Annotated in this window: 39 protein-coding genes and 1 pseudogene; 15 read left to right on the top strand and 25 right to left on the bottom strand. The window is 43.2% G+C overall.

The genetic code is table 11. The features are described from left to right. Positions 1-394: 394 nt before the first annotated feature. Positions 395-814: a MarR family winged helix-turn-helix transcriptional regulator gene (locus tag C9414_RS19025; RefSeq protein ID WP_048240310.1), complete on the bottom strand. Its 420-nt coding sequence runs from the start codon at positions 812-814 to the stop codon at positions 395-397. Between the two features lie 171 nt (positions 815-985). Here C9414_RS19025 and C9414_RS19020 point away from each other — a divergent pair, with 171 nt between their 5' ends. Continuing rightward, positions 986-2,506 (top strand): MDR family MFS transporter, encoded by a 1,521-nt coding sequence (locus C9414_RS19020; RefSeq protein ID WP_059377354.1) that lies wholly within the window; start codon positions 986-988, stop codon positions 2,504-2,506. 38 nt (positions 2,507-2,544) lie between these two features. Here C9414_RS19020 and C9414_RS19015 read toward each other — a convergent pair whose 3' ends face one another. The 5 genes from C9414_RS19015 to C9414_RS18995 all read right to left on the bottom strand — a co-directional run bounded on the left by C9414_RS19015 (position 2,545) and on the right by C9414_RS18995 (position 7,140). Further along, the gene (locus C9414_RS19015; RefSeq protein WP_107164280.1) at positions 2,545-3,414 is read right to left on the bottom strand and encodes a class II fructose-bisphosphate aldolase; all 870 of its coding nucleotides are present in this window, start codon (positions 3,412-3,414) and stop codon (positions 2,545-2,547) included. Between the two features lie 2 nt (positions 3,415-3,416). Further along, the gene (locus C9414_RS19010) at positions 3,417-3,875 is read right to left on the bottom strand and encodes a PTS sugar transporter subunit IIA (protein WP_107164279.1); all 459 of its coding nucleotides are present in this window, start codon (positions 3,873-3,875) and stop codon (positions 3,417-3,419) included. 15 nt (positions 3,876-3,890) lie between these two features. Further along, a complete protein-coding gene (locus tag C9414_RS19005) occupies positions 3,891-5,306 on the bottom strand; it encodes a PTS fructose transporter subunit IIC (RefSeq protein ID WP_107164278.1) in 1,416 nt (471 codons plus the stop codon). A gap of 12 nt (positions 5,307-5,318) precedes the next feature. Continuing rightward, the gene (pfkB, locus tag C9414_RS19000; RefSeq protein WP_107164277.1) at positions 5,319-6,233 is read right to left on the bottom strand and encodes a 1-phosphofructokinase; all 915 of its coding nucleotides are present in this window, start codon (positions 6,231-6,233) and stop codon (positions 5,319-5,321) included. Positions 6,234-6,363: 130 nt separating this feature from the next. Further along, complete coding sequence (locus tag C9414_RS18995) at positions 6,364-7,140, bottom strand: MurR/RpiR family transcriptional regulator (RefSeq protein WP_024425669.1); 777 nt, start codon at positions 7,138-7,140, stop codon at positions 6,364-6,366. A gap of 159 nt (positions 7,141-7,299) precedes the next feature. Between C9414_RS18995 and C9414_RS18990 the strand changes: the two genes are divergently transcribed. After that, entirely contained in the window at positions 7,300-8,706 is a 1,407-nt protein-coding gene (locus C9414_RS18990; RefSeq protein ID WP_107164276.1) for a phospholipase D-like domain-containing protein, read from the top strand. Between the two features lie 7 nt (positions 8,707-8,713). Here C9414_RS18990 and C9414_RS18985 read toward each other — a convergent pair whose 3' ends face one another. From C9414_RS18985 to C9414_RS18975, 3 genes are read right to left on the bottom strand one after another with little or no spacing between them, the layout of a single operon-like run. Continuing rightward, the gene (locus tag C9414_RS18985; RefSeq protein ID WP_039179091.1) at positions 8,714-9,199 is read right to left on the bottom strand and encodes a DMT family transporter; all 486 of its coding nucleotides are present in this window, start codon (positions 9,197-9,199) and stop codon (positions 8,714-8,716) included. Positions 9,200-9,220: 21 nt separating this feature from the next. Then, the gene (locus C9414_RS18980) at positions 9,221-9,901 is read right to left on the bottom strand and encodes a Crp/Fnr family transcriptional regulator (RefSeq protein ID WP_107164275.1); all 681 of its coding nucleotides are present in this window, start codon (positions 9,899-9,901) and stop codon (positions 9,221-9,223) included. Between the two features lie 13 nt (positions 9,902-9,914). Further along, positions 9,915-10,340: a DMT family transporter gene (locus C9414_RS18975; protein WP_039183136.1), complete on the bottom strand. Its 426-nt coding sequence runs from the start codon at positions 10,338-10,340 to the stop codon at positions 9,915-9,917. Between the two features lie 212 nt (positions 10,341-10,552). On the opposite strand from C9414_RS18975, the gene C9414_RS18970 reads away from it, so the two are divergent. Continuing rightward, positions 10,553-11,980: an aldehyde dehydrogenase family protein gene (locus C9414_RS18970; protein WP_107164274.1), complete on the top strand. Its 1,428-nt coding sequence runs from the start codon at positions 10,553-10,555 to the stop codon at positions 11,978-11,980. Positions 11,981-12,042: 62 nt separating this feature from the next. On the opposite strand, the gene C9414_RS18965 is transcribed toward C9414_RS18970, so the two are convergent. Next, positions 12,043-12,441, bottom strand: coding sequence for a YobA family protein (locus tag C9414_RS18965; protein ID WP_258182658.1), 399 nt, complete (start codon positions 12,439-12,441; stop codon positions 12,043-12,045). 264 nt (positions 12,442-12,705) lie between these two features. Between C9414_RS18965 and C9414_RS18960 the strand changes: the two genes are divergently transcribed. Then, complete coding sequence (locus C9414_RS18960; protein ID WP_107164272.1) at positions 12,706-14,526, top strand: assimilatory sulfite reductase (NADPH) flavoprotein subunit; 1,821 nt, start codon at positions 12,706-12,708, stop codon at positions 14,524-14,526. A 33-nt stretch (positions 14,527-14,559) separates the two neighbouring features. Then, positions 14,560-16,278 carry an assimilatory sulfite reductase (NADPH) hemoprotein subunit gene (gene cysI, locus C9414_RS18955; RefSeq protein ID WP_039179105.1) on the top strand — a complete coding sequence of 573 codons (1,719 nt, stop codon included), beginning with the start codon at positions 14,560-14,562 and terminating at the stop codon, positions 16,276-16,278. 28 nt (positions 16,279-16,306) lie between these two features. On the opposite strand, the gene C9414_RS18950 is transcribed toward cysI, so the two are convergent. From C9414_RS18950 to C9414_RS18905, 10 genes are all read right to left on the bottom strand, one after another. Then, positions 16,307-18,241 carry an AMP-binding protein gene (locus C9414_RS18950; RefSeq protein WP_107164271.1) on the bottom strand — a complete coding sequence of 645 codons (1,935 nt, stop codon included), beginning with the start codon at positions 18,239-18,241 and terminating at the stop codon, positions 16,307-16,309. Positions 18,242-18,254: 13 nt separating this feature from the next. After that, entirely contained in the window at positions 18,255-19,778 is a 1,524-nt protein-coding gene (locus C9414_RS18945) for an acyl-CoA carboxylase subunit beta (RefSeq protein ID WP_107164270.1), read from the bottom strand. 18 nt (positions 19,779-19,796) lie between these two features. After that, positions 19,797-20,579 (bottom strand): enoyl-CoA hydratase, encoded by a 783-nt coding sequence (locus tag C9414_RS18940; protein ID WP_107164269.1) that lies wholly within the window; start codon positions 20,577-20,579, stop codon positions 19,797-19,799. Positions 20,580-20,603: 24 nt separating this feature from the next. After that, positions 20,604-21,500 carry a hydroxymethylglutaryl-CoA lyase gene (locus tag C9414_RS18935; RefSeq protein ID WP_058838621.1) on the bottom strand — a complete coding sequence of 299 codons (897 nt, stop codon included), beginning with the start codon at positions 21,498-21,500 and terminating at the stop codon, positions 20,604-20,606. Between the two features lie 11 nt (positions 21,501-21,511). After that, complete coding sequence (locus tag C9414_RS18930) at positions 21,512-21,727, bottom strand: acetyl-CoA carboxylase biotin carboxyl carrier protein subunit (RefSeq protein WP_107164268.1); 216 nt, start codon at positions 21,725-21,727, stop codon at positions 21,512-21,514. Next, positions 21,724-23,073 (bottom strand): acetyl-CoA carboxylase biotin carboxylase subunit, encoded by a 1,350-nt coding sequence (locus tag C9414_RS18925; RefSeq protein WP_107164267.1) that lies wholly within the window; start codon positions 23,071-23,073, stop codon positions 21,724-21,726. Before C9414_RS18925 ends, C9414_RS18930 begins: the two co-directional genes overlap by 4 nt. Positions 23,074-23,081: 8 nt before the next feature. Next, positions 23,082-24,716, bottom strand: coding sequence for an AMP-binding protein (locus C9414_RS18920; RefSeq protein WP_181286170.1), 1,635 nt, complete (start codon positions 24,714-24,716; stop codon positions 23,082-23,084). A 45-nt stretch (positions 24,717-24,761) separates the two neighbouring features. Continuing rightward, positions 24,762-25,904, bottom strand: coding sequence for an acyl-CoA dehydrogenase family protein (locus tag C9414_RS18915; protein ID WP_059377390.1), 1,143 nt, complete (start codon positions 25,902-25,904; stop codon positions 24,762-24,764). A 143-nt stretch (positions 25,905-26,047) separates the two neighbouring features. Continuing rightward, a complete protein-coding gene (locus C9414_RS18910; protein WP_107164265.1) occupies positions 26,048-27,589 on the bottom strand; it encodes a glycoside hydrolase family 10-like protein in 1,542 nt (513 codons plus the stop codon). Between the two features lie 24 nt (positions 27,590-27,613). Continuing rightward, positions 27,614-28,420 (bottom strand): tyrosine-protein phosphatase, encoded by an 807-nt coding sequence (locus tag C9414_RS18905; RefSeq protein WP_249117800.1) that lies wholly within the window; start codon positions 28,418-28,420, stop codon positions 27,614-27,616. A gap of 150 nt (positions 28,421-28,570) precedes the next feature. On the opposite strand from C9414_RS18905, the gene C9414_RS18900 reads away from it, so the two are divergent. Next, positions 28,571-29,335 (top strand): DeoR/GlpR family DNA-binding transcription regulator, encoded by a 765-nt coding sequence (locus C9414_RS18900; protein WP_107164264.1) that lies wholly within the window; start codon positions 28,571-28,573, stop codon positions 29,333-29,335. 16 nt (positions 29,336-29,351) lie between these two features. On the opposite strand, the gene C9414_RS18895 is transcribed toward C9414_RS18900, so the two are convergent. Then, on the bottom strand, positions 29,352-29,930 hold the full coding sequence (locus C9414_RS18895) for a branched-chain amino acid aminotransferase (RefSeq protein ID WP_107164263.1): 579 nt from the start codon (positions 29,928-29,930) through the stop codon (positions 29,352-29,354). Positions 29,931-30,055: 125 nt separating this feature from the next. Between C9414_RS18895 and C9414_RS18890 the strand changes: the two genes are divergently transcribed. The 6 genes from C9414_RS18890 to C9414_RS18865 all read left to right on the top strand — a co-directional run bounded on the left by C9414_RS18890 (position 30,056) and on the right by C9414_RS18865 (position 37,784). Further along, positions 30,056-31,189, top strand: a complete 1,134-nt coding sequence (locus C9414_RS18890) for a CdaR family transcriptional regulator (protein ID WP_107164262.1) — start codon at positions 30,056-30,058, stop codon at positions 31,187-31,189. Positions 31,190-31,267: 78 nt separating this feature from the next. Then, positions 31,268-32,677 carry a glycolate oxidase subunit GlcD gene (gene glcD, locus C9414_RS18885; protein ID WP_107164261.1) on the top strand — a complete coding sequence of 470 codons (1,410 nt, stop codon included), beginning with the start codon at positions 31,268-31,270 and terminating at the stop codon, positions 32,675-32,677. Then, entirely contained in the window at positions 32,674-34,017 is a 1,344-nt protein-coding gene (locus tag C9414_RS18880; RefSeq protein ID WP_107164260.1) for a (Fe-S)-binding protein, read from the top strand. Before glcD ends, C9414_RS18880 begins: the two co-directional genes overlap by 4 nt. A 72-nt stretch (positions 34,018-34,089) precedes the next feature. Then, entirely contained in the window at positions 34,090-35,574 is a 1,485-nt protein-coding gene (locus C9414_RS18875) for a spore germination protein (protein WP_047203398.1), read from the top strand. Between the two features lie 12 nt (positions 35,575-35,586). Continuing rightward, positions 35,587-36,687, top strand: coding sequence for a GerAB/ArcD/ProY family transporter (locus tag C9414_RS18870; protein ID WP_107164259.1), 1,101 nt, complete (start codon positions 35,587-35,589; stop codon positions 36,685-36,687). Then, positions 36,684-37,784 carry a Ger(x)C family spore germination protein gene (locus C9414_RS18865; RefSeq protein WP_107164258.1) on the top strand — a complete coding sequence of 367 codons (1,101 nt, stop codon included), beginning with the start codon at positions 36,684-36,686 and terminating at the stop codon, positions 37,782-37,784. Before C9414_RS18870 ends, C9414_RS18865 begins: the two co-directional genes overlap by 4 nt. A 6-nt stretch (positions 37,785-37,790) precedes the next feature. Here the strand turns inward: C9414_RS18865 and C9414_RS18860 are convergent, their stop codons facing one another. Together C9414_RS18860 and C9414_RS18855 are read right to left on the bottom strand one after the other, a co-directional pair. Further along, the gene (locus C9414_RS18860) at positions 37,791-38,789 is read right to left on the bottom strand and encodes a hypothetical protein (protein WP_258182655.1); all 999 of its coding nucleotides are present in this window, start codon (positions 38,787-38,789) and stop codon (positions 37,791-37,793) included. Between the two features lie 125 nt (positions 38,790-38,914). Next, positions 38,915-39,145 (bottom strand): excisionase family DNA-binding protein, encoded by a 231-nt coding sequence (locus C9414_RS18855; RefSeq protein WP_039179160.1) that lies wholly within the window; start codon positions 39,143-39,145, stop codon positions 38,915-38,917. Positions 39,146-39,469: 324 nt separating this feature from the next. Here C9414_RS18855 and uptA point away from each other — a divergent pair, with 324 nt between their 5' ends. Continuing rightward, positions 39,470-40,072: an undecaprenyl phosphate transporter UptA gene (uptA, locus tag C9414_RS18850; protein WP_039179163.1), complete on the top strand. Its 603-nt coding sequence runs from the start codon at positions 39,470-39,472 to the stop codon at positions 40,070-40,072. A 38-nt stretch (positions 40,073-40,110) separates the two neighbouring features. Here uptA and C9414_RS18845 read toward each other — a convergent pair whose 3' ends face one another. Beyond that, positions 40,111-40,932 (bottom strand): uroporphyrinogen-III synthase, encoded by an 822-nt coding sequence (locus C9414_RS18845; protein ID WP_107164256.1) that lies wholly within the window; start codon positions 40,930-40,932, stop codon positions 40,111-40,113. A 142-nt stretch (positions 40,933-41,074) separates the two neighbouring features. Between C9414_RS18845 and C9414_RS18840 the strand changes: the two genes are divergently transcribed. Continuing rightward, positions 41,075-41,695 carry an acetate uptake transporter gene (locus C9414_RS18840; RefSeq protein WP_047203394.1) on the top strand — a complete coding sequence of 207 codons (621 nt, stop codon included), beginning with the start codon at positions 41,075-41,077 and terminating at the stop codon, positions 41,693-41,695. Positions 41,696-41,733: 38 nt separating this feature from the next. Here C9414_RS18840 and C9414_RS18835 read toward each other — a convergent pair whose 3' ends face one another. Further along, positions 41,734-42,753: an LLM class flavin-dependent oxidoreductase gene (locus tag C9414_RS18835; RefSeq protein ID WP_047203393.1), complete on the bottom strand. Its 1,020-nt coding sequence runs from the start codon at positions 42,751-42,753 to the stop codon at positions 41,734-41,736. Positions 42,754-42,927: 174 nt separating this feature from the next. Here C9414_RS18835 and C9414_RS18830 point away from each other — a divergent pair. After that, positions 42,928-44,810 (top strand): annotated as a pseudogene (locus C9414_RS18830) (hypothetical protein); the annotation flags it as partial.

The following is a 44,810-nucleotide window of genomic DNA, read 5'->3' as shown; positions in this document are numbered from 1 at the left end:
AGTGTTTTGCCCTTGTGTCCATGGCACTGGTTAGTGCTTTTGCATCAAGTATCTTCCCCAGCAGAATTCACTCCTTCCTATTCATTGACAAGGTCAATTTTACCAATACAAAGTTTGTCATTGAATAGGCATTAAGATACAAAAACAATACTGATTATGTAAATGAACATTGTTTCAATTGAAAAGCAAACTATAGAGTGCATTAGCTCCACTTTTGTCAATAACAATTAAATGCAGTTTTAGAACAATTTTTTAAATAGAACATTTTTTGAGCTACTCCATTATAAAAATGTGATAGAGCGCTTTCATGGTAAGGAAGATGTCACTAGTCGAGGCAATCCCTACATGAATTAGGAATGCACTTAGAAAAAGCACACCCGCATCAGTGTACTTTTTACGATTTAGACTTAAGCAATTGAAGTTCTTGCTCCATGATATCTGCTGCTTCAGATATAAATTGAATAATTAAATCTAATTCTTCTGGTTTGTATTCATTTGTGAGTTCCTTCGTTGATGTTGATAAGGATCGAAAGAGTTCTTTCACCTGTGATTTCCCTGCCGTTAATGGAACGATGATAACTCTTCGTTTGTCCTTTGGGTCCTTTTCTCTTTTGGCGTAGCCCGCTTTTTCAAGGCGGTCAATAAGAGCTGTGACTGCACCTGAGCTAAGGCCAGTTTTTTCACTTAATTCTCCTGCTGTGAGGGGGCCGAGTTCGTTTAATAAATCGGCGGATTTGAGATCTGTTGGAAAAAGGCCAAGTGATTGTGCGGCCGCTTGGTGGAATAAAACGGTTCGTGTGGCGAGGCGCCTCATTGTATGGATGATCTGGGTTGCTCTGTCTTCAGCCTCGTTCTTTATTGACAACTTGTTCTCCTCCCTTTAAAATCAATTTATCTTGATCATCAAGATAAATGTTCTCTTACTTTAATATTTAAGTTGATCATAGCAAAAATAATGAGAGAACGTAAGCAGGAGGTAAATGAAATGAATCATGTGGATAAAGGCAAGGCATCCACTCGCTTTGTTGTCATCGGTTTGCTGTTAGGTATTTTTATGGCAGCGATGGACAATACCATTGTTGCAACAGCGATGGGAAGCATCGTAGCAGATTTGGGCAGTTTTGATAAATTTGCTTGGGTGACGGCTTCTTATATGGTGGCAGTAATGGCGGGAATGCCGATTTACGGAAAGCTTTCTGATATGTATGGTCGAAAGCGTTTTTTTCTGTTTGGACTTATTTTCTTTTTAATTGGATCAGCACTGTGCGGTATCGCACAAACGATGGATCAGCTCATTATTTACCGAGCCATTCAAGGGCTTGGAGGCGGTGCCCTTCTTCCAATCGCATTTACAATTATCTTTGACATCTTCCCGCCTGAAAAGCGCGGAAAAATGTCTGGTATGTTTGGAGCTGTCTTTGGTTTATCAAGTGTACTCGGACCGCTCTTAGGTGCTATTATTACGGATTCGATCGGCTGGCATTGGGTTTTCTATATTAATGTGCCGATTGGTATTGTCAGTGTCTTCTTGATCGCCAGATATTATCAGGAATCGCTTGAACATCGTAAGCAGAAAATCGACTGGTCAGGTGCTATTACACTTGTCGTTGCGGTTGTCAGCTTAATGTTCGCGCTTGAGCTTGGCGGTAAATCTTATGCTTGGGATTCGGTGCAAATCCTCACACTTTTTGCTGTGTTTCTTGTGTTCGGTACGATCTTCTTTATTGTTGAGCGTAAAGCTGAGGAACCGATTATCTCATTTTGGATGTTTAAAAATCGATTATTTGCGACATCTCAAATTTTGGCGTTTTTATATGGTGGGACATTCATTATTCTTGCTGTCTTTATTCCTATTTTCGTGCAGGCGGTGTACGGTGAATCTGCAACAAGTGCAGGGTTTATTTTAACACCGATGATGATTGGATCAGTCATTGGCAGTATGATTGGCGGAACGATGCAGACGAAAGTGCCTTTCAGACGTCTTATGACCATCTCTGTCATTTCATTTTTCGCTGGGATGCTGCTGCTTGCCAATATGTCACCAGATACAGCAAGACTGTGGCTCACACTCTTTATGATGATATCAGGCTTTGGGGTCGGGTTCAGCTTCTCCCTTCTGCCGTCAGCTTCAATGAATGATCTTGAGCCGCGCTATCGAGGCAGTGCAAACTCGACCAATTCATTTATGAGATCACTTGGGATGACGCTCGGTGTCACGATTTTCGGGACGATTCAAACCAATGTTCTGACAAATCGTTTAGCTGATGCCTTTAGCGGAATGAAAGGAGCCCCTTCTCAAATAGGCGATCCACAGGCTATTTTCCAAGAAGGTGCCCGCTCACAAATTCCGACTGATATTTTAAATAAAGTCATCGATGCAATGTCACAAAGTATTACGTATGTATTTTTGCTTGCTTTATTCCCGATTGCACTTGCGGCGATTACAGTCATATTTATGGGAAATGCACGAGTACGTACATCAAATGAAATGAAAGAAAACGAATAATGTGAAAAAGCAGAGCAATTGCAGCTCTGCTTTTTTTCTTATTGATATAGCGGATGGGCTTTGCCCTCACTGCCAACGATTCGTATTTTCGATTGGACCATGTCTTTTGCTGCTTGTTTTGCTTTTTGTAAATACATACGCGGATCTAAGCTTTCAGGTTCATTTGAGAAATGATCACGTATGGCCTCGGAGTATGCATTTTTCAATTCAGTTGAGACATTCACCTTTGCCATACCAAGTGCAACGCATCGCTTCACATCCTCATCCGGTACAGCAGAACCACCGTGGAGAACAAGTGGTACATCGACCAGGTCCGCAATTTGTTCAATGCGGGCAAAGTCAATATCCGGCACCCCTTTATAAATACCATGGGCAGTACCAATCGCAGGCGCTAAAGTGGGCACCCCAGTTTCTTCTACAAATTGACGGCATTCTGATGGAATGGCTTTTTCAGCATCCTTTTCATCAACGACGATATCATCTTCGACACCGCCTACCTTGCCTAATTCTGCTTCAACGTTCACCCCTACTTTTAATGCGAGGTCCACAACTTCTTTTGTGCGGCGAACATTTTCTTCATATGAGTGCATAGATGCATCGATCATAACGGATGTATATCCGGCCCTGATACAGGTGAGAATCACATCAAAGTCTGTGCAGTGATCGAGGTGAAGACCAATTGGGATTTGATATTGATCAGCCGCCGCCTTCACTGTATCTGCAATCGCTTTTGCTCCAAGAGATTGAACCGTTCCAACCGTTGTTTGCAATATCACAGGTGACTTTAATTCTGCAGCAGTTTCGAGCACCCAATAGATACTGTCAAAGGAGTGCACATTGAATGCCACAATTCCGTATTTTTCTTTTTTCGCAGCCTCAAGCATTGGTGTTGTTGAAAGTAAAGGCATGATCAAACATCCTCTCTAGTTAAAATATCCGTTTTTAATACAGCAAGCATGTCTTTATTTGTTCTTGTTTCCAGCAGTTTTTGACGTTTCGTTTCATCCATTAAGCCTCGTGAAAGGGCAGAAAGAGCCTTTAAATGAGTCGTACCTGCTTCACTTTTAGGAATCAATAAGGATAAGAAGAAAAAGCAAGGCTTCCCATCAAAAGCGTCCCATTCAATGCCTGTTTCCGTGCGGACGATCACAAGTGCTGGTTTCGTGATGGCTTCTGTTTGTGTATGCGGAATGGCAAATCCATCTTGAAAACCGGTTGTACTCAGAGCTTCTCTTTCCGCTAAGCCTTTTTTGACTTCCTCTGGTGAGGTGCAAATACCTGCTTTGTAGGCAATGTCAGCAATGGCTGCGAACACGCCAGCCTGTGAAGAAGCTGTTTCGTGAAGATTCATATAGATATGTTCCATTATTTCTCTTCCTCCCTCTTAAACTGCGGGTTTGTCTATTTTTTTACGGTAAAGTCCGTATAGAATCGCACCTACAATTGATCCGATTAGTATGGAAAGCACCCATTGGAAAGCACCTGTGACAACTGGAAGAACAAGAAATCCACCGTGCGGAGCTGGAACCTGTACGCCAAACAAATATGTCAATATAGCAGAGATGGCCGAGCCAAACATGATAATTGGCAGGACAACGACTGGGTTTTTTGCTGCAAATGGGATGGCTCCTTCTGTAATATGTGTAGCTCCTAGAATATAGTTGATGGCCCCTGCATTTCGTTCTTGTGGCGTGAAATGTTTTCGGAAAATGGTTGTAGCAATCGCAATGATAAGTGGTGGTGTGATACATGCTGCTGACACACCTGCCATGAAGTAAAGGTTACCTTGTGCAAGTAATGCCGTTCCTGTGACATAGGCTGCTTTGTTAAATGGACCGCCCATATCAAATCCACACATCGCTCCAACAATTAAACCTAAGAGCAGCGGATTCGTGGATTGAACTGCTGAAAGAAAATCCATTAATGAATTATTTAAGCCTGTGATTGGAACTAATAGAGGTGTCATCACAGCCCCAATTAAGAAAATACCGATGACAGGATAGATGAAGATCGATTTTAATCCATCAAGTGATGCTGGTAATTTTTGAAGCAAGAATTGAAGCAATAAAATGATATATCCTGCTGCAAAACCTGCGATAATACCGCCTAAGAAGCCAGCACCTCCATCATTTGCAAGGAGCCCTCCTATAAAACCGACGACCATCCCTGGACGTCTTGCAATTGAATCAGCGATAAATGCTGCTAAAATTGGTACCATTAAGCTAAAGCCAAGTCCGCCAATGCTTTTCAAATAGGCAGCAAACGGATGATACGTTTCGTGCTGAGGATCAGCAGAGTAGATTCCGAATAGGAAGGAAATAGCTATTAAGACCCCGCCTCCAACGACAAATGGCAGCATGTGTGATACACCGTTCATTAAGTGCTTATAAATGGTGTGTATCCATTTATTTGCCGATTTTTGTTGAGAGGATGAAGGAGCAGATGGTTTCTCTGTTCCAGAAGCTCTTCCTTTCACTTGATGAACGGGAGCATCTCCATTGATAATGCTCTGAATCAGTTCAGTCGGCGTGCGAATGCCTTTGGCTACAGGCACTTCAATCAGTGGTTTGCCGTGAAAACGGTCTGTATGCACATCTTTGTCGGCTGCCACAATGACTCCATCTGCTTCCACAATGTCTTGATCAGTTAAAGCGTTTTCAATTCCTACTTGACCATGCGTTTCGACTTTGATGTCGACCCCTAGTTGCTCAGCAGCGATTTTTAATGCTTCAGCTGCCATAAATGTGTGTGCAATGCCTGTTGGACAGCCGGTTGCAGCGACAATTTTTTTACGGCTCATGTGTATTCCCCCTTATATCTTCTGTATGTGTACTTGCTCAATCAATGAATCAATGTCATGTAAATCACTTAAGCCTTTCGAAAACGCGGTAGAGGCTCCTGTTGCAATGCCGTAGCGTAAGCATTCTTCAGATGAATGTCCTTCAAGCTGTTTACTAAGAAAGGCTGCAAGCATCGCATCTCCTGAACAAGCTGTGTTTACTACAATGCCTGTCGGTGCGTTTCCTTTTAAGACGGCGCCTTTCGTAATGAACAAAGCCCCTTCTCCCCCGCGGGAAATAAGCACTTGCTCTGCACCCATCTCAATAAGCTTTTCTCCTGATTGAATGAGTTCTTTTTCTGACAGAGGATGTGTTTTGCCGAAAAAAGCAGCAATTTCTTCTTCATTCGGTTTTAATAAATACGGCTTGTATTGGAGCGTCTCAAGAACCGCTGCAGAGCTTGTGTCTAAAATGAACTTGACGTTCTGTTGATGGCAAATAGCTGCTACTTCTGAAAAAATGCTGGCAGGAACGCCCTTTGGAAGACTGCCTGACATGATGAGGATGCCCCCCTGCGGGATAGCTGCAATTTTCTCACGAAAGGCGTGAAGCGCTTTTTCTTCAATCGCAGGGCCCTGGTTCACGAGCTTGTATTCTTCTGTCGTATTGATAAAAACATTAATGCGTGTAATTCCTTCTACCGAGATAAAATCGGTCTGAATGGAAAGATCCTTTAAGGATTGTTCAATATAAGTGCCTGAAAACCCAGCAATAAATCCTAATGCAGTGCTGGTGAAGCCATATTTCTTTAGCATAATCGACACGTTCACGCCTTTTCCATTCGGCTGATAATCTTCATCTTCTGTACGGTTGACTGCATTTGCCCGCATTTCTTTTAATGCAATATATAGGTCAATAGCAGGATTTAAGGTGCAGGTATAAATCAATTGGTTTCACCTTCTTTCTTTTCTCTAAAGAAAGTATCTCATACGATTCAGTGAAAATGTTTTCAGAATGTGTAAAGGTTTTCATGAGAAAAAGCCTTCCAGATCAAAGTCTCGAAGGCTTTCTTATTGGTTATTTCATTCGAATCACATAGGCATCGAGTAAAATGCGGGCAATGACATGGAGAGACAGGCGGGATCTGACTTCATAATCTGGGAAGAAAGATTGTTCCCCTTTATATCCGACTAGTGTCATATCTGATATTTTGCTTAATGTAGAATCTATTCTTGTCGTGACCGTAATGGTTGTGACTTGCTTCATGCTGAGGTTTTGACACGCTTCAACGAGCTCAGCTGTTTCGCCATTTAATGAAACAAAGATGGCAAGCTCACTTTTTTCAATGTCTCGCGATTTCAGCCGAATGATATTCGGATCGTCGTGTACTTCACATGTTTTCCCGATGAGCTGTAATTTGATGGTCATCTCTTTGGCGATCATTTCTGAGAAGCCTCTGCCGAAAATATAAATTTTGTCTGCATTATGTATTTTTTGAACGGCATCTTCAATTTGTCCAATACTTTGCAGCTGGATCGTCTTTAAAACCTCTTCTTCATTTTTCCTAATCGCTAGTTTGATGTCTTCATCAATATTCTTGAGCTGGTCGCTTGCATCTGTCATTTTCTTTTCTTGTTTCAATCGATATTTAAAGGATGTATAGCCATTATAACCAATTTTTTTCATCAGTCTGACAATTGTGGCTGTCGATACATTGGCTCTTTCGCTTAGAGTGACAATGGATAAGGTGGAGATATCCTCTAAATGCTGGTGAATATAATTGAGTAAATAACGCTCTGTTTCACTTAACGTTTGATATACATCGCTTGGGATGTTAAATAATGATTCATTCAATTCGATTCCCCCTTATTCATTTCATACTATAATTAAATGCCCAATAAAAACAAGATGATTCTTTTGTCATGTATTTAGGTGAAAGGCGAAAATGAGTGAAATTTTATTTTTGACATAAACTAAGGAAAAGTTGTGTCTATGTGAAAGGAGCTGATCCGTATGCTTCATCTTTTGTTTTATCTGATCCTTCTCTATGTCGTTTATGTCTTTTTGACCGCATTTGTTTTGTTTTATTTACCGATACAAAAAACATGCAAAGAACATTGTATCTATAAAGCCTCTTCGATCTCAGGCGACGATCAGGGCACAAATCAAGTAATGCTTCTTGACGATGGATTTGAGTCTGGTCAGGCCAGAATCCAAATGATTCGTGAGGCAAAGAGGATGATCCGCCTTAGTTATTATTCCATTCAAAAGGGAAAAACAGCCGAATGGGTACTAGGTGCTTTAATTGAAGCCGCTGATCGAGGAGTGAAAGTCCAGCTGCTTTTAGACGGTATTTGCCACAGTTTGCGTGGACCGCTGAAGCATTTACGATATGCCGTGGCAAATCACCCGAACATGGCCATTCGTTTTTATGAGCCTTTTCGGTTATTTAAGCCATGGACGTGGCATAATCGCCTTCATGATAAGCTTCTGCTGGCAGATGGCCGAGTGGCTGTCATGGGCGGAAGAAATATCGGTGATAAATATTTTGCAGATCAGCCGCCGAAAGACTTTGCATTTGACCGCGATGTGCTGCTCTATAACGACAAAAAAGGAAAAGTATTAGATGAAATGGAGCAATATTTTGTTTATTTATGGAATCATGACTTTACGAAAAGAACAAAAGCTGTATTCTCCAAACAAAAAGCAAAAAAAGGCTTAAAACTAAGAAAGAAACTGCTTAGATCCTATCAGGAGGCAGTGCATGCGAAAGAACCTTTTGTGATGTCCTCCTTTCATTGGGCAGCAGATGGCACCTCAGTGAAACAGATTGCATTTTTTACAAATCCTGTGGAGCGTTTCAATAAGCGTCCTCTTGTGCTGAAAAAACTAAACGATCTTGCTCACCGGGCAAAGCGTTCTGTGCTCATACAGACGCCCTATGTCATCCCGACACGCCCCATGAAAGACGGCCTCACTCCATTAGCTAGCGAGATTCAAACAACAGTTGTCACAAATTCTCTGACAGCCACGCCAAATCCTTTAGCTTTTGCAGGCTACTTAAGCACGAAAAAGGAACTGATGAAAACAGGCGTTCATTTGTACGAATATGAAGGTCCGTATTCCATTCATGCGAAATCGATGGTCATTGATGATTATTTAAGTATTATTGGGACATATAATTTAGATGCGAGGTCTAGTTTTTTAAATACAGAGTCGATTTTGGTCATTGATAGTGCACCGTTTGCGCTATCACTTACTCAGGCAATCGAACGTAAAATCGCCTATAGTATTCTCGTCGCGAAGGACAAAGCAGCCTATAAAGCGGACGCCTATGGGCAGAAAAAAAAGCCTTTGATGAAAAGGCTCCTTTTAAATGGTTTATCCGCGATAACCGTTTTATGGCGGCGGTTGATCTAAAGGGCAGCTACTCTTGTGGCAGCCCTTTTTCTTCTGATTGCTCTTCTTCTGCTGGTTCCAATTTGGTCAATTTAAACACCAAGATCCCTGCAACAATCACAATGACACCTAATAGTTTTGCGGGCGAAAATTCCACTTTCTCTAACCCAAGCCAGCCAAGCGAATCGAACAAAAGCGCGCAGCCAAGCTGTGAAATCAGGACAATTGAGATTCCATAAGTCGGACCAAGACGTTTGATTGCTTGAACGAGGCAGATGACCACCCCTACTCCAATGGCTCCGCTAATCCAGTACCACGCTTCCATATGTCTTAATTGAAACATGCCGGTTCCTTCTAGCAAAAGACCCATCAAAAGTGAAGCAATAAAGCCCATACCTAGAACGAGAGTGGTTGTTGACCAAGAGCCTGTCTGCTCATTGACCTTACTGTTAAAAATGGTTTGTAAGCTGACGAGTGCGCCAGCCGCGATGGCTAATCCTATTCCTATGATCATGTCTGAATCCCTTCATTTCTTCTATTCATAAATGTTGTGCTCTGCTATTTCTAAGAGCCCTTTCCGGTCAAGAATCGTAATCTCGCCTCTTTGCCTCTCTATCAGCCCTTTTTCACAGAATTGCTGAATCACCCGGTTAATATGACGATAGCTTGTACCAATTAAGCTCGCCGCATCAGTAAGACGAAGTGCGCTCGCGCTGTTATCACCTGTTAATACAGACAATAAGTAGCTTGCGAGCCTGACCTCTACAGGATATAAAAGGTGGAAGCTCAAATCGTTTGATTTCGTATAAAATTTGTTTGTAATCCCTTTTAATAAAAAGGTTAATATGCGGGGGTCATCCTTTGCATATCGCATGAGCGCTTGATGAGAAATCCTTAGCATATGTACTTCTGTGACAGCCTCCACTGTATTGACCATATCTGTCTGCTGAACGTATTCAATATCTCCAATCGCTTCAAGAGGATGTTTAAAACAAAGAATAAAGGTCTTCCCTTCCTTTGTGGTGGTGAAAATCTTTAATTTACCTTTTACTAACAAGTACAAGTGCTCCCTCTGATCTCCCTTTGAACAAATCAGCTCACCTTGCTCATAGCGCCATAAGCTGACATGTGATATGAGTTTCTGATGAAAGACGTTTTCTAATTGATGTGCTTTTAGATAAGAGGAAAATAGACATTCATCATGAAGCTCTTCCATCTGACGCCCTCCTTTATAGCTTTAAAATGATTACACCCGCGATCATCAATAGAATTCCTGCATAATGCGGCCATTTCATTTTCTTCTTCTGTACACCAAACCATCCTTTTGCATCGATTGCAAAAGTAAATGCCAGCTGTGCAATGAGTAAAGCAGCGATCGTCAGTGTGACACCGATCATTTGAATCGCAGTGACTTCATTAAAAATAATAATGGCTGCAAATGCGCCGCCTACTAAATAAAGCGGCTGCACCTTTCGATATTCTCGAACGTGTCCGTCACGTACGATCAGTAAAATGATAAGTGCGATAACAAAACCGGTCAGCTGCGTGATGGTTGCCGCCTGCCATGTCCCGATATCCTGGCTGATTCTTGCGTTTGCTACGCCTTGCAGTGTAATACAAGCGCCTCCTAATAAAGCGAAAATAACACCTTTCATTCGTTCAAATGCTCCTTCTTTTTTCAGTCTAGTTCCATTAAATGATAGATGCCCTGATATTGAAAAGGACATATGTCCCACTTTGCGTATTATATCAGAAACTTTTTCTTTTACAGTTTCATCGTTTTAGATTTTTCACAGTGGGTACAGTTTTATATCACCTGAAAACAGAATATTGAATGGAATCACATATAAAAAGGAGACATGTCAGAATGAGAAATCAAGAGAAACATTTTATTAACGGAGAATGGATCGCATCAACAGGAAACGAAACGACAGAGGTTATCAATCCTGCTACAGAGGAAGTCATTGGCACCATTAGTTTAGGTACAAAAGAAGATTTAGATAAGGCAGTCAAAGCTGCTCGTGCCGCCTTCCCTTCTTTCTCAAAAACATCTCGAAATGAACGCGTAAAGATGCTGGAAAACATTGTGCGCGGCTACGAAAAACGTAAGGATGAACTGATTGAGGTCATGACACAAGAGCTCGGTGCACCGCTGAAAGTATCAGAAGAGGTTCATTACAAAATGGGACATGAACATTTTTCTAAAGCAGCGGAAGCACTTAAATCTTATACATTTACTGAGGACCGCGGCGGGCATACCATTATAAAAGAAGCGATTGGTGTCAGCGGATTGATTACACCTTGGAATTTCCCAACGAATCAAACATCACTTAAAATCGCAGGTGCCATTGCAGCAGGTTCACCAGTCGTCTTAAAGCCTGCGGAAATTACACCTTTTGCCGCAATGATTCTTGCAGACATCATTAATGAAGCAGGCGTACCAAAAGGAGTCTTCAACCTAGTTAACGGAACTGGTGACGTCATTGGTGACGGCATTAGCTCACACCCTGATATTGACTTTGTTTCATTTACTGGATCAGGTGCTGTCGGCTCTAAAATAATGGAGAACGCTGCAGACAATATTAAGAAAGTGGCTCTTGAGCTCGGCGGGAAATCCCCTCTTATCGTCTTAGATGATGCAGATGTGGATGAGGCAGCCGAAACAGCCGTTCATCATATTGCGATGAATACAGGTCAAGTATGTTCCGCAGCTACACGTGTGCTGATTCCTGAATCAATGAAAGACGCATTTGAAAAAGCGCTGCTGAATGCCCTGCCGAAGTTTACAGTTGGTGATCCGCGAGAAGATCACGCCACTGGCCCGCTTATCTCCAAAAAGCAATGGGATACCGTGCAGTCTTATATTGAAAAAGGAATTGAAGAAGGTGCTAACCTGTTTGCTGGGGGAACTGGGAAGCCGGACGGACTAGACAAAGGGTATTTCGCCAAGCATACTATTTTCACAAATGTGAAAAATGATATGACCATTGCACAAGAGGAAATATTCGGACCCGTCATGAGTGTGATCACATATCAAGACCTTGATCATGCCCTTGAGATTGCCAATGATACAGTGTACGGTCTTGCTGGGTATGTGGTTGGAAAAGATGAAAAAACATTAAAATATGTAGCTGAACATATTCGTGCTGGTCAAATTACCATTAACAATGCCGAAACAGATTACTTTGCCCCGTTTGGCGGCTTTAAGCAATCTGGTATCGGAAGAGAATGGGGCGACTTCGGAATCGAGGAATATTTAGAAGTGAAAGCTGTGATGGGACTTCCAACAGCATAATTTGAGAAAGGAGAAAAACCTTAGGGTTTTTCTCCTTTTTCATGATAGAAAGAACCTGCTCCCTACTTATCCATCATGATGTGATATTTTTTGACCGTTGCTTTAGGAGGAGACGATTCTTGTAACTCATCAAACCAAACCTCAATCGTTTGACCCTGTGACAGCTTTTTAGAATCTACTTTCGTTAAATCCATAACGATGAGATCATTTTTATACTTTTCAATAAGAAGATGAGTTTTCAATGAATCATCGCTTTTTAGAGGCGTTCTATTATTTATAAGAAGTAAATTTGTTTCCCCTTTACTTAGCAGTACGCCTTTTTTTGAAAAAGATGCTGTTGTTTTACTCTTATTGTATGAATCCTTTATATTGACCTTTGGAGAATTGCACGCTGCTAATAAAATGAGAACAATCAAGAAGACAAGCCGAAAACATTTTCTGTTTTTAAATTTTAGCTGCATCAACTTTCATACACCCCTTTTCAATTGCTTACGATCGCTTCTTCATTCAAAACGGCCCCTTTTTTATTAAGGTGCTTTATACAGTTAAGCGATTCACCTTCAAGTTCCTTCTTCACCTTGCAAAGGTATTAGAAATCTTAATCATGACAATCAATATTATATATTTTACTTAATGGCAAACTTTCGGTAAAGTTCAAATTGAACCTATATATATAATTCCTATCGAATTAATCTATGTTTATATTCCTTGTGAGGTGGATATCGTTGCAACTTCATGTATTGAACAGTCCGTTTAGTCAGCAGCAGGCAGAACTGCTTAATCAGCTGCTTCCGACTTTAACAGATCAGCAAAAAATTTGGCTTACCGGTTATTTATCAGCACAGGCAGCTTTAACCGGATTAGAAAATACTGCCCAAACCCCTTCTCCTTCTGCTGCAGCACCAGCGCAGCCTGTCAGCAAAGATGTGACCGTGCTTTATGGCTCGCAAACAGGCAATTCTGAAGGGTTAGCAAAAAAGACAGCGCAGCATCTTGAAGAGAAAGGTTTTCAAGTGACGCTCTCTTCTATGTCAGATTTTAAACCAAATAGTCTGAAAAAAATAAACAATTTACTGATCATTGTCAGCACACATGGTGAGGGAGATCCGCCTGATAATGCCCTTTCTTTCCATGAATATGTTCACGGCAGACGTGCACCAAAGCTTGATCATTTAAGCTTTTCTGTCCTTTCACTTGGTGACAGCTCTTACGAATTCTTCTGTCAAACAGGTAAAGAATTTGATGAGCGTTTAAAAGAGCTTGGCGGAACGCGTCTTTTCGATCGAGTGGACTGTGACCTTGATTATGATGAGCCGTTTTCTGAATGGCTTCAAGGGGTGGCATCTTCACTTAGTGAAGGCGGAGCCGCAGCAACCCAGCAGGAATCAGCAGGAGTAAACACTCAAACCGCTGCATCTGAATACTCAAGAACAAATCCTTTTTATGCTGAAGTGCTTGAAAATATCAACCTAAATGGCCGCGGCTCTAACAAAGAAACCCGTCATTTGGAGCTTTCTCTTGAAGGATCAGGACTTGTTTATGAGCCAGGTGACAGCCTTGGTATTTATCCAACAAATGATCCTGCGCTTGTTGATGAACTGATCACAACATCCGGATGGAATGCAGAGGAAACCGTCACCGTTCATAAAAACGGCGGCACGCTTCCTTTAAAAGAAGCACTCACCTCTCATTTTGAGATTACCGTATTAACAAAACCTCTTCTTCAAAAGATGGCGTCCTTTACAAAAAGCGAAGCCTTGCAGGCCCTTTTAGAAGAAGGAAGCGAAGAAAAATTAAAAGCGTATATAGCAGGAAGAGATTTAGTAGATGCTGCTCGTGATTTCGGTCCTTTTGAAGGAACAGCGGCAGACTTCGCTGCGATTTTAAGAAAAATTCCTGCACGCCTTTATTCCATTGCAAGCAGCCTTAAAGCAAATGAAGAAGAAGTTCATTTGACGATCGGTGCTGTGAGATATGATGCTCACGGAAGAGAACGTCAAGGTGTCTGCTCAATCTTATGTGCGGAGCGCTTAGAGCCAGGTGATAAGCTACCTGTTTATATCCAGCACAATCAAAACTTTAAGCTTCCTGAAAACCATGATGCACCGATCATTATGGTGGGACCAGGCACAGGTATCGCCCCTTTCCGTTCATTTATGCAGGAGCGTGAGGAAGTCGGTGCAGATGGAAAGTCATGGTTGTTCTTCGGTGATCAGCACTTTGTGACGGATTTCTTATATCAAACCGAATGGCAAAAGTGGTTAAAAGATGGTGTGTTAACGAAAATGGATGTGGCTTTTTCAAGAGATTCAGAGGAAAAAGTATATGTCCAGCACCAAATGAAGAAACAAAGTAAAGAATTATTCGAATGGCTGGAGCAAGGTGCCTATGTATATGTCTGTGGAGATGAAAAACATATGGCGCATGATGTTCATGATACCCTTCTATCAATCATCCAAGAAGAAGGTGCGATGAGCAAAGAGAAAGCAGAAAGCTATCTAGCCAACTTGCAGCAGCAAAAACGCTATCAGCGTGACGTATATTGATTGAATGCTTGAGAGAAAGGAGCTTTTACTTACATGGTGAAGACAGCATTAACAGCGCCGGATGGACCTCCGAGCGACGTAGAGGAAATCAAAGAAAAAAGTGATTATTTACGGGGTACATTAAAAGAAGTGATGCTTGATCCGATTTCAGCGGGTATTCCTGATGATGACAACCGCCTGATGAAGCATCATGGCAGTTATTTACAGGATGATCGTGACCTGAGAAATGAACGTCAAAAACAAAAGCTTGAGCCTGCCTATCAATTTATGCTGCGCGTCCGCCTGCCTGGCGGAATTGCTACATCCAAGCAGTGGCTTGTGATGGATGAGCTTGCTCATAAATATGGAAACGGTACGTTAAAGCTGACAACTCGTGAAACCTTTCAGCTTCACGGTATTTTAAAATGGAACATGAAAAAGACCATTCAAGACATCCACTCTACTATGCTTGATACAATCGCTGCTTGCGGTGATGTGAACCGTAATGTCATGTGTACGTCAAATCCCTATCAATCAGAAGTACACCATGACGTATACGAGCTCGCCAAAAAATTAAGTGATGACCTGCTTCCGCAAACAAGAGCATATCATGAAATTTGGCTTGATGAGGAAAAAGTAGCGGCAACGCCTGATACAGAGGTTGAGCCGATGTATGGTCCACTTTATCTGCCAAGAAAATTCAAGATTGGTGTGGCGGTCCCTCCTGCTAACGATATTGATGTCTTTTCGCAGGATTTAGGCTTCATTGCGATTATTGAAAATGATCAATTAGTCGGCTTTAATGTCGCGATTGGCGGCGGAATGGGCATGACGCATGGTGATACAGCGACCTATCCTCAGCTTGCAAAAGTGATTGGCTTTTGTACACCGGAACAAGTTGTAGAGATTGCCAAACAAGTGATCACTATTCAACGTGACTACGGAAACCGTTCGGTGAGAAAAAATGCCCGCTTTAAATATACAGTGGACCGTCTCGGTCTTGAGAATGTAAAAGAAGAGCTTGAACGCCGCCTAGGGTTCACCCTTTTAGACGCAAGAGATTATCACTTTGATCATAACGGTGACCGCTATGGCTGGGTAAAAGGCATCAATGGCAGATGGCATTATACGATGTTTGTAGAAGGCGGCCGCATCACGGATTACGATGACTACCCGCTGATGACAGGCATTCGTGAAATCGCGAAGATTCATACAGGTGACTTCCGCTTAACAGCGAATCAAAATTTAATGATTGGAAATGTCACAACGCATAAAAAGAAACAAATCGAGCAGCTCATTCAGGAGTTCGGTTTATCAGCTGGCCAGCAGCACTCGGCACTCCGCCGCAGTTCAATGGCCTGTGTTTCTCTTCCAACATGTGGTTTAGCGATGGCAGAAGCAGAACGCTACCTCCCGCGCTTGATTGACAAAATTGAAGAGATTGTCGAAAAAAACGGCTTAAGTGATAAAGAAATCACGATTCGTATGACTGGATGTCCAAATGGATGCGCCCGTCATGCACTAGGTGAAATTGGCTTTATCGGGAAATCACCTGGCAAATACAATATGTATCTTGGCGCTGCTTTCGATGGCAGCAGATTAAGTAAACTGTACCGAGAAAATGTTGGAGAAGAAGACATTTTAAACGAGCTTGGCTCTCTTCTCCCCCGCTATGCCAAAGAACGTGAAGAGGATGAACATTTCGGTGATTTTGTGATTCGGGCAGGAATTGTAAAAGCAACAACAGATGGCACGAATTTTCATGTGCAATAAAAAAGACAGGGAACTCTCCTGTCTTTTTTTATATACTTTGTTTCCTTTTCAAGTATTCGCAAATGCTTTTGTACACCTTCGGATTGTCTAAAGAAGATAGATCGGGTGAAGGCAGCTGCTCATACGCGCCTTTTAATAAACGCCGGACGATTTTTCCGTTTCTTGTTTTCGGTAAAGCTGAAATGAGATGAATTTTCTTTGGAGTGAGCGCTTTCCCAGCATATGAACCAACATGAGTTTTAAGCTCTGAAATGAGTGCTGCTTCTTCGAAAGACTGTAAACTGGCTACAACGAAACAAACAAGTGCTTCTCCCTTCACCTCATCCTTGACTCCAATCACAGCAGCCTCATGTACGGCTGGATGCCCGACAAGAATGGATTCAATTTCAGCTGGACCGATGCGTTTTCCGGCTGTATTAATGACATCATCCGATCTGCCCGTGATATGGAATGCGCCATCCTCTGATTGCATCACCCAATCACCGTGTGTCCACACTCCATCAAATCGTTTGAAATATGTGTCTTCATATCGCTCCGGATCTTTCCAAAATCCACATGTCATACCGACCCATGGCTTTTTCACAACAAGCTCCCCTACCTCATTCATCACGCTCTGTCCTGCCTCATTAAACACATCTGCCGCCATTCCTAAGATTGCCGCATTAAAAAGGATCGGTTTGATTGGACGAAGCAGCGTACTTCCTACAATACCGCCAGAAACCTCTGTTCCCCCTGAGTAATTTAAGATCGGAATGTGCTTTTGACCAATTGTGTCAAAAAGCCATTGCCATGGTGCTTCATTCCACGGTTCACCTGTAGAAATGATGGCTTTGACATGCGGTAGCTCAATGTCTGCAAGGTTTTGCTGCATTGCAGATCGAACAAAAGTAGGTGAAAGTCCAAAATGAGTGACTTTTTGCTCGTGGATGAATGACCAAAGGTGCTGTTCATCTGGATAATCGGGAGCGCCGTCATATAAAACAATTGTAGCTCCATTGATCAAACCGCCAAAGACGAGAAATGGCCCCATCATCCATCCCATGTCTGTGAGCCAAAACAAGCGGTCTCCTTTTGCAACATCCATACAAAAACCAGCATCAAAAGCCGATTTTACAGGAAAGCCTGCGTGGGTATGAACAGCCCCTTTTGGTGTACCGGTTGTTCCAGACGTGTATAAGATCATAAGAGGATCTTCATTTGAAAGATAAGTCGTTTCACTCATTGGTTCTTCTTTTAACAAATCGTTTAGCTTGATATCCTCTTTATATCCAGTTGGAGAGAAAGCGTGTACAATGACTGTTTTGACGGTCTTGGTTTTGTCGATCGCTTCTGCCGCACATTCACGCATGTTGATCGTTTTTCCTCGGCGCGTCACGCTTGAGCCTGTGACGACAATGCTTGCCCCCGATGCACGAATACGTACGGCAAGAGGCTCGCTTCCATAGCCAGAAAAAACTGGGCTAAAGATGACACCAATCTTTGCAAAGGCAAGCATGACGGCAGCTGTTTCCGGAAGCATCGGCATATAAATGACCGCCACATCCCCTTTTTGAATTCCCTTCTTCAAAAAACCAGCAGCGAGACGATTGATCTTTTCCTGAAGTTCGAGAAACGTCCATCTACTTTCTTCTCCCGCTTCATTTCTCCAAATCACGGCTGGTTGATGCTGGGTTTCTTCATTCTCTGCCCATTTGTCAACAGCCGTTTCGACCACGTTGAGCCAGCCGCCTTTATACCAATTGGGCCACATGAATGAATCTTGGCCTAATACGGCTTCATACGGCTCCTTCCACACGATACCGACCGCCTTTTCAGCTTCTCTCCAAAACCAATCGGTACGCTCGATACTAGCTTGATAGAACGCATCGTAAGTAGAAAAACCAAGTGAATGCATCCATTTGTAAAGACGTGTTTGTTTGATCATCTGCTCCTCGGGGATCCACGCTGGTTTTAGGTTCATCATGAGGCCGCCCCCTTTAGACCGGATAAACCGGGTGTTTTCGTCTTGTAAATGTCATTTCCTTAGCGGTATAGGCTTGTAATCTATGACAAAGCTCATCTCGCAAATGGTCAAACGGGATGACACCATCAACAATCATTTCAGAGGCAAGCTCATATATATTCATATCTTCCTGGTATTCCTTGCGTTTCTCTTGAATAAATGCGGCTCTCTCGTCGGCAGGCAATTCGGCAATTTTATTCGCATAGACAGCATTTACAGCGGCTTCTGGTCCCATGACAGCAATTTGTGCTGATGGAAGTGCGAGACAGCAGTCCGGTTCAAAGGCTGGTCCTGCCATCGCATATAAACCTGCACCATATGCTTTACGAACAATGACGGATATTTTCGGAACGGTTGCCTCTGACATGGCGGAGATCATTTTCGCCCCATGCCTAATAATGCCTGCTTGTTCCACTTTTGTTCCGATCATAAACCCCGGTATATCCGCAAGAAAAAGGAGTGGAATATGAAAGGCGTCACATAGCTGAATAAACTTGGCGGCTTTGTCGGCCGAGTCATGGAATAATACGCCACCTTTTACCCTCGGCTGGTTGGCAATAAGACCGACAGGCTGACCATTCATACGGCCAAAGCCTGTAATCAGCTCTGCGGCAAATAGCTTTTTGATTTCAAAAAATGATCCTTCATCAATGAGTAAATCAATAAGCTGATACATATCAAAAGGGGTATTCTGCCCTTTAGGGATGAGTTCTTGAATGGTAATCTCTGATGGTTTAGGTGCGATTGCGGCTGCCAGTTTTGGTTTTTCTGTATAATTGGCAGGCATGTAAGTTAAATAGGTGCGAGCGATTTCAATGGCTTCTTCTTCTGTTTTTGCTAAAATATCACCGCATCCAGAAATGCTGCAATGCATTTTCGCCCCGCCCATTTCTTCAAGTGATACTTTCTCTCCAATCACCATTTCAGCCATTCGCGGTGAGCCTAAATACATTGAGGCATTCCCTTCGACCATGACGACGATGTCACAAAAAGCAGGAATGTAAGCACCTCCAGCTGCAGAAGGACCAAATAGTAAACAAATTTGCGGAATACGTCCAGACAGCTTTACCTGGTTATAAAAAATGCGACCTGCACCTCTTCTGCCTGGAAACATGGCGATTTGATCGGTGATTCTAGCACCCGCAGAGTCGACTAAATACAGCATCGGACAGTTGAGTTTTTCGGCTGTTTCTTGGATTCTGATGATTTTTTCTACCGTTTTGACGCCCCATGATCCTGCTTTGACGGTAGAATCATTTGCCATGACGCAAACGGTCTGCCCATTCATCCGCCCCGTCCCTGTGACAACACCATCTGCTGGTAAATTTGCATCTTGACACTCGGCAAACATGGCATCCTCAATGAAAGAATCCTCATCTAATAACAACTGGAGGCGGTCACGGACGAACAATTTTCCTTTTTCTTTGTTTTTTTGATGGTATCGCTCGGCCCCGCCTTTCAGAATCTGCTGTTTTTTCTGTTCATATTCTTCAATCATACCCATTCCCCTTTCTTACTACCTGCCTCTGTATTGAGGCGTGCGTTTTTCTTGGAAGGCTTGAAGACCTTCCGTTCGATCTTCTGTATCAATGAGCCGTAAATAGGCTTCGTATTCCTTCGTTAGACCTGTATGCAAATCGTGATCAAGGCTTGATTGAATCGCTTGTTTCGCTTCTTTTAAGGCAAGCGGACCATTTTTGGTGATTTGTTTTGCAAGAGAGATAGCATCGTTCATAAGGGAATCTGCTACAGAAATATGCTCAATCAGCCCGATTTGAATGGCTTCTTCTGCTTGTAATGATGCGCCTGTGAAAATAAGTTCTTTTGCTTTACCGAGTCCAATGAGGCGCGGAAGCCGCTGCGTCCCTCCTGCTCCCGGTATGATAGCTAGTCCTGTTTCTGGCAGGCCGAGTCTTGCTCCGGCTCGTGCGATGCGGAGATCACAAGCGAGCGCGAGCTCAAGTCCTCCACCAAGTGCGTGTCCGTTCATCACTGCAATGACAGGTACAGGAATGGATTCAATCTCGATAAAGGTTTGCTGAATTGAAAGAACAGCCCCTTTCGCTTCTGCTTCTGTCATCAATCGTCGTTCTTTTAAATCCGCTCCTGCGCAAAAGACTTTTGAACCGGCTCCTGTAATGAGCAGACAGCGGATGCTTTCGTTGTGTTTGATTTCTTGAATGATTTGATTGATCTCCTCCAGCATTGTAGAGGATAGGGAATTCGCTTGTTCTGGCCTGTTTAAGGTCATGATGCCGATCTGTTCATCTTGTATTGAAAAATGGACCAATGATGTCATGTTATTCATCCTTTATGAAGTAGTCTAAGAGTGAAAAGCACGTAAACAGTGACTAGGCAGGGTTCGATCTACTTTTGCTTCAATCCATTCTGCCGCTTGAATTAATGCAGGAAGGTGAATATTTGTTTCAATTCCTAGTTTTTGAAGCATATGCACCACATCTTCTGTCGCCACGTTTCCGCTGGAGCCAGGTGCATAGGGACATCCGCCAAGCCCCCCGCTGGAGGAGTCAAATATCGTGATTCCGGCTTTTAATGCCGTATAAATATTGGCAAGAGCCATCCCCTTCGTATCATGAAAATGAAGAGCGATTTTATCAGCAGGAAAACGTTCAAGTAAAATGTCTAAGCGCCTTTCTACTTGTAGCGGATGGGCTTCACCGATGGTGTCACCGAGCGATATTTCATCAATGCCATAAGAAAGCAAAATATCCGTTAACCGCAGGACTTGATCCATTGGCACTTGTTTTTCATACGGGCAGCCAAACACGGTTGAAATATACGCGCGTGTCCTTTTTCCTGCTGCTTTTAAATCAGCTGTCATTTGTTTGATGACAGGAAGTGTTTCGTGGATGGATTGATTCATATTTTTCTTGTTATGTGTTTCACTCGAAGAGATAAACATAGCGCCTGTGTCAAGATTAGCTTCAAAAAAATGAGCTAAGCCTTTTTCATTGGGAATGAGTGCTGCATAGGTGATGTCGTCTTTTTGATTTAAGGATTGGGTAAGTTCTTTGGCATCTTTTAAGGCTGGAACCCATTTAGGATGAACAAATGATGTGACTTCAATATAAGGGAGCTGGGCTGCTGCGAGCAGATCTATCCACGTTCGCTTCTCGCTTGTGTCCAGCCAGACTGATTCATTTTGCAGTCCGTCCCGCGGGCCGACCTCCCTGATAAGCACACTCTTTGGTAATGCCATCTGGCTCCCTCCTATTCTGTTAGTTCTAAAAGAACCTCTCCTTCATCGACAAATTCTCCCTCTGCCTTATGCACTTTGCTGATGATCCCGGCCTCTTCAGCAACGATCGGAATTTCCATTTTCATTGATTCTAAGATGGCAACCTCCTGTCCTTTTTGCACTTCATCGCCTTGTTTCACAAGAAGCTTCCACAAGTTTCCGGCCATTTGAATCATGACAGTTTTCATGAACGGTTTTCCTCCCTTTTTTTCATGAGAAAATCGGTGGTGATGCTGCCTTGTAAGAAGGCAGAAGATCCGGTCATTTCCCTTAAAAGCGGTAAGTTGGTTTTGATCCCTTCTATTTCATATGCTTGTAATGCCCCTTTTAATCGTTCTATTGCAAGTTTTCGTGTATCACCGTAAACGATCATTTTCGCAATCATTGGATCGTAAAAAGGGGTTATAATGCTTCCCTTTGTCACACTTGACTCATGACGGATATACGGAGCTTCAGGCGTAGAAAGCCGAGATATCATTCCTGGTGAAGGATAAAAGGTGACGGGATCTTCTGCATAAATTCTAACCTCGATGGCATGCCCGATTTGATGAATATCCTCCTGATTAAAGGAAAGCGGCTCACATGATGTGATTTTCAGCTGCTCCTCAACAAGGTCAATGCCTGTAATTTCTTCTGTGACAGGGTGCTCTACTTGTAATCTCGTGTTCATTTCTAGGAAATAAAATTGTTGATGCTGATCTACTAAACATTCAATCGTCCCTGCATTTTCATACCCAATCGCTTTGGCTGCTTTGAGGGCCATCTCCCCCATCTGACGTCTCACCGGTTCATCGAGACAGGCGGCTGGTGCTTCTTCAATGATTTTTTGATGTCTCCGCTGGAGTGAACAGTCGCGCTCAAATAAGTGAACCCCATGGCCGAAGGAATCAAAGAGAACCTGGATTTCAATGTGCCGCGCGTTTTCAATGACCTTTTCCATATACAGCGTCCCATCGTTGAAAAAGCTTTGTGCTCTTTTTTGATTCCCTTCAAAAGCCCTGTACAGCTCATCATCATTTTGCACGAGCTGCATACCAATTCCTCCTCCCCCGCTTGATGCCTTGAGCATGATCGGATAACCGAGTGACTGCGCTTGACTCACTCCTTCTTCTGCATCATGCAGCGGAGCTGAAACGCCTGGTACAATGGGGATACCTGCTTGAGCCATCGTTTTTCTTGCTTCAATTTTATTCCCCATTCGCTGAATGACTTGTGCGGATGGTCCAATAAAGGCAATACCTTCGCTGCGGCAGCGTTCTGCAAAGGCCGCATTTTCTGATAAGAGGCCATATCCTGGGTGGATAGCTTCTGTATTTGTCTGCTTGGCTACCCTAATGATGGCTTCCATGTTTAAATAGCTTTCAGATACTTTCGCGCCTCCAATCGGATAGGCGCTGTCTGCTTCTTGCACATGAAGTGCATGCTGATCTGCTTCTGAATAAACGGCAACGGTGTGGATCCCGAGCCTTTTACATGTTCGAATAATTCGCCTAGCAATTTCGCCTCGATTGGCAATCAGTACTTTTTGAAACATCGCTGCCTTCACTCCTTTATTAGATCAAGCGCCTGTTTTTTCAGACGAAATTTTTGAATCTTCCCTGATGCGGTCATCGGATACTCGTCAGTGATGAAAAAATATTTAGGGATTTTGTAGCGCGCCATTTGCGACTGACAATAGCTGGTGAGTGTCTCAATCGTCACCGCTCTACCTTGCTTAAGCCGAATGAATGCGGCGGCTTCTTCTCCATACGTCTCGTCAGGTATACCAACAACCTGTGCATCAAGAATGTCCGGATGAGTATAAAGAACGTCCTCAATCTCTTTTGGGTATACATTCTCCCCGCCTCTAATGATCATATCTTTCAGCCGTCCTGTGATTTTCACATAGCCGTCCTCATCCATCACTGCTAAATCACCCGTATGAAGCCAGCCGTCCTGATCAATCACTTCATTTGTGGCTTCTTCATTTTTATAGTAGCCTTTCATCACATGATAGCCTCTTGTACACAGCTCGCCTTGTTCTCCTCTTGGTACTTCCTCCGGCGTGCCTGGAACGGTGATTTTCACTTCGATGTGAGGAAGCGCCCGGCCGACCGTTTGAACCCGGCTTTCAAATGAATCATCCGTTCTTGTTTGGGTAATGACAGGAGAGCTTTCAGTCTGTCCGTAGGCAATCGTGAGCTCCTTCAGTCCCATTTGTTCAATGACGGCTTTCATCACATGGGATGGGCAAAGAGATCCTGCCATAATGCCCGTTCGTAATGTGGACAGATCGTATTGGTGAAAATTCGGATGGTCGAGCTCTGCAATGAACATTGTCGGGACGCCGTGAAGTACGGTGCACTTCTCTTTTTCCACGGTTTGAAGGACACGCTCTGGGTGGAAGGATTCAACCGGAATGATCGTTCCTCCTTTTGTGAGACAAGCAAGCACGCCAAGAACGGATCCAAAGCAATGAAAGAAAGGAACGGGGATACACATTCGATCCTTTTGGGTGAGCTTCATACAATCTGCGATTTGGCTGGCATTGCAGACGATGTTTGTATGGCTGAGCATGACTCCTTTTGGATAGCCGGTTGTGCCTGAAGTATATTGCATATTAATGACGTCATCTGGCGCAAGCTCATCAAATCGTTTCTCCCACTCGTGATCCTCAGTTCTTTTAGCAGCAGCTTGAATACTGTTCCAGCTGCGCATGCCTTTTGGCGTGTGCTCGCCAATATAGACGACACTTTTTAAATAAGGAAAAGATGAGGAGGTGATTTCGCCTTGATGAGCCTTTTGAAGCTCTGGTATAAGTTCTTCCAGCATTTTGACATAGGATGTCTCTTTAAAGCCGTCTACGATAAACAGCATGCTGCTATCAGAATGCTTGAGTAAATAGGCGAATTCCTGTGCTTGAAAATTCGTATTTACGGTGACAAGAACGGCTCCAATCGACGCGCAGGCGAATTGCAACATGAGCCACTCAGGTACATTGGGTGCCATGATGGCGAGATGATCCCCTTTTTGAACCCCTAATGCCATAAGACCTTTCCCTGTTTCCTTGACTTCTCGATAAAACGCTTCATATGAATAACGTAATGAACGTTCTGGATACACAATGGCTTCATGTGCTGGATGCTGCTCCCTTTTCTCTTTTAAAAGGGAGCCGATTGTCTGTGGATGAATCGACATGATGGCTTTCCTCCTCCATTGATAGTAAGCGTTTTCATTATCGGGTTACGCTAACAGTTGTCTTGCGATGACTAGACGCTGAATTTCAGAGGTCCCTTCTCCAATTTCCATCAGCTTCGCATCTCTCACTAGCCGTTCTACACCACATTCTTTCATATAGCCTGTTCCTCCGTGAATTTGGACAGCATCAAGACTTGCTTTTGTCGCCATTTCAGAAGCGAAAAGTTTGGCATAAGCAGCTTCTTTTGTAAACGGCTTGCCGTGATCTTTCAGCCAAGCGGCTTTCCAAACCATTTGTCTGGCGAGTTCTATTTGCATCGCCATATCTGCCAGCTTAAACTGAATGGCTTGGAAGGAAGAAAGGGTTTGCCCAAATTGCTTTCTTTCCTTTGCATGCGAGAGCGAAGCATCTAGTGCAGCTTGTGCAATGCCAACTGATAAGGCAGCAATTGAAATGCGTCCCCCGTCTAATGTATATAAAAATTGCTTAAAGCCTTTCGCTGGGTCTCCTAAAATATTCTGGGCTGGTACACGTACACCGTCTAAAATGATTTCTGCTGTATCTGAACCGCGCACGCCCATTTTGTCATATGGATTTGTAATGGACAGCCCTTTTTGCCCTTTCTCTACAATAAAGGCGGAGATGATCGGGCGGCCGTTTTCATCATGATCCGTGACAGCGGTGACGATAATGGTTCTGGCAAAATTGGCGTTTGTGATCCAGCACTTCTCCCCGTTGATGACATATTCTTGTCCGTCTTTGACTGCTTTTGTTTTCGTCCCTTTTGCATCTGATCCTGCGTTTGGTTCTGTTAAACCGAAGGAACCAAGTGCTGTCCCAGAAGCCAGCGGGACAAGGTGGTCCATCTTTTGGTCCTCTGTACCGAAGTAATAAAGCGGGCTTGCGCCTAAAGATACGGCTGCGGCATAGCTAAGACCTGTACTGGCACATTGTTTTCCTATTTCTTCTACAGCGAGTGCATACGATATCGTATCTCCTCCTGAGCCTCCGTATTTCTCTGGAAAGGGGATGCCCATAAAGCCGAGCTCCCCCATTTTTTGAAACGTTTTGGCTGGGAATACGGCCTGTTCATCAATCGTTTGAGCGTGTGGTGCAATTTCTGCTTTGGCAAAATCTTTGACCATCTGGCGGATCATTTGTTGTTCTTTCGTTAATTCAAAATCCATCTTGCTTCCCCCTTTGGCTCTTTTCTATCATATTTATTAATCAAGCAGCGGCTTCATGCCAAGCTTGATTGAATTCAGAAAATTAAAACAAGAATAATAGAAAAAAAGCATGAACGAAGAAAATCCTCATCCATGCTTTTCCGTTATTTTACTATTTTTGCAGAAGGCTTGCTTTCTTGATGAAGACGATTAAGAGCCGTAATCTTGTAAGTATCAATCGTCTTTTGATTGATTGGTAGGTCTTTAATCGTTGTGATGGCGCCTTTTTCTTTTCTAACTGTTTGCAGCAATTCATATGTTCCTTTATTTATCAATCGATAGACTGCATAATAGGATACGGTAGAATGTGGATCATTTTTGATTTGCAAAGCCGCACCATCCGCTGTCTTTTTCACAGATTGAATGATTGGTTTTTTAGGCGCTTTCTGATGAAGCCAAGGCATTTCTGGAATGAGAGCTGGTTTGCGGTATGACTCTTCTATCAATCGATCCTTTACATTCAAAGGGTTGCGATTGAGATCCTTCAAGCTGAAATGCATGCTTCCCTGCACGAGCTGTGACTGCCTGTTCAGCTCAATCTGCCTAAAATATTCTTCCGGGTCAGACCAAGCAGGGTCACTGTTTTGGTTAATTTTATATGCCGCCTGACCAATATACAGGTGAACCGGCTCCCCTTTCACCTCATTTGACCACCATTTCGTCAGCACGTCATAAGCGGCAGCTTGAAAACCGATGCTCCAGTAAATTTGCGGAGTGACATAATCAATATCGTGCTGCTGAATCCACTCTCTTGTATCAGCATACAAATCATCGTAGTTGGTCATTCCAGCAGTGGTGTTTGAACCAGTCGGGTCATCTTTTATGTTGCGCCAAACCCCGAATGGACTAATACCAAATTTCACATACGGCTTTTCTTTCTTAATGGTGTCATTGATTTGTTTCACCAGCTGATTCACATTATCTCTTCGCCAATCTTCTATATGTGTAAAAGCTTTTTTCCCATATGTTTCATACGTTTCTTGATCTGGAAATGGCACACCGGCTATTTTATTTGGGTAAAAATAATCATCCATATGCACTGCATCAATATCGTAGTTTTTCACAACTTCTTCTATGCCGAGGGCAATGAAGTCCTGAGCTTCAGGGATGCCAGGGTTGTAATATAGCTGATTACCGTAGGCAATGGTCCATTCAGGATGTTGTCTTGCAGGGTGATCAGCTGATAAACGGCTGAGATCAGTATGATTCATCGTGATTCGGTAAGGATTAAACCAAGCATGAAATTCAAGGCCGCGTTTATGAGCTTCTTCTATCATAAACTCAAGCGGATCATACCCAGGATCTTTCCCTTGCGTTCCAGTTAAATATTCTGACCACGGCCCGTATGCTGAAGGATAAAAAGCATCTGCTGTTGGTTTAATTTGCATAATGACGGCATTCATATTCATTGCTTTGATCTCGTCTAACAAACGAATGAACTCTTTTTTCTGCTCTGCTACGGGCAGCCCCTTCTTTGAGGGCCAATCTAAGTTATAAACCGATGCAATCCATACCGCGCGCATTTCTCTTGTGCTCTCAAGCTTCCCTTTTGGCACTGGACGAGCTGCTAGACTGCTAGAAGGAATCAATAAGAATACAAACATTAACATCAGTGTTAGAACTGTCATACTGATCTTTTTCAGCATGTTTTGCATCACCTCATATTCAGTTTATTCCGCTTTTTGTGATGGAATGCCAGCAGATGGTGTAAGCAGAATGTTTTTCATTTGATTGAGCTGAGCTTCAGGGACTTTGCAGGCTTCAATTAAATACCTCTCTGCACTCCCGTATGTCTCCAGCATTTCGTGCAGCACATCTTCAAGATAATCTTGCTGCACACCGACAAGCGGCTGAATTTGTTCTTTTGATACCCGGTATAAACTCATCCATTGGACAAATCGTTCCTGCCTTCTGACAAGCATTTGCACGCCTTCATTGGACCGCATGTATTCACTTAAAACGACAGTCAGCGGTACACCTGCTGTTAACTGAATCAGGGCAGATAAAAAACCTGTACGGTCCTTACCGCTCGTGCAGTGAAGCATCAGCGGATAATGGCTTTGATCTGAAAGTAGTGTGAACAGCTGCCGAATCTCTTCTTTACGCTCAGTGAGCATGCTTTGATATAAATCTTTCATAATCGGTGTAAATGAGAGAGACTTCCCTTCTGTTACCAGCATACGAAACATGGTCCATTTACTCGGCATCTTACTGTCAGGCTGCATCGGAATATGGACGATTTTGTCGTGTTCCTTGATCTTTGGTGGATGTGATTTACGTTCTGAGGTTGTACGGAGGTCGCAAACGGTTTGAATTCCGAGTGTTGAGAATATCTCGATGTCTTGTTTCGTCAATCGAGATAAGTCTGCGGATCGATAAATCATTCTCTCTTTGATCACCATCCCCTCTGTTGTTTGAAGTCCCCCTACTTCTCTAAAATTCGCAAGCTTTGAAAATGGGTTGTTTGATTGATTCATAGAAGTGAAAGTCCTTTCCGGTTCGTTCTTTTCTCTATCATACGCTTTTATAGAAAAGGAGAAAAGAGAATCAATTGACCTATTCATCATGTAAGAGAATTTATTGGTATAATGGAAAAAGGACATTCGGATTGATTGGAGATATGAAGCATGATAAAAACAAAACGGATTCAGCAAATCAAAGAGTATGTGTTTGACCGGGAATCTGCCTCACTAGATGAGCTTGTGGCGCATTTTGGTGTCTCAAAAAACACGATACGCCGAGATGTACAGGCATTGGTCGAGTCCGGCGTGCTCAAAAAAGTGTATGGCGGAGTGGCTGTGAACCACTCAACGTTAGTGGTGTATCAGGAGCGAAAGATCCGTCAGCTCAGTAAAAAGCAATTGATCGGTCAGACGGCTGCTGCTTTTGTGGAAAACGGGGATATGATTTTTATTGATTCTGGTACGACAACGCTTGAGATGCTCTCCTATTTGACAGAGAAACAGGTGACCATTGTGACCAATAATGTGGATTTCATTACACAGGCGATGCCTTATGAAAATCTCACCATCTTTTCTACTGGCGGGATGCTTGAAAGAAAAACAAATTCTTTCGTAGGCTATCAAAGTGTAGAGCGCTTAAAAGCTTACAATGTGAATAAAGCCTTTATCGCATCAACTGGTTTATCTATTGATCACGGCGTCACGAATTCGTCCCCGCTTGAAACCGATATTAAAAAGACGCTCGTTCAAAAAAGTGCCAAAACGTTTTTATTAGTGGATGATAGCAAATTCGATCATTACGCCTTGACCACGTTTTGTGATTTGCACGAGATTGATGTCGTCGTGACCAATCAGGAGCCAAATAAAAATTATCTTCAATATGGAAAAGAGCATGATGTGCGGTTTGTCACGCCTTCATCAAATGAATAGATGGGAAAAAAACGGCTCAGGAATTTGAGCCGTTTTTTGATTCATTGATTTCAAGCTGCATGACCATACGGAATAAAAATCGGTACACAGCCGAGATAACGTCAATGAAAGCCATATCTTCGTGGATGTCCTCAAGCTCAAGAAGCTGTAAATTCACATCAAATAAGCCATCTTGTCCATTAAATTGAAGCTGAGCACCATTTAATGGCGATAGCAAGTCCTTTAAAATATTCGTGTCTTTCTTAGGACGTTTGAAACCGAATAACACGGTATACGTTCGAAACACTTCGTCCCATTCAATGGCCAAGCCATCTACTTTCACGACATCAAACCACTTTGATTCGATATAAATAAATTCTTTTTGATGTTTTTTCACATATGTAAGCGGTGTGTTTAGAAATGAGGCGTCTTCTGTTTGAATCATGTCCTCTGATTCCTTGTCCACACGCTCTATATATACATCGCCAAAGCGTGCTTCTTCTTTTATTCTCGCCCCTTCTAAAGGCCAATTGCGGCTCGCCGCTTCATCATATTCGAAGTCTGTCAGCGCTTGTCCTTCTTTCAGTAAATCTTGTAAGCGATTTTGCAGTGACATGGCTATGTCTCCTTTCTTCTCATTCATGTGCGTTTATTATTTTAGCATAACTCAGGAAAAGAAAGATATGTCCTAGCATATGATGGTATGATAGTGTCAAAAGAAACATCTCGGAGGGGTACATTTTGCTCACAATGACACTGGCAGAAAAGATTGTAGACGAAGTGAAAAAGGTGCTGACTGAGGAAATCATCATCGCACAAACGAACGGCACCATCATTGCAGCAACAGATCCAGAGCGCATCGGACAATTTCATGAAGGAGCATATCTGACATCTTTTGAAGGACAGAAACGAATTCTCACAAAGGATGACCAGCACCACATGAAAGGCGTCAAAGCTGGCATCAATCTGCCTATTTATTTTAAGCAGGAGGTCATCGGAGTCATTGGGATGACAGGAGATCCTTTACATGTGTCTCCTTTTGGCGAAATATTAAGAAAAATGACTGAGTTGCTCATTCATGAACATGAATTTTTTCAAGAAACCGAAACGGATGAACGTCAGCTCGAAGCGTTTGTATTCGACTGGCTCCATCTGCCAGAGACAGCGATTGATCTCAATGAAAAAGCAACGCGGCTTCAGCTTGATATCAACAAGGAGCGCACAGTCGTCCTGATCGATTGTCAGGATGAATCGTTTATGAAACAAAATCAATACAAAGAATTAAAGGAAACGCTGAATCTCACTAGTCAGGAGATCATCGTCCGCTGGGGGCATGCACGCTTTTTGCTTATGCTGCAAACAACAGCAGATGATCGTAAAACACTGCAGCAGCGCCTATTTCACATCCATGCCTCCCTTACGGCGCAGAGCACGCCAGGGGTTTTGATTGGGGCGGGAAAACCAGCAGCTGCTCATTTGATGAAGCAATCCTTTCAACAAGCCTTTCGTGCATTAAAAATGGCACATGCTGATACGCCGATTGTATTTGATGAAGATTTAACGCTTGAACTTTTTATGGAGGAAGTGAGTCAGGAAACAAAGGAAGTGTTTCTTGATCGAACGATCGCCCCTCTTCTCCCCTATCCTGAATTAGTGAAAACATTGCGGGTACTCATGACATCAGATTGCTCATTGAAATATACCGCAGAAGCAATGCATGTTCATATCAATACACTACATTACAGGCTAAAACGAATCCAAGATTTAACGACACTTGATCCAAAGCGCATGCAAGATGCAATGCTTTTTTATTTAGCCTTCATGCTTTTAGATCATGATCCAAAAAAACGAAGCGAACAGCCCGATATTTTGTAGAATCGTCCATAGGCATGAGGCGATTCTTTTTTTATACTGAAAGAAACGATACGTCTAATCAGTAGGAGTTGAATGCGTATGTTAAATTCTGAATTTTTAAATCAATTGAAAAAGATTGTTGGTGCGCCTTACGTACAGGACAGTAAAGCCGATCGGCTTGCCTACTCTTATGATGCAACACCAAATTTTCAGCAGATGCCAGATGTCATCGTAAGCCCGCATACGGCTGAGGAAATCCAGCAAATTGTCCGGCTCTGCGCCTCATATCATATACCGATCGTGCCAAGAGGATCAGGAACGAATCTTTGTGCAGGTACATGTCCTACACAAGGCGGACTTGTGCTGCTGTTTACAAGAATGAACCAATTAATAGAAATAGATGAAGAAAACCTGACAGCAACGGTGCAGCCTGGTTTGATCACACAGGAACTCATTCGCAAAGTAGAGGCAAAAGGGCTCTTCTATCCACCTGATCCAAGCTCTATGAAAATCTCTACATTAGGCGGAAATATTAATGAAAATTCAGGTGGTCTCCGGGGCTTAAAATATGGCGTGACAAGAGATTATGTACTTGGACTTGAAGTGGTTCTGCCAAACGGTGACATCATTAAAACAGGCGGCAAACTTGCAAAGGACGTGGCCGGGTATGATATGACCCGTTTGTTCGTAGGTTCAGAAGGAACGCTCGGGATTGTTACTGAAGCCACGCTGAAGCTTTTGCCGCTTCCAGAAACAAAACAAACAATGCTTTGCTTATATGAAAGCCTAGAGGAAGCAGCCGCTTCAGTGTCGGCGATTATTGCAGAGCGTATCATCCCCGCCACATTAGAATTTATGGATCAGCCGACCCTGGAAGTCGTTGAAGACTTTGCAAAAATCGGTCTGCCGACGGACGTTCAAGCTGTGCTGTTAATCGAACAGGACGGCCATCCTGAGGCGGTTTCTCGTGATATGCAGAGCATCGCAAAAGTGTGTAAGCAGCACGGTGCAAAAGAAGTGAATATCGCTCATTCTGAAGAAGAGGCAAATGCCCTTTTAACAGCGAGACGATCCGCTTTATCTGCCCTCGCCCGGTTAAGCCCAACGACCATTTTAGAAGATGCCACAGTCCCTCGGTCTGAAATTGCCAGCATGGTGCGGGCAATCGAAGATATTGCGAAGGAGTACAAAGTGAAAATCTGTACATTCGGTCATGCAGGTGATGGCAATTTACACCCTACTTGTGCAGCAGATGCAAGAAATGAAGAAGAAATGAAACGGGTGGAGGAAGCATTTCAGGCCATTTTTGAAAAAGCCGTCTCACTTGGCGGCACCATTACGGGTGAACATGGTGTGGGTCTTATGAAAGCCCCTTACTTGGAACTAAAGGTCAAAAAAGAAGGCATTGCAGCAATGAAAGCGATCAAACAAGCGCTAGACCCAGAAAATATGATGAACCCTGATAAAGTGTTTGGTAAAGCCGCAAGAAAGCGGGTGGTGGTCTCATGAGTTCCTCTAAACAAACAGAGATTCAGCAATCATTTCAGCAGCAAATGGACGAAAAAGAGCTGCTCAATTGCATGCGCTGCGGCTTCTGCCTTCCATCCTGTCCTACTTATATTGAATCTGGTCAACAAGAAACACACTCTCCCCGCGGCCGAATTGCTTTAATGAAGGCGGTGAGAGACGGCGTCATTGAGCCAGATGAAGATGTCGAGCATTCACTGAATCTTTGTCTTGGCTGCCGTGCATGTGAACCGGTCTGCCCTTCTGGCGTCAAATATGGGCGGTTACTTGAGGATGCAAGAGACATCATTCAGCAGCACAAAAAACAATCCATCCCTGTCAAACTTGTGAGACGTGCAGTATTCAAAGGACTCTTTTCTTCACAAAGCCGAATGCGGCAAGCGGCAGGACTTCTTCGATTTTATCAAACATCTGGTCTGCAAACAGCCGCCCGCAAAACTGGTATGCTGAAGGTGCTTCCACCGCACTTACGGCTGATGGAACAGGCGCTTCCAAAGGTGCCGCGCCAACAGAAAAACCGTTTGACGGAATACAAAGCCGCTGGCCCAGCAAGTAAGCGTGTCGCCTTTTTTACTGGCTGTTTAATGGACACCGTTTTTTCCAGTACAAACGAAGCGACTATTCAGCTTTTGCAGCTGGCAGGCTGTGACGTCATCGTCCCTCCTATTCAGACGTGCTGCGGAGCGCTTCATGGTCATAGCGGAGAAAAAGAGCAAGCGAAACAGCTAGCAAAGCGGAATATTGAAGCATTTGAAAAGATAGATGCAGATGCCATAGTCATGAATGCGGGCGGTTGTGGTGCTTTTTTAAGTGATTACGATCATTTGCTTCACGATGATCCGGACTTTCAAAAACGAAGTGAAGTCTTCTCAAAGAAAATCACCGATATATCAGACATTCTAGTGGAGCTGGAATTTCACCGCCGCATGCCGCTTGCTTTGCCAGAGCAAGCCATCACCTATCAGGATTCCTGTCATTTGCGGAACGGAATGGGTGTACAGCATGCGCCAAGGGTGCTGATGAAGGCCATTCAAGGCGTATCATTTAATGAAATGAAGGATTCGGGCCGGTGCTGCGGCTCAGCTGGCATTTACAACATCTTGCAGCCAAAGATGTCGATGCAAATTTTAGATCATAAAATGACAGAAGCAAGGGAAACAAAGGCTGCTGCCATTGTTACGTCTAATCCAGGCTGTCAGCTGCAAATGGCAGCAGGCATCAAACGCGCGGAGCACTCGCCGACCATGCGTGCTGTCCATCTAGCTGATTTATTATTAGAAGCCGTTCAATATGGAAAAAAAGCGTCCAGCCCATCAAGCTGAACGCTTTTTTTATGCATATCTTTAGACAATTGGTTGGATAATAGAGGAAAATTGCCGAAGGAGCTGGTTCAAATGCTGAAAAAAAACAAACAACAAAAGGACCCAAATTCAGTATTTGAAGCATTGTCACGTTCTGCTGATTTTACAAATGAGCTGTCTCGAAATGGAGATTTTCTGTATAGGATTTCCTTTTTTCGATCTTTAATTAATGGACATCTTCTACATGAACAAATTCTCCCCTCTCTCAAACAAATGCACCTGACACCTACTCTTGAAGAGCTGAAAGAACAAATTCCCATTGAGCAGGCTGTCATCACGAACGATCTTCAAAAAGTGGAAGAAGCCCTTCACCGGGGCAGCATAGCTATTAGACTTGAGACAGACTGGGGCAAAACGCTTCTTTTGCCGATTGAAGAAAAGAAAGGCAGACAAGTAGGTCCGCCCGAGATTGAATTTGGGATTATCAGTGCTCAGGAAGCATTTGTGGAGGTTTTAGATACCAATTTAAATTTGGTCAGGCGGCGGCTGCCGACGCCTAACCTGAAAGTTGAGGAAAAGACGGTTGGTACGCTCTCTCAAACAAAAGTAGCCGTGTTATATATTGAAGAAATCGCTAACCCAGAAAACATTGAAACGGTTCTGCAGCGAATTGAGGACGTTGATTATGATCAGATTTTAGATGCGAATTACCTCGCTCAAATGCTTTATGATGTGTCCAATACGATTTTTCCGTTGTTTTTGAATACAGAAAGACCCGACCGTGTGTCTTCAGGTTTATCAGAAGGGAAAATCGCCATATTAGTGGATGGCTCGCCTCATGTCTTGCTTGCTCCAACTATTTTACTTGAGTATTTTTCCACTATGGAAGACTACAATATGTCATGGATTGCGGCTTCTTGCTTTAGGCTGTTACGCATATTTGCTGTGATATTTTCCATTTTTGCGACACCTTTATATGTCGCCGTTTTAACTTTTCATTATGAGCTGATCCCAAAGGATTTATTAGAAACCATTGTATCCTCGCGCTATCTTGTTCCATTTCCTCCGATCATTGAGGCACTATTTTTAGAGACTTCGATTGAATTACTAAGAGAAGCAGGGTCAAGGCTCCCGGCTAAAGTCGGTCAGACGCTCGGGATTGTTGGAGGGATTGTCATTGGACAGGCGGCTGTGGCAGCAGGCTTAACGAGCAATATTTTACTCATTATTGTTGCCCTGTCTGCTCTCGCCTCATTTGTCACGCCTATTTACAAAATGGGCAGTACCATTCGGCTGCTGAGATTTCCCTTCTTACTCGCAGCACAGGTTTGGGGCGCATTAGGCATTGCTGTGATGGGATCTTTTCTGCTCACCCATCTAATGAAATTAACCTCGATTGGCCGGCCGTATCTAGAGCCTATTTTTCCAATGCGCCTTGCTGATTTAAAGGGCAGTTTGATTCGTCCTCAGCTCCGTTTTTTGAACAAAAGGCCGGAAAATTTACGTCCAAAAAATGAAACCATCCATCGGTCTAAGCCTAAGCAAGGCCGTAAGGGGAAAAATGATTTTTATGAATAAGGAAGTGAAGGCATGAGCTCTTCTTCTGTCAAAGAGAAATTTCAAGTATCCCCTTATTTTGTGTTTTTTCTCATCAATGCCAATCAAGTCGGGGTCAGCATTTTAAACTTTCAAACAAACCTTGTTCGTTCTATCAATAATGATGGATGGATCGCTATTTTGATTTCTGGCATGAGCGTCAATGTGATGATCTTTTTAATGTACTTGATGTTTAAAAAGGCACCTTCGGATGAATTTGGTGATATCACGCAATATGTATTTGGCAAATGGATTGGGCAATTATTCAACATTCTTTATATCTTATATTTTGCTTCTTTGTCGCTGACCGTTCTTATCCATTACATGGATGTGATCCATGTATGGCTGTTTAAAGAAATCCCTGGTCTTTTGTTTGTATCTGTACTGCTGCTGCTTGTGTATTACATTCATACTGGCGGCTTTAGAACCATTGCTGGCTGGGCATTTTTTAGCATTGTACTGACGTATTGGATGACGTTTATTTGTTTTTATGCCATGAAATATAGTCACATTCGTTTCATGTTCCCAATGTTTGAACATACATTTTCGCAAATGCTTGTGGGAGTCAAAGATGCATCCTTATCCATGTTTGGTTTTGGCACCCTGCTTGTCTATTATCCCTTTATTAAACAAGCTCAGACATCTCAAAGATTTGCTCACATGGGGGCATTATTTACGACATGCTTAAACTTGCTCACTTTTCTCGTCTCTATTGCGTATTACTCAAGTGCTCAGCTCAAATTAACAAAATGGCCGACACTAACGTTAACAAGCATTGTGAAGCTTCCGTTTATCCAGCGCTTTGAATTTATTGAAGTGTCTCTTTGGCTGCTTCTGATCATTCCTAATATCACGATTCCATTATGGGCAGCGAGCCGAATGGCAAAAAAAATGCTTCATACGAGCCAGCGCGTCACGTTCATCGGGCTCAGCATCCTCATTCTGATCATGTTTTCGTTTTTTGCCAGTGCAACTTCTTTTGAAACCTTTAATCAATGGGTGGAATTTAGTGGATTCATTCTGATCTATGGATTGATTGTCTGTATGGTCATTGGACTGATGCTGAAAAAAAAGAGGGGGAAAAAACGAGCATGAAACGTTATATACTTACGGGCCTCATGTTGTGTAGTCTTTTGTTAACCAGCTGTGCAGAGCCCCGCCTTTTAGATGAATTAAATATCTCCCAGGCGGCGGGATTTGATTTAATAGAAGACGGAGAAATGAAAGGCTTCTTTGTCTTCCCTGTCTTTAAAAGTCAAGAACAAGGAAGTTATCAAATATTAAGTGCAAGGTCAAACACCATTAGCAATATTCAATTTCTTGTATCAGAAAAATCGCCTTTTCCAGTCGTCATGGGCCAGGTACTCGTTATTTTAGTCAGTGAAAAGTTAGCAAAAGAAGTAGGCATGATTGATTTAATGAATTACATTTACCGTGATCCTATTATTGGTTCACGCCAAGTGTTTGCGATTGTAGGCGGAGAAGTGGAAGATTTATTATACACAAAAATGAATCAAACGAACTTAAATATAGGTGTATATCTCTCTGATCTGCTCGCCCAAAATATGCGAAATGGCAATGAACCTGTCACCAATCAGCATATTTTTATGAATCAGATGCTGGCAAAAGGGGTCGATGCATACCTCCCTTACATCAAGAAAACAAACAGTGGCATCAAGATCACAGGAGTCGCTCTGTTTGATCATGAAAAAATGGTCAGTCATATACCTGGAAAAGACACGTTCACATTTAAAGCGATGATTGAAAATCATAAAAATGGCATCTATGAGTTTCAATTGGCAGATCAAGCAAAGACCCATGTCGTCATTGAAAATATCAAATCTCATGTGTCTTACCGAATCAAACCAACGAAAAACCTAACAAAGAAGCCTCATATCATGATTGATATCAAGTTGAAAGGCGAATTAAAAGAATTCATGAAGTCCAAAAAAATTGATAAACCTTCTATATTGGACCATGTTGAAAAAGAAGTAGAAAAACGTGTCGCTCAGCAAGGACAAGACCTTGTTCAATCCTTTAAAAAGCAAAACATAGATCCTCTTGGGCTGGGCCTTAGGTATAGATCAAAAGACAAAGCAGTGACACCAGAAAAATGGAAGAACATTTATCCTGATGCAGATGTACAAGTTAAATGCCACATGAAAATTGTTCAAACGGGAGTCAGCCAATAAAAAGGCTTATTCAAATATGTCTTGTTTGTTCTCCAAGATTTTGGACACTTTCATTTTCACTCGTGGAACATGATCTTTTTGATAATATTCATTTAAAATCTTTTCTACTTCATTTTTATCAGTTTTAAGGATTTTAGGTGAATATTGTTCCACTAGAGCCGGTCTATTCCCTTTTGCACAGTTTGCCATTGTATCTAGTGCAATTAAGCTGAAAGGTCTTCCTTTGTTTAGCCAAGATTTCATTCTCTCCCAGGTTGGGTAGCTGACGGCTGCCAGACTTCCCCACTGATCGTGAAAATGGGTGCAATTTGACTCCATCCAATCCAATATTTTATTAGAACGGAAACGGTGCAGGCAAATAAAAGCCTCTAACGGCAATTCTTTTTCACTGACAGATTTCAATTTATCTAGAGTACGTTGTAATCCCTCATCTACTGGCAAACTGCTGGCGGCTGCCCACGAAAGCGGATAAAGAAATTCTTCATCAGCTTGATCCAAAAGTTCCCTCACCCACCCAGCAGCAGAGGTACCTAACACATCAGCCGTAATTTCTAACATGCGCGATTTCACTTCGACATGATGCGTTTGATCAAACCTCCTTTGAACAGCATCCAAGATTCTTTGCTGATCGTGCTGTTTCAAAGCATCGATGACATCATCCTCAAGAAACCATCTAGTGATTGAAAAGTCTAATAAAGACACCAAATCACGCCTAACGGCTTGTAATGTTGGTGCTTTTTCACTTTTGGTGATGACAACATCCTCCTCTAATTGGAAAGCCTGTCCGTCCTCTCCATAAAAACCATCGTGCAGTAAAAATTGTTTAGAAGAATGGAGAACAGCTAGGTTATACCATTCAATAGGCCGTAATGAATAGGTCAGTAGTCTTTCGTGGCATTGACGGCATAATTCATAAGCCTGTTTCGGTTCATCAGACACTTCTAAAATGTCCATTTCGTTTTTTTGACAGGCTTCACATAAAGTAGTTGTCCCCAAAGATTTCACTTCCTTTTACTGCTAATGAATGATCATTCTGCTTTTTTCATTCCAGAAAGCATAAGGTGAAATAGAGATTATTCTTTCTATCACCCGCTGCAATTGATCCATGTTGAATCAATTGAAAAGATATTCTAATCTTCATCCTTTACATCTGGGTCTTCCGGAATCGGTTCATTTAAGATCTCTTGGACTAGCTCTTTATATTGTTCGAGCTGCTTTAAATGCGTTTGAAACTGCCCTTGATAAATAAGATAAGATTCCCCGTCAAATACGTAACGGATCTTTTTTTGCTGGATCAATTTTTCAATATACGCTTCTGATACTTCCAAGTATTCAGCTGTTTCTGCGATTGTTAAATACATGCTTGTGCACCACCCGTTCGTTTCATCTAACAAATTATATCATGATCTGCTGAAAAAACGGATGCAGCCTATTCTCTTTTCTGGTGGCCATTCTTCATATAGCAAGTAGATCGTCTAGATGCCAGCAAATATGGTATGATAAAATCTGCTAGATGAGAGCTTGCCAACATAGACTTGGTGAAAAAGCCAGGTTCAGTGGTGTCTTTATGAGCCGCAAGCCATGCTGGCATATATAGAAAGCATACTCATGAGAAAAGCAAAACAAGCATAGGCTCTTATAAGGATGCTTGAAGAAAATTCGTATTTAAAGGCAGAGTGAAATGAATGGGAACCTTTTTTAATGAAATTTTAACCTGGCTGACAAGCCTTGGTTATGTAGGTGTAGCACTAGGGCTGATGATTGAAATCATTCCGAGTGAAATTGTACTTGCCTATGGCGGATATATGGTGTCAACAGGCACAATTGGTTTTGTTGGAGCTGTTATTGCCGGCGTCATCGGTGGTACGCTCGCCCAGTGTTTTATTTACTGGATCGGTCTGTACGGCGGAAGACCTTTTTTAACAAAGTATGGAAAGTATTTATTCATCCATGAACATCATATCGCGACTGCAGAGCGCTGGTTTGATCGGTATGGAACCGGTGTAGTATTTACCGCGCGCTTTATCCCTGTTGTGCGCCATGCCATCTCGATTCCAGCAGGTATTGCCAAGATGCCTTTTTTGAAATTTGTTTTCTTGACAGGATTAGCTGCCATCCCTTGGTCTATTTTATTTATCTATCTTGGCATGCAGCTTGGGACAAAATGGGATCATATTCAAAGTGTTGCTCATACTTATACAACCCCTATTATGGTCATTGCTATTGTCCTGATTGTTCTCTATTTTGTACTCAAAAAAATTCGGACGAATCGAAAACGGACAATTTAACAAAAACGCCTTTCACTGATCTGGTGAAAGGCGTTTTTTTATGAGAGTGCTGATTGTTTTTTCATATATTGTGATAATTCTATAATCATTGCACCCATTCTCTCAAGTGAAGGGGCAAGAATTCGGTCTATTCCTTCTTCTTTTAAAGCTTCAGCAGTGACTTTTCCAACAGCTACTGCCAGCACGTCCTGCTCGAATAATGCTTGCAATTCTTCTTTTCTGCCCCATTCTGCGGCCAGTTTGAAAAAGGCGTGAACCTGGACAGCGGTTGTAAAACAGACGGCATGAACTTGTCCATCTTTCATTTCTTGCAGAAGCGTTTCAGCAGCCTCTGGTTCAGGTGGTGTGTGCTGATATGGTAAAAGCAGCAAAACATCTGCCCCCTTGTCATGTAAAAACTGAATGAGAGCTGGTGCATTTTCACCATGTAGCTGCACCATTACACGTTTGCCTTGAAACTCCTTGTCTTCAAGTTTTGAAATTAAGTCACGAACCGTACCGTCTTCATCAGAGACCTCTGGCTGAATTCCGCGTTTTTTCAGCGCAGCAAAGGTTTTGTACCCTCTTGAAGCAATATGGGCATTTGATAAAATGTTCATAAATTCATTACCAAGCTGCAGCTCTTCTGCACTCTCAATCAATGTATCTGTACCGATGCCTGTCGTCAAGATCACCCAGTCGGCCCCTTGTTTTACAAAGGTTTCTATACCTGGCTTTAATTCCTCTTTGGCTAAAAATACGGTTCCTTGAAGAGAGCGAATGACGGCTTGTCCTCCTTGTTTTTCGACAAGTGTACGCATTTCTTCTGTTTTTCTCGTTCCACAAATAGCAATCGTTTTTCCAGATAAGCCTTTACTCATATTATCCCTCTTTTTCTATCACATTTGATATGTATTAAATATAGATTTATTTGGAAGACGATGCAAGTGTCTACTAAAAAAGAGCTTGACGTTTCTATCGAATTCGAGTATCTTTTGTAAGTGCAAATTGTAGGAGGTCATTATGGAAAAACAGAATGTTCAAGCAATTCGATTATCAATTGCAGACCCAACACCACTTGGTTTGTTTGGTTTAGCAATGGTGACGCTCGTTGCGTCCTCACAAAAACTAGGAATCACAGATGGCACTTCCCTTATTTTACCTTGGGCTATCTTCCTTGGAGGAATCGCGCAGCTGATCGCGTCCATACAAGATTCAAAGCATCATAATATTTTTGGAGCCACTGCCTTTGGCGCATTCGGTCTTTTCTGGATGGGCGTTGGTACGACTTGGCTCATTCAAGCCGGCGTTTTTGGGAAAACGCTTGCGGGAGCAGCAGATCCAAAACAGCTAGGTTTTGCATTTGTTGGTTATTTGATTTTCAGCTTGTTTATGACGATTGGTGCAATGGAAACACATAAAGTGTTATTTTTGATTTTCGTCTTTATTGATTTCTTATTCATTGGTCTTTCCCTTAGCACGTTTGGTGTGATGTACGATGTCACTCATACCATGGCTGGTATTGCAGAATTGATCATTTCCCTGCTTTCATTTTATGGTTCTGCAGCTGTTGTCCTTAATACACATTTTGGCCGTATTGTTCTGCCAATTGGACAACCATTTCGCATTTTTACAAAAGCATAAATAAAAAAGAACTGCTCTGTGCAGTTCTTTTTTTATGTTTAATTTTCTTGTGCCTCTTGAAAGATCTCTCCGATGATTTCATACGAACGCATTCTTTCTTGATGGTCAAACATATCCGAATTAATCATCACTTCATCAGCTTGAGTAGCTTCAATAAAGGCTTCTAATTCTGTTTTCACCTTTTCTTTATCCCCAATGATAGTCGAGCTTAATTGTTCATCCACCATCGCCTTTTCATATGGACTCCAAAGACCGTCCATGCTGTCGACAGGCGCTTTCAGTTTTCCTGGTGTATTACGAATGAGACTTAAAAACCGCTGATAATGAGAGGTTGCCAAATATTCAGCACGCTCAGTTTGATCTGCAGCAAAAACCGTCACACCAACCATGGCATAAGGCTCTTTTAACACATCAGAAGGTCTAAATGACTGTCTGTACAATTCTAACGCGGGAATTGTATTTTTAGGTGAGAAATGTGCTGCAAAGGCAAATGGCAATCCAAGTTCTCCTGCAAGTCTGGCGCTAAAACCACTTGAACCAAGGAGCCAAATTGGAATGTCCAGGCCTTCTCCTGGAACAGCTCTTACATGTTTTTTAACCTGACCGGTCGGCTTGAAATATTGCATCAGTTCTTCAAGCTGCTCAGGGAAATCTTCTCCGTTATGAAGATTACGTCTAAGCGCTCTTGCTGTTAACTGATCCGTCCCTGGTGCTCGGCCAAGACCTAAATCAATTCTCCCCGGATACAATGTCTCAAGTGTGCCAAATTGTTCGGCTATGACAAGTGAAGAGTGATTTGGCAGCATAATCCCACCAGATCCTACTCGAATTTTTTCTGTTCCTCCCGCAATATATCCAATTAAAACGGACGTTGCAGAGCTCGCAACCCCTTCCATGTTATGGTGTTCTGCCAGCCAGTATCTATGATAGCCCCACTTCTCCGCCTTTTTTGCTAAATCCATGCTACGATCAAAAGATTCTTTAATGGTGCCTCCTTCTGTCACAGAGGATAAATTTAAAACGGAATAAGCTTTGCCCTGTAAAACTGATTGACTCATAAATGATGTCCCCATTTCTGTCAAATATCATACTATTTTTATACTTTCAACACCATAACATAAATTCATGAAAGATTTAAATGATTTGATTCGATGATTTTCGAAATGATGATTTTTTAGGTTTTACTTCCAATTTAAAAATTTGCACATAGAATGAAATATCAATTCTAGGAGATGGGCAATTTGTACAATCAATTCGAACACAAATGTCCCTTTTGCGGTAAATACCATGAACAGCCTCATTACAAAAGATCACGTCATGACCGTCCTCGAAAAAGAGACTGTCCATTCATTAAACAAGAATATATAAAACAAAATATATCTCAAGGGAATCACCCCTGCCACATTGCAAAAGGAATAAAGCAATCAAAACCAAATCAAAGAGCTGGAACAAGAGGCCCAGCAGGTCCCCCCGGACCAACCGGACCTACTGGACCAGCTGGCGGGTTAACCGGCGCCATTCCTTTTAATCCCTCACAATCACAAGATTACGATACAGGGCAAGTGGTCACGTTTAATGGCAGTACTTACATTGCCAATGTTGACGCTCCATCAGGAATACCTGGACTCTCCCCCGACTATACCCTTTTGGCTGCTTCTGGAGAAACTGGGCCTACGGGTCCTACTGGGATCGGATTAAGTGGTGTTGAATCCTATGATCCTGTAACGGCACCAACATATTCAGTAGGGCAAGTGGTCACTTATGGTGGGGGTACTTATCTTGTGAATTCTTCACCACCTTCAGGTACGCCAGATACGTCGCCAGATTACACACTTTTAGCAGCACCAGGTGAAACTGGAGATACTGGTTCTACCGGGGCTACAGGTAGCACTGGAGATACCGGACCTACTGGCGCTACGGGTGTCACTGGAGTTACCGGACCTACTGGCGCTACGGGTAGCACTGGAGTTACTGGCTCTACCGGGGCTACAGGTAGCACTGGACCAACGGGTCCTACTGGCGCTACGGGTGTCACTGGAGTTACTGGTTCTACCGGGGCCACAGGTATTACCGGAGATACGGGTCCTACTGGCGCCACAGGTAGCACTGGAGATACCGGAGCTACCGGTGCTACTGGTTCTACCGGGGCTACAGGTAGCACTGGACCAACTGGTCCTACTGGCGCTACGGGCAGCACTGGAGATACCGGACCTACCGGGGCCACAGGTATTACCGGAGATACTGGTTCTACCGGGGCCACGGGTGTCACTGGAGATACCGGATCTACCGGGGCCACGGGTGTCACTGGAGATACTGGGCCTACCGGGGCCACAGGTATTACCGGAGATACTGGTTCTACCGGGGCTACAGGTAGCACTGGAGATACCGGACCTACCGGCGCTACGGGCAGCACCGGAGATACTGGGCCTACTGGCGCTACGGGTGTCACTGGAGATACTGGGCCTACCGGGGCCACAGGTATTACCGGAGCTACTGGCTCTACCGGGGCTACAGGTAGCACTGGACCAACGGGTCCTACTGGCGTCACGGGTAGCACTGGAGATACTGGTTCTACCGGCGCTACGGGTATTACTGGAGATACTGGTCCTACCGGGGCTACGGGTGTCACTGGAGATACTGGGCCTACCGGTGCTACGGGCAGCACTGGAGATACTGGTTCTACCGGCGCTACAGGTGTCACTGGAGTTACTGGGGCAACGGGTATTACCGGAGCCACTGGACCTACCGGCGCTACGGGTATTACTGGAGATACCGGACCTACCGGGGCTACGGGCAGCACCGGAGATACTGGTTCTACCGGCGCTACGGGCAGCACCGGAGATACTGGGCCTACTGGCGCTACGGGTGTCACTGGAGATACTGGGCCTACTGGCGTCACGGGTAGCACTGGAGTTACTGGCTCTACCGGGGCTACAGGTAGCACTGGACCAACTGGTCCTACTGGCGCTACGGGTATTACTGGAGATACCGGACCTACCGGCGCTACGGGTATTACTGGAGATACTGGTCCTACCGGGGCTACGGGTGTCACTGGAGATACTGGGCCTACCGGTGCTACGGGCAGCACTGGAGATACTGGTTCTACCGGCGCTAC

This window comes from Bacillus sp. Nf3, from assembly GCF_003028545.1.
Classification (GTDB): Bacteria; Bacillota; Bacilli; order Bacillales; family Bacillaceae; genus Bacillus; species Bacillus safensis.
This window is presented reverse-complemented; position numbering and strand designations above follow the sequence as displayed.

Excerpts from the sequence above, each read along its gene's own strand:
- C9414_RS19025 (WP_048240310.1), bottom strand. The coding sequence starts at position 814 with ATGAGGCGCCTCGCCACACGAACCGTTTTATTCCACCAAGCGGCCGCA.
- C9414_RS19020 (WP_059377354.1), top strand. The coding sequence starts at position 986 with ATGAATCATGTGGATAAAGGCAAGGCATCCACTCGCTTTGTTGTCATC.
- C9414_RS19015 (WP_107164280.1), bottom strand. The coding sequence starts at position 3,414 with ATGCCTTTACTTTCAACAACACCAATGCTTGAGGCTGCGAAAAAAGAA.
- C9414_RS19005 (WP_107164278.1), bottom strand. The coding sequence starts at position 5,306 with ATGAGCCGTAAAAAAATTGTCGCTGCAACCGGCTGTCCAACAGGCATT.
- C9414_RS18990 (WP_107164276.1), top strand. The coding sequence starts at position 7,300 with ATGCTTCATCTTTTGTTTTATCTGATCCTTCTCTATGTCGTTTATGTC.
- C9414_RS18985 (WP_039179091.1), bottom strand. The coding sequence starts at position 9,199 with ATGATCATAGGAATAGGATTAGCCATCGCGGCTGGCGCACTCGTCAGC.
- C9414_RS18980 (WP_107164275.1), bottom strand. The coding sequence starts at position 9,901 with ATGGAAGAGCTTCATGATGAATGTCTATTTTCCTCTTATCTAAAAGCA.
- C9414_RS18975 (WP_039183136.1), bottom strand. The coding sequence starts at position 10,340 with ATGAAAGGTGTTATTTTCGCTTTATTAGGAGGCGCTTGTATTACACTG.
- C9414_RS18970 (WP_107164274.1), top strand. The coding sequence starts at position 10,553 with ATGAGAAATCAAGAGAAACATTTTATTAACGGAGAATGGATCGCATCA.
- C9414_RS18965 (WP_258182658.1), bottom strand. The coding sequence starts at position 12,441 with ATGCAGCTAAAATTTAAAAACAGAAAATGTTTTCGGCTTGTCTTCTTG.
- cysI (WP_039179105.1), top strand. The coding sequence starts at position 14,560 with ATGGTGAAGACAGCATTAACAGCGCCGGATGGACCTCCGAGCGACGTA.
- C9414_RS18950 (WP_107164271.1), bottom strand. The coding sequence starts at position 18,241 with ATGATGAACCTAAAACCAGCGTGGATCCCCGAGGAGCAGATGATCAAA.
- C9414_RS18945 (WP_107164270.1), bottom strand. The coding sequence starts at position 19,778 with ATGATTGAAGAATATGAACAGAAAAAACAGCAGATTCTGAAAGGCGGG.
- C9414_RS18940 (WP_107164269.1), bottom strand. The coding sequence starts at position 20,579 with ATGACATCATTGGTCCATTTTTCAATACAAGATGAACAGATCGGCATC.
- C9414_RS18935 (WP_058838621.1), bottom strand. The coding sequence starts at position 21,500 with ATGGCATTACCAAAGAGTGTGCTTATCAGGGAGGTCGGCCCGCGGGAC.
- C9414_RS18930 (WP_107164268.1), bottom strand. The coding sequence starts at position 21,727 with ATGAAAACTGTCATGATTCAAATGGCCGGAAACTTGTGGAAGCTTCTT.
- C9414_RS18925 (WP_107164267.1), bottom strand. The coding sequence starts at position 23,073 with ATGTTTCAAAAAGTACTGATTGCCAATCGAGGCGAAATTGCTAGGCGA.
- C9414_RS18920 (WP_181286170.1), bottom strand. The coding sequence starts at position 24,716 with ATGTCGATTCATCCACAGACAATCGGCTCCCTTTTAAAAGAGAAAAGG.
- C9414_RS18915 (WP_059377390.1), bottom strand. The coding sequence starts at position 25,904 with ATGGATTTTGAATTAACGAAAGAACAACAAATGATCCGCCAGATGGTC.
- C9414_RS18910 (WP_107164265.1), bottom strand. The coding sequence starts at position 27,589 with ATGCTGAAAAAGATCAGTATGACAGTTCTAACACTGATGTTAATGTTT.
- C9414_RS18905 (WP_249117800.1), bottom strand. The coding sequence starts at position 28,420 with ATGAATCAATCAAACAACCCATTTTCAAAGCTTGCGAATTTTAGAGAA.
- C9414_RS18900 (WP_107164264.1), top strand. The coding sequence starts at position 28,571 with ATGATAAAAACAAAACGGATTCAGCAAATCAAAGAGTATGTGTTTGAC.
- C9414_RS18895 (WP_107164263.1), bottom strand. The coding sequence starts at position 29,930 with ATGTCACTGCAAAATCGCTTACAAGATTTACTGAAAGAAGGACAAGCG.
- glcD (WP_107164261.1), top strand. The coding sequence starts at position 31,268 with ATGTTAAATTCTGAATTTTTAAATCAATTGAAAAAGATTGTTGGTGCG.
- C9414_RS18880 (WP_107164260.1), top strand. The coding sequence starts at position 32,674 with ATGAGTTCCTCTAAACAAACAGAGATTCAGCAATCATTTCAGCAGCAA.
- C9414_RS18875 (WP_047203398.1), top strand. The coding sequence starts at position 34,090 with ATGCTGAAAAAAAACAAACAACAAAAGGACCCAAATTCAGTATTTGAA.
- C9414_RS18870 (WP_107164259.1), top strand. The coding sequence starts at position 35,587 with ATGAGCTCTTCTTCTGTCAAAGAGAAATTTCAAGTATCCCCTTATTTT.
- C9414_RS18865 (WP_107164258.1), top strand. The coding sequence starts at position 36,684 with ATGAAACGTTATATACTTACGGGCCTCATGTTGTGTAGTCTTTTGTTA.
- C9414_RS18855 (WP_039179160.1), bottom strand. The coding sequence starts at position 39,145 with ATGTATTTAACAATCGCAGAAACAGCTGAATACTTGGAAGTATCAGAA.
- uptA (WP_039179163.1), top strand. The coding sequence starts at position 39,470 with ATGGGAACCTTTTTTAATGAAATTTTAACCTGGCTGACAAGCCTTGGT.
- C9414_RS18845 (WP_107164256.1), bottom strand. The coding sequence starts at position 40,932 with ATGAGTAAAGGCTTATCTGGAAAAACGATTGCTATTTGTGGAACGAGA.
- C9414_RS18840 (WP_047203394.1), top strand. The coding sequence starts at position 41,075 with ATGGAAAAACAGAATGTTCAAGCAATTCGATTATCAATTGCAGACCCA.
- C9414_RS18835 (WP_047203393.1), bottom strand. The coding sequence starts at position 42,753 with ATGAGTCAATCAGTTTTACAGGGCAAAGCTTATTCCGTTTTAAATTTA.